Origin of the sequence: Streptomyces composti, assembly GCF_012034205.1 — a bacterium.
Classification (GTDB): domain Bacteria; phylum Actinomycetota; class Actinomycetes; order Streptomycetales; family Streptomycetaceae; genus Streptomyces; species Streptomyces composti.
On record NZ_JAATEM010000014.1, the window covers coordinates 1 to 57,259 of the forward strand.

Consider the following 57,259-nt stretch of genomic DNA (forward strand, 5'->3'; position numbering starts at 1 on the left):
CCCCCGCCCCCGCACAAGCCGGGGGGGGGCAAGCGGGGCGGTTTTCTGCACCAGCGCCCCATTTTGAACCAGCGAAGCGCCCCGCCCCCCCCCCCCCCCCCCCCCCCCCCCGCCCCCCCCCCCGCCACTCACACGCCCCACCGCCCCTACCCGTCCCATCCCCGAGGGCTCCGCCCCTCGGCCCCCCACCGGGGCCTGCGCCCCTCGGCCCCCCACCGGGGCCTGCGCCCCTCGGCCCCCCACCGGGGCCTGCGCCCCTCGGCCCCCCACCGGGGACTCCGCCCCCCGGTGGGGCCCGCGCCTCTGGGCTGCCGCCCGGACTCCACTCGGGGCTGCGCCCCAAGCCCGGCCACGGGCCCCGGCCCCTGTACCCGCCTCGGGGCTCTGCCCCGGACCTTCGGCGTGCGGGCTGCTGAGCCGTGGTGCGGCGGTGGTCGTGAGGCTTCGTCCTGAGGGCTCCCCCGGGGGCCGCTCGGGCGTCTCTGTCCCGGTCCGTACTCGGGGGCTGTGCTCCTGGGCCCGTGCTCCTGGGCCCCGGCCCCGGGGCTTCCGCCGTCTTCGGGCATTTGCCGCGGGGCCCTCTCGGGCGGCCCCTGGCCCGGGGCACTCGGGGGCTGTGCCCCCGGACCACGGTTCGGGCCTGTCGGGTCTCGTCCTCGAACGCCGACGGGCTGACAGAAAGCTGCACGTGAAAACGCCGGACGGCGTGGGATTGCCGTCCGGCGTTTTGCCGAGCGAGTCGGGCGGGGGTGGGCACGGCCCGGGGGCGGAACCCCCGGGCGGGCATCTCCACCGGTGTGCACCCGACAATTGGTGGCCTACAGGCCGTACTTGTCGCGGGCCTCCTTGAGGGACGTTGCCTTGATCTCGCCGCGGCGGGCGAGTTGGGCGAGGGCGGCGACGACGATGGACTCCGCGTCGACGCCGAAGTGGCGGCGGGCCGCCTCGCGCGTGTCGGAGAGGCCGAAGCCGTCCGCGCCCAGCGAGGACCAGTCCTGCTCGACCCACTGTGCGATCTGGTCCGGGACCTGACGCATGTAGTCGGAGACCGCCAGGACGGGGCCCTCCGCCCCGGCCAGCGCGCGCCGGACGAACGGGACCCGCTCCTCGCCCCGCAGCAGCGCCTCGTCCGACTCCATGGCGTCCCGGCGCAGCTCGCTCCAGGAGGTGGCCGACCAGACGTCGGCCGCCACGCCCCACTCCTCCGCCAGCAGCCGCTGCGCGTCCAGCGCCCAGTGGATCGCCGTACCGGAGCCGAGCAGCTGGATGCGCGGCGCGTTGGCCGGGACGCTCAGGCCCGCGGACTCCGCGGTGTTGAAGCGGTACAGGCCCTTGACGATGCCCTCGTCGATGCCGGGCACGGCCGGCTTGGCCGGCTGCGGCAGCGGCTCGTTGTAGACGGTCAGGTAGTAGAAGACGTCGGGGTCCTCGCCCGGCGCGGTCTCGCCGTACATGCGGCGCAGGCCGTCCTTGACGATCGCCGCCACCTCGTAGGCGAAGGCCGGGTCGTAGGTCAGGGCGGCCGGGTTGGTGGCGGCGATGACGGGGGAGTGGCCGTCGGCGTGCTGCAGACCCTCACCCGTGAGGGTGGTGCGGCCCGCCGTGGCGCCGACGAGGAAGCCGCGGCCGAGCTGGTCGCCGAGCTGCCACATCTGGTCGGCGGTCCGCTGCCAGCCGAACATCGAGTAGAAGATGTAGAACGGGATCATCGGCTCGCCGTGCGTCGCGTACGACGTGGCGGCGGCGATGAAGTCGGCCATCGAACCGGCCTCGGTGATCCCCTCGTTGAGGATCTGGCCGTTCTTGGCCTCCTTGTAGTACATCAGCTGGTCGCGGTCGACCGGCTCGTACGTCTGGCCCTTGGGCGAGTAGATGCCGAGGGACGGGAAGAGCGACTCCATGCCGAAGGTGCGCGCCTCGTCGGGGACGATCGGCACCCAGCGCTTGCCGGTCTCCTTGTCGCGGACCAGGTCCTTGACCAGGCGGACGAAGGCCATGGTGGTGGCGACCTTCTGCGAGCCGGAGCCCTTGTCGAAGGCGGCGAACGCCTTCTCGGCGGGCGCCGGCAGCGGCGCGACCGGGTGGACGCGGCGGGCCGGGGCCGGACCGCCGAGGGCTGCGCGGCGCTCCTGGAGGTAGCGGACCTCGGGGGAGTCGGCTCCGGGGTGGCCGTAGGGGACCACGCCGTCGGCGAAGTCGCTGTCCTTGATGGGCAGGCCGAGCCGGTCGCGCATCGCCTTGAACTCGTCCACCGTCAGCTTCTTCATCTGGTGGTTGGCGTTCTTGGAGGCGAAGCCCTCACCGAGGGTGTGGCCCTTGACCGTCTGGGCCAGGATCACGGTCGGCGCGCCCTTGTGGGCGAGCGCGGCCTTGTACGCGGCGTACACCTTGCGCGGCTCGTGGCCGCCGCGCGAGACGTGGAAGCACTCGAGGATCTTGTCGTCGCTGAGCAGCTTCGCCATCTCGACGAGCGCCGGGTCCTTGCCGAAGAAGTCCTCGCGGATGTAGTCGGCGCCGCGCGTCTGGTACGTCTGGATCTGCGCGTCCGGCACCTCGCGCAGCCGGCGTACCAGCGCGCCGGTGGTGTCGAGCTGGAACAGCTCGTCCCAGGCGGTGCCCCACAGCGTCTTGATGACGTTCCAGCCGGCGCCGCGGAACTGGGCCTCCAGCTCCTGCACGATCTTGAAGTTGGCGCGCACCGGGCCGTCGAGGCGCTGCAGGTTGCAGTTGATGACGAAGGTGAGGTTGTCCAGCTCCTCGCGGGCGGCGAGCGCGAGGGCGGCCGTCGACTCGGGCTCGTCCATCTCGCCGTCGCCGAGGAAGGCCCACACGTGGGAGCCGGAGGTGTCCTTGATGCCGCGGTTGGTCAGGTAGCGGTTGAAGCGCGCCTGGTAGATCGCGGAGAGCGGGCCGAGGCCCATGGAGACGGTGGGGAACTCCCACAGCCAGGGCAGGCGCCGCGGGTGCGGGTAGGAGGGCAGGCCGTTGCCGCCGGCCTCGCGGCGGAAGTTGTCCAGCTGCTCCTCGCTGATCCGCCCGTCGAGGAAGGCGCGGGCGTAGATGCCGGGGGAGGCGTGGCCCTGGATGTAGAGCTGGTCGCCGGAGCCGTCGGACTCCTTGCCGCGGAAGAAGTGGTTGAAGCCGGTCTCGTAGAGCCAGGCGGCGGAGGCGAAGGTGGCGATGTGGCCGCCGACGCCGTACTTGCTGCCGCGGGTCACCATGGCCGCCGCGTTCCAGCGGTTCCAGGCGGTGATCCGGGCCTCCATCTCCTCGTCGCCGTCCACGGCGGGCTCGGCGGCGGTGGGGATGGTGTTGACGTAGTCGGTCTCGAGCAGCTTGGGCAGCGCGACGCCGGCGCCCTCGGCACGCTCCAGCGTGCGCCGCATCAGGTATGCGGCACGGTGCGGGCCGGCCGCCTTGGCGACCGCGTCCAGCGAGGCCTGCCATTCGGCGGTCTCCTCCGGGTCCCGGTCCGGGAGCTGGTCGAGCGCGCTCGGCTGGATGGCGTTGGGGTCGGTCATGTCGCCGCCTTCCTCAGTCGAAGGGGGTTCCCTCATCGGTAAGGGTTCGGGGGTGCCCTTGGTCTTTGGCAGGACAGGGCGGATGGGCTTGGGTGCAAGCCTGGCGTGACTGTAACTCCCTGATCGATGATCGATCAAAGGATTCCAAGGTAAAACCTCTTGATCACGAGAAAGTCGGCACGCGGTGCCTTCGTTTCTGGCACCCGGTGACGCTTCAGACCCTGGTTTTCGCAGGTCATGATGCCGTTTGAGCAACGGTCCGCTCACTCGGCGGGCCGGTCGCCGGCGGACGCCGGGCCGGTCCGCCGTCCGCGGCGGCGGTGGTGCGGCCACGCCAGGAACACCGCGCAGGACACCAGCGACCAGCCGGCCAGCACCAGGAAGGGGAAGGCGTGCTGATGGCCGGGGAAGTACACCGCCGTGTGCTGCGCGTTGACCGAGGCGCCCGGGGGAAGCCAGCGGCCGACCGTGCCCAGCGGGGAGGGCAGCAGGGGCCAGGACACCGCGCCGCCCGAGGACGGGTTGCCCACCAGGACCATCAGCCCCCAGGTCGGCAGGATCGCCCAGCGGCCGATCAGGGCGTCGAACATGCTGAAGACCATGCCGCTGGTGAACAGGGTCAGCGCCAGGATCAGCCAGGACTCGGTGAACGGCAGGTCCAGCGCCCCGAGCAGCCAGTCCACGCCGGCGGCGACGGCGAAGGCGCCCAGCAGCGCGTAGGCGGCCGTGAACGCGATCCGCTGAAGGGGCTTCAGTCCCTTGGCGTGCACGCTCAGCTGGATCGAGCCGAGGAACCCGATGATCACGGCCGCGAGCGAGATGTAGAAGATCGTCAGACCGCGCGGATCGCCGTGCTGCAGGGGCTTGATGTCCCGGACCGCGACCGCCGTGCCCGTCCGCGCGCCCGCTTCCCTCGCCGCGTCCGTCAGGACCTCGGCCACCGTGGCGCCGGAGGCCGCCGAGACGTCGAAGGTGACGGTGCGGCCCCGGTCGCGCGCCTGGAGGACGCCGAAGACCCGCTGCTCCTCGACGGCCCGCCGGGCCGCGGCCGGGGTGGCGTAGCGGCGCACCTCCACCGAGGCGTCCAGGGTCTGCTCCATCGCCTGCAGAAAGGCTCGGGCGCGCTCGCGCTCGTACGGGCCGACCACCGCCGTGGGGATGGCGCGGGGCGTCGGATTCGCCATGGTGTACGTGTACGACCAGGCGAACAGCCCCGCCGCCGCGCTGAGGATCAGCACCAGCACCGTCGCCGGCACCAGGGGGGAGCCCTTGAGGCGCGACATGACCGGCATGGCTGGCATGGCTGGCATGCCGGTCAGATTAGGGCATACGGGCTGGTCGAGTGCGGGAGCGCCGCCCGGTGCCCGGCCAGGCAGGGGTGCGGGGGCCCGCCCGGAACCGGCGGCCGGTCAGGGTCAGGCGCGGGGCGCGCAGCCCAGGACGTGGGACTTCACGAGCTCTGCGATGCGCGGGTCGCGGCGCTTGAAGGCGGCGACCAGTTCCTCGTGCTCCTCCGCGTAGGACTGCTGCACCGTGCCCAGCCAGCGGATGGACAGCGCGGTGAACACCTCGATGCCCAGGCCCTCCCAGGTGTGCAGCAGCACGGAGTTGTCGGCGGCACGGACCAGCTCGCGGTGGAAGCCGACGGTGTGGCGCACCTGGGCCGTGCCGTCGGCGGCGCGGTCGGCCTCGTAGAGGGCGGCCACGTGCGGCTCGAGGGCCGAGCAGTCCTCCGCCAGGCGGTCCGCCGCCAGTTCCGCGGCGATCGCCTCCAGACCGGCCCGGACCGGATAGCTCTCCTCCAGGTCGGCGGCGGTCAGATTGCGCACGCGCACGCCCTTGTTGGGGGCGGACTCGATCAGGCGCAGGGACTCCAGCTCGCGCAGCGCCTCCCGCACCGGGGTCTGGCTGACCTCCAGCTCGGTGGCGATCCGCCGCTCCACGATGCGCTCCCCCGGCTGCCAGCGCCCGCTGATGATCCCTTCCAGGATGTGCTCGCGGATCTGCTCGCGCAGCGAGTGGATGACGGGCGCGGTCATGGGGGCTCCTTCAGGGAGGGCTTTGACGTTTAGACAATACGGCGGCGGCGCCCCCCGTGAAGGTCGCGCGAGGGTGCTTTCGCGCAGGTGAGACGAGTCGCACAGTGTCCCGCACCCCTTGCGGGCGCCTCCGGCGCGGGCGGCCGCACCCCCTGCGGGCGCCCCCCGACACGCCGGTGCCCCCGCCCGGAGACTCCAGGCAGGGGCACCGATGCGGGCGGGCGGAGTGCGGCTTACAGGCCCAGCTCCACCTCGAACTCGCCGGCCTCCAGGATGGCCTTGACCGCCGTCAGGTAGCGGGCCGCGTCGGCACCGTCGACCAGGCGGTGGTCGTAGGAGAGCGTCAGGTACGTCATGTCACGGACAGCGATGACCGGGCCGTCCTCGGTCTCGATGACCGCGGGACGCTTCACCGTGGCACCGATGCCGAGGATGGCGACCTGGCCCGGCGGCACGATGATCGTGTCGAACAGGGCGCCGCGCGAACCGGTGTTGCTGATGGTGAAGGTCGCGCCGGACAGCTCGTCCGGGGTGATCTTGTTGCTGCGCACCTTGCCCGCCAGCTCCGCCGTGGCCTTGGCGATGCCGGCCAGGTTGAGATCACCGGCGTTCTTGATGACCGGGGTCATCAGGCCCTTCTCGGAGTCCACCGCGATACCGATGTTCTCGGTGTCGAAGTAGGTGATGGTCCCCTCGGCCTCGTTGATCTTGGCGTTGATGGCCGGGTGGGCCTTCAGCGCCTGGGCCGCGGCCTTGACGAAGAACGGCATCGGGGAGAGCTTGACGCCCTCACGCGCCTGGAACGCGTCCTTGGCCCGAGCGCGCAGCTTCATCAGGCGGGTGACGTCGACCTCGACCACCGAGGACAGCTGGGCCTGCTCGTGCAGCGCCTTGACCATGTTGTCGCCGATGACCTTGCGGATCCGCGGCATCTTCACGGTCTGGCCGCGCAGCGGGGACGCCTCGAGGACCGGGGTCTTCTTCTGGCCGGCCGGGGCCGCGGCGGCCGGAGCCGGGGCAGCGGCGGCGGCCTTGGCGGCCTCGGCGGCGGCCAGGACGTCCTGCTTGCGGATGCGGCCGCCGACGCCCGTGCCCTTGACGGTGGACAGGTCGACGCCGTTCTCGGCGGCGAGCTTGCGCACCAGCGGGGTGACGTAGGCGCCCTCGTCGGTCGGCTTGGCGGCGGCGGGCGCCGCCGGAGCCGGGGCGGCCGGCTGCGGGGCCGGGGCGGGAGCCGCGGGCTGCGGCGCCGGTGCCTGCGGCGCCGGAGCGGCCGGAGCAGCGGGGGCCGGGGCGGCCTGCTGCGGGGCGGCCGGCTGCGGAGCGGGCTCGGGCTGCGCCGGGGCAGGGGCGGGCTCGGCCGGAGCCGGCGCGGCGGCCGGAGCGGCCCCCGCCTCGCCGATGACGGCGAGCTTGGCGCCGACCTCGGCGGTCTCGTCCTCGCCCACCACGATCTCCAGCAGGGTGCCGGAGGCGGGGGCCGGGATCTCGGTGTCGACCTTGTCCGTCGACACCTCCAGCAGCGGCTCGTCGGCCTCGACGGTGTCGCCCACCGACTTCAGCCAGCGGGTGACGGTGCCCTCGGTGACGGACTCGCCCAGCGCGGGCAGGACCACGTCCGTGCCCTGGGCGGAACCGCCGCCGGCGGCGGCCTGGGCGCTGGGCGCCGGGGCGGGAGCGGCCTGCTCGGTGGACGGGGCGGCGGCCGCGGGCTCGGGAGCCGGCTCGGCGGCCTGCTGGGCGGCCGGGGCCGGCTCGGCCGCGGGGGCGCCGGAACCGTCGTCGATCACCGCGAGCTCGGCGCCGACCTCGACCGTCTCGTCCTCGGCGACCTTGATGGAGGACAGCACGCCGGAGGCGGGGGCCGGGATCTCGGTGTCGACCTTGTCCGTCGACACCTCCAGCAGCGGCTCGTCGGCCTCGACGCGCTCGCCCTCGGCCTTCAGCCAACGGGTGACAGTGCCCTCGGTGACGCTCTCTCCGAGCGCCGGAAGGGTTACGGAAACCGCCATGGTTTCGGTTGCTCCTTTGGAAGTGCGGAAGTCTGTGTCGTCGCGCCCGAACGCGGCGAAGCGTCAGTCGTGGGAGTGCAGCGGCTTGCCCGCCAGCGCCAGGTGGGCCTCGCCGAGCGCCTCGTTCTGCGTCGGGTGGGCGTGGATGAGCTGGGCCACCTCGGCCGGCAGCGCCTCCCAGTTGTAGATCAGCTGGGCCTCGCCGACCTGCTCGCCCATACGGTCGCCGACCATGTGGACGCCGACCACCGCACCGTCCTTGACCTGCACGAGCTTGATCTCGCCCGCGGTCTTGAGGATCTTGCTCTTGCCGTTGCCCGCGAGGTTGTACTTCAGGGCCACGACCTTGTCCGCGCCGTAGATCTCCTTGGCCTTGGCCTCGGTGAGGCCGACGGAGGCGACCTCCGGGTGGCAGTAGGTCACCCGCGGCACACCGTCGTAGTCGATCGGCACGACCTTCAGACCGGCCAGCCGCTCGGCGACCAGGATGCCCTCCGCGAAGCCGACGTGCGCCAGCTGCAGGGTCGGGACCAGGTCACCGACGGCGGAGATGGTGGGTACGTTGGTGCGCATGTACTCGTCGACGAGGACATAGCCGCGGTCCATGGCGACCCCGGCCTCCTCGTAGCCCAGGCCCTGCGAGACCGGTCCGCGGCCCACGGCCACCAGCAGCACCTCGGCCTCGAACTCCTTGCCGTCGGCGAGGGTGACCTTGACACCGTCCTGGGTGTACTCGGCCTTCTGGAAGAAGGTGCCCAGGTTGAACTTGATGCCGCGCTTGCGGAAGGCACGCTCCAGCAGCTTGGAGGAGTTCTCGTCCTCGACCGGGACGAGGTGCTTCATGCCCTCGATGATGGTGACGTCCGTGCCGAAGGACTTCCACGCGGAGGCGAACTCCACGCCGATGACGCCGCCGCCCAGCACGATCGCGGACTTGGGCACGCGGTCCAGGACGAGGGCGTGGTCCGAGGAGATGATCCGGTCGCCGTCGATCTCCAGGCCCGGCAGCGACTTCGGCACGGAGCCGGTCGCCAGCAGGATGTGGCGGCCCTGGACGCGCTGCCCGTTGACATCCACAGAAGTGGGCGAGGACAGCCGGCCCTCGCCCTCGATGTAGGTCACCTTGCGGGAGGCGATCAGCCCCTGCAGACCCTTGTACAGGCCGGAGACGACCTCGTCCTTGTACTTGTGGACGGCGGGTACGTCGATGCCCTCGAAGCTGGCCTTCACGCCGAACTGCTCGCTCTCGCGGGCCTGGTCGGCGATCTCGCCCGCGTGCAGCAGGGCCTTGGTGGGGATGCATCCTCGGTGCAGGCAGGTGCCGCCGACCTTGTCCTTCTCGATCAGGGCGACGTCCAGGCCCAGCTGCGCCCCGCGCAGGGCCGCGGCGTATCCACCGCTGCCACCGCCGAGGATCACTAGGTCGAAAACGGTGCTGGCGTCGTTCGCCACGTCACGTCCTCCATGCATGTGCGCCACGCCGGTCTCCAGTGACCGGTCGGCGGCTGGTGTCCGGCCGCTCTTTGCTTTCGGCCCTTCGGTGGGGCCCTGTCCTGCCGAGCCCCATCTTCGCACTTGTCGCGTCGCTACGAGACGCCGGGCAGGTGTGTGAGACACCCCACGTCGTCGAGCGGTGCGAGCGGACACCCCCCTCGGGCCCGGCCGACACCGGGACCTCGCCCTACCCGCACGCGAGATCCCGGCGTCGGCCGCGGGTGTCAGCCCAGCTCGCCGGCGGCCGTCAGCTCGGCGAGCCGGACCAGCGTCCGCACACCGGATCCGGTCCCGCCCTTCGGCGTGTACCCGAACGGGCCGCCCTCATTGAACGCGGGACCGGCGATGTCCAGGTGCGCCCAGGTGATGCCCTCGCCCACGAACTCCTTCAGGAACAGGCCGGCGACCAGGCCGCCGCCCATCCGCTCGCCCATGTTGGCGATGTCGGCGGTGGCCGAGTCCATGCCCTTGCGCAGGTGCTCGGGCAGCGGCATCGGCCAGGCCGGCTCGCCGACCTCCTCCGCGGCCTCGTGCACCGCGGCGCGGAAGGCGTCGTCGTTGGCCATGATCCCGAAGGTGCGGTTGCCCAGCGCCAGCACCATGGCGCCGGTCAGCGTCGCCACGTCCACGATGGCGTCCGGCTTCTCCTGGGAGGCCGCCCACAGCGCGTCGGCGAGCACGAGACGGCCCTCCGCGTCGGTGTTGAGCACCTCCACGGTCTTGCCGGAGTACATGCGCAGCACATCACCCGGACGGGTCGCCGAACCGGAGGGCATGTTCTCGGCCAGCGCCAGCCAGCCGGTGACGTTCACCTCCAGACCCAGCCGCGCGGCGGCGACGACCGCGGCGAAGACCGCCGCCGCACCGCTCATGTCGCACTTCATCGTCTCGTTGTGGCCGGCCGGCTTCAGCGAGATGCCGCCCGAGTCGTAGGTGATGCCCTTGCCGACGAACGCCAGGTGCTTCTTCGCCTTGGACGAGGTGTACGACAGCTTCACCAGCCGCGGCCCGGACGCCGAGCCGCCGCCGACGCCGAGGATGCCGCCGTAGCCGCCCTTGGCCAGCGCCTTCTCGTCGAGCACCTGCACCTTGATGCCGTGCTCCTTGGCCACCGCCTGGGCGACGGCCGCGAACGCCTCCGGATTCAGGTCGTTCGGCGGGGTGTTGACGAGGTCACGGGCGCGGTTGAGCTCCTCGGCGACGGCGGTGGCCCGCTCCAGCGCCGCCCGGTACGCCTTGTCGCGGGGCTTGGTGCCGAGCAGCGCGGCCTCGGCGAGCGGCGCCTTGCCGTTCTTGCCGTTCGCGGCGTTCTTGCCGTTCTTCGGGCCGGTGCCGGAGGTGTCCTTGTACGCGTCGAAGGAGTAGGCGCCGAGCAGCACGCCCTCGGCGACGGCGCCCGCGTCGGCGGCGTCCGCCAGCGGCAGCGCGAACGCGGCCTTCTTGGAACCGGCGAGGGCCCGCGCCGCGACACCGGCCGCCCTGCGCAGCGCCTCGGCGTCGTAGCCGGAGCCCTTCTCGGGCTGGGACCCCAGGCCCACCGCCACCACGACCGGCGCCTTGAAGCCGGCCGGTGCGGGGAGCTTCGTCACCTCGCCCTCGGCACCGGACGCGCCGAGAGTCTCCAGGACGCCGGCCAGCCTGCCGTCGTACCCCTTGTCCACGGCCTCGGCGCCGGGCGCGACGACCGGGCCGGAGGACCCGGTGCCCTTGGCGACACCGATCACGATGGCGTCGGCCCTGAGGCCGGCCGCCGCGGCGGTGCTGAGAGTGAGAGCAGTCACGGTGGTGAAATCTCGCTTCCGATGTGAAGTTGCAGTGGCCGAAATTCGGTGGGTCGACCGGGCCCGGCGGTCCGCCCCCGGCCGGATGACCCGGGGCGCGTTCTCGGTGGGGCCTTCCCCGGTGCGGCGAACACTCGGGACGAGACTACGCGCGTATGTGTGTTCGCTCATTCATGTGGGGGTGCACTCAGCCTTGAGCGGAAGCGGGAACCGGGGGCGCGACGACGAGAACCGGACACGCCGAGGCGGAGTCCGGGGAGGGACGGCAGTCGTTGGGGAGGGCGCCGGGGCCGCCCGGTGGAAGGCCCGCGGGGGCCGGCGCCGGGGGCGGCTCAGCCCAGGGCCGTCACCACGAGCGCCGTGGTCGCCGCCGTCTCCGCGAGCCCGCCGAAGACGTCGCCGGTGATGCCGCCGAAGCGCCGTACGCAGTGCCGCAGCAGCAGTTCGGCCGCACCGAGGGACAGCACCACGGCGAGCAGTGCCCGCACGGTGCCGTCCGCTCCGAGCAGGGCCCCGGCCGCCGCCGACGCACCGGCCACCAGCAGCGCGACGGCCACCGCGGCCCCGGCGGGCACCACCCCGGCGACCGCCGCACCCAGTCCCTCCGGCCGTGCGGCCGGCACCCCGGCGCGGGCGGCGAGGGTGAGCGCGAGGCGGGCCGCGGCCGCCGCGACCACCGCGGCGAGCGCACCGCGCAGCCAGGAGCCGTCGTAGGCCGTGGTCAGCGCGGCCACCTGGGCCAGCAGCACCAGGACGAGGGAGATGACGCCGAAGGGCCCGATGTCCGACTGCTTCATGATCCGCAGTGCGTCCTCGGCGGGTCTGCCGCTGCCCAGCCCGTCGGCGGTGTCCGCCAGGCCGTCCAGATGCAGACCACGGGTCAGCGCGGCAGGCACGGCGACGGAGGCGACGGCGGCGAGCAGCGGCCCGGAGCCGAGCAGCAGCAGGGCGAGCCCGGCGGCGGCGGACAGCACGCCGACGACCAGGCCGGCCACCGGGGCGCAGAGCATGCCGCCGCGCGCGGTCGCACGGTCCCAGCGGGTCACCCTCACGGGGAGCACGGTGAGGGTGCCGAAGGCGAAGCGCAGTCCGTCGGCGGCGCGTCTCGAGGAGGGGTCGGGCACCGGCGCAGATTACCCGGTGGTCAGCAGGGCGGCCGCGGCACCCATGGATAAAGTGCGCATATGGGACAGTGGTGGGAGCGGAACATCATCGAGCCGGGCAAGCTGCCGCTGCTTCTCGCGCTCACCGCGTTCGTCCTCACCTTCGTGATCACCCGGGTGATCACCCGGATGATCCGGGCGGGCAAAGGCCCCTTCCGCAACGTCAAGGCCGGCGAGCTGCACATCCACCACGTGGTGCCCGGGGTCATCCTCACCGTCATCGGCGGATTCGGTGCGGTGGCCGGCGGGCAGCACGGCTTCGGGTCCGCGCTCGCCGCCGTGGTGTTCGGCGTCGGCGCGGGGCTGGTCCTCGACGAGTTCGCGCTGATCCTGCACCTCGACGACGTCTACTGGAGCGAGGCCGGGCGCAAGAGCGTCGAGGTGGTCGTGCTCACCGCCGCCCTGGTCGGACTGCTGCTGCTCGGTTTCTCGCCGTTCGGGGTCGACGGCCTCGACGACGACGAGATGCAGAACCGGGCGAGCGTCACCGTCAACGTGGTGATCAACTTCCTGTTCTCGCTGATCGCGCTGAGCAAGGGCAAGCTGCGGATGGCGGTCTTCGGGGTGATCGTCCCCGCCGTCGCCCTGATCGGCGCGCTGCGTCTGGCCCGGCCCGGCTCACCGTGGGCCAGACGCTTCTACCGCCGCCGCCCGCGGGCCCGCGCCAAGTCGCTGCTGCGCGCCTACCACCACGACCGCCGCTGGTCCGGCCCCCGCCGAACGCTCCAGGACTGGATCGGCGGCAAGCCGGACCCGACCCCGCCGCCGTCCCTCCTGCCGTAGCCGGCAAGGACCTTCATGCCTCGTCCCGCCGGGGTCGGACGCCGCGTCAGGCCTTCTCCGGTTCCTCCTCCGGGGCCCGTTCCGCGGCCTTCGGCTCCTCCTTGCTCGCCTCCGCCTCCTCCGGTCCCTTCGCTTCGTCCGCGGCCGCCGGGAGTTCCGCCGCGAGGGCGGCCGCCGCCCGGACCAGGGGGAGGGCGAGCAGCGCGCCGGTGGCCTCGCCGACCCTGACGCCGTGGGACATCAGGGGCTCGAGGGCCATCCGGTCCAGTGCCTTCGCCTGGCCCGGCTCGCCGCTGTCGTGGGCGGCCAGCCACCAGTCGGGGGCCCGGAAGGCGATCCGCTGGCCCACCAGGGCGCACGCCGCCGTCACCACGCCGTCCAGCACCACCGGCAGCTTGCGCACCGCGGCCTGCAGCAGAAAGCCCGTCATGGCGGTGAGGTCCGCCCCGCCCACCGTGGCCAGCAGCTGCAGCTGGTCGCCGAGCACCGGGCGGGCCCGCCGCAGCGCGTCCCGGATCGCGGCGCACTTGCGCATCCAGGCCAGGTCGTCGATCGCCTGCCCGCCCCGTCCGGTGACCACCGACGCGTCGGTGCCGCACAGCGCCGCCACCAGCACGCCCGCCGCGGTCGTCCCGCCGACGCTGATGTCGCCGAGGACCACCAGATCCGTACCGGAGTCGGCCTCCTCGTCGGCCACCGCGACGCCCGCCCGGAACGCCGCCTCGGCCTCCTGAAGCGTCAGGGCGTCCTCGATGTCGATGCGTCCGCTGCCGCGCCGCACCCGGTGCCTGACCACGTCCTCGGGCAGCGAGGCCGGGTCGCAGTCCAGGGCCATGTCGACCACCCGCACCGGCACGCCCATCCGCCGGGCCAGCACCGACACCGGCCGGCCGCCCTCCAGCACCTCGCGCACCAGCCGGTCCGCGGTGCCCGCGGGCCGCGCCGAGACGCCCAGCCCGGCGATCCCGTGGTCCCCGGCGAAGAGCACCACCCGCGGCCGTTCGACCGGCCGCACCGGCACCGCCGACTGCGCCGCCGCCAGCCACTCACCCAGCTCGTCGAGGCGGCCCAGCGACCCGGGCGGCACGATCCGGCTCTCCCGGTGCGCCTCCGCGTCACGGCGCACCGCGCTGTCCGGACGCTCGATCAGATCGGTGAAGTCGTCGAGATTAAGCGAGCTCATTCGCCGAACAGTACCGGCCCCGCTCGAACGGCAGGGTCCCCGCCGGTCCCACGCCCCCGCACACCACAGTCACCACGCCACCGCCGCGCCGTTCCACGGCCCTCCTGCATCCGCTACGTAACGTTTTGCCCGGGATTGCCGTACCCCCGTCCCGCACGTCCTCTCGCCGGGAGCCGCCCATGACCGCACCGAGCACCCCCGCCGCAGCCTCCCGCCCCAAGGCCCCCGCACCCCGCTCCGCCCACCCGCACGCCTCCGTCAAGGTGCACGAGCCGCGCCGGGACGACTGCCCCTGGTGCGGCTCCGCCCGGCTGCGCAACCGGCTGCGCACCGGCGATCTGCGGCGGCACCGTCCCGGCCTGTTCACCGTCGACGAGTGCCGGGACTGCGGCCACACCTTCCAGAACCCGCGCCTGACCCCCGAGGGCCTCGCCTTCTACCGGCGGGCCGTGCCCGGCGCCCCCCGCGACCCCGCCACCGAGGGCGTCCTCGCCCTGCGCGCCGCCCGCCGGCGCCGCCGCTCGACCGCCCGCGCGATGCTCCGCTTCGGCGAGCCCGAGAGCTGGCTGGACGTCGGCACCGGGTACGGCCGCTTCCCGGAGACCGCGCGAGAGTTCTTCCCGTACACCGCCTTCGACGGCACCGACCCGACCGCGCGCATCGAACGGGCCCGCCTCCTCGAGCGGGTGGAGGAGGCCCACCGCGGGGCGCTGACCGACCCTCATGTCCGCGACCGGGTGGCCGGCCGCTACGACGTGGTCAGCCTGCTGCACCACCTGGAGCACACCCCCGACCCCCGCGCCGAGCTGGGCGCCGCCCTGGACGCGCTGCGCCCCGGCGGGTACCTGCTGATCGAGACGCTCGATCCGCGCTGTGTGTTCGCCGCCCTGCTGGGCCGCTGGTGGCTGCCCTACGACCAGCCCCGCCGGCTGCACCTGCTGCCGCTGACCAACCTGCGCGCCGAACTCGGGGAACGCGGCTGCGAGATCGTCACCGCGGGCCACCGCGCCGCGCACGTCCCGCACGACCTGGCCGGTGCCGCCGCCCTCGCCCTCTCGCACGCCCTGCCCGCCCCGGACACCCCCTGGCGGGCCATCCCGCCCGCCCCCGCGCGGCAGCATCTGCGCACCGTGCTGCTGTACGCGGGGATCCCGCTGGTGGCCGCCGCCGGAGCGGTCGACCTCGCCCTGGCGCCCGCCCTGCGCCGCACCCCGTTCGCCAACGCCTACCGCGTCATCGCCCGCAAACCACCCGCCGAAAGGCGCGGCTGACGGCCTTTCCGCACGGCGGCACGACGACGGCGGCGGCAGGACGGCGGCGGCACGCCGACGCGGCGGTCAGCCGCGCAGCACGACCGCCTGGCCCGCCACCACCAGCAGCACCTGCTCGCACTCCTGGGCGAACGCCGCGTTCAGCCGCCCCAGTTCGTCCCGGTAGCGGCGGCCGGACGCGGTGGAGGGCACGATCCCCGACCCCACCTCGTTGGACACCGCGACCACCGTCCGCGCGGTCTGGCGCACCGCGCTCGTCAGCTCCCGCACCCGTTCGCGCAGCATCCGCTCCCCGCCGCCCGCCCACTCCGCGTCGTCCCACGCGCCGGCCGCGTCCATCGCGTCGGTCAGCCACAGCGACAGGCAGTCGATCAGCAGCGGCGGCCCGTCGTCCTTCAGCAGCGGCACCAGATCGCAGGTCTCCACGGTCCGCCACGACCCCGGCCGCCGCTCCTGATGCGCCGCCACCCGCGCCGCCCACTCGGTGTCCCCGTTGCGCGAGCCGCCGGTCGCCACGTACAGCACCTCGGGGAAGGACTCCAGGCGCCGCTCGGCCTCCACCGACTTGCCGGACCGCGCCCCGCCGAGCACCAGCGTCCGCCGCGGCACGTCGGGCACCTCCTCGTAGGCGCCCACCCGCAGCGACGTCCCGTCCGGCACGGCGCGCGCCCCGGCCGCGGCGAGCCGGCGCCGCAGCTCCGCGCCGGGCGGCACGTCGTGGTCGACGTGCACGGCGACCACGTCCGTGGTCGGCCCGGCCGCGCCCGCCTCGCGCAGCCTCGCCAGCGCGTCCGGCCGCCCCACCACGTCGAGCAGCACCATGTCGTACGGCTCGGCCGCATCCTCGAGACCGGCCGGCGCCCCGCCCGGCGGCAGATACAGCAGCCGCTCCCCGTCAGGCCCGGTGACCGAGTAGCCGGTGCCGGGCGCGTCCAGCGCCATGGCCAGCACCCGGTGCCCGGTCAGCAGCGTCAGCTCCTGGCCGTCCGGCACCCGGCCCGGCTGCGGCAGCCCGGCCGGCACCTCGACCGCCGGACCGTTGTGCGGATGCGACAGCAGCACCTGCTGCACCCCGCTCAGCGACCGCCCGGCCCGCGCCGCGGCGAACGCCGCACCCGGCGTCAGATCCAGCAGCAGCGCCCCGTCCACCAGAGCGGCGGTCGCCGCCCGCGCGTCGGGCCCCAGCGCACAGGCGCACACGGCGCAGGGGCAGTCGGGGCGGGGCAGTCCCGCGGGGGCACCGGTACCGAGCAGAGTGAGTTCCACGCCCCGATTTTCGCGTGTCCCCACAGCTCGTGCGCGTCCGACTAGGCTCTGGGCAGCGGCCGGACCGGGTTCCGGCCGTCTCGGCGCAGTGTGCTCACACCCTGGGAGGCGTACATGGCGGCATGGACGTGGCGGTTCGAGAAGTCCGACGGGACACAGGTCGAGCCGGCCGTGCCGGTGGAGGAGTTCTCCACCCAGGGGGACGCCGAGTCCTGGATCGGGGAGAACTGGAAGGCCCTGCTGGAGGGCGGCGCCGACCAGGTGCGGCTGCTGGAGGACGGCACCGAGGTCTACGGCCCGATGAGCCTGCACGCCGACGAGTCGTGAGCCGGGCCGGGGCCTGAGACCGCCGGGCGGGGGCCGCCCGGCCCTCGCCCCGCGCACGCCGGGCGGCGCGGGCTCAGCCGCGCACCCCGCACAGATGGAGCAGCGCCGCCACTCCGCGGTACGGGTCGGTGCGCCCCGCGCGCTCCTCGACCGCGAGCAGCGTCTCCAGATCCTCGGGCGCCTTCGCGCCGTCGGCCGCCGTGTCCGTGAAGACCCGCACCCCGTACCAGGCGTGCAGCGGCGCCCCGATCCCCGCCAGGGTCGCCGTCAGGTCCTTCAGCCGGTCGGCGCGCGCGTCAAGACCGAGCCGGTTGGTGTAGGCGGTGGTGCCGAAGGCCGCCAGCGCGCCCGCCCAGTCACCGGCGAGACCCGGCCGCATCGCCAGCGCGTCGCCGTTGCGCACCAGCAGCGACAGCAGCCCGCCCGGGGCGAGCATCCGGGCCAGCCCCGCCACCAGCGGGTCCGGCTCCTCCACGTACATCAGCACCCCGTGGCAGAGCACCACGTCGAAGCTGCCCGGCAGGAAGTGCACACCGGTGTCCCTGCCGTCGCCCTCGATGATCCGCATGCGCGCCCGGATGCCCTCCGGCTCCCGGGCGAGCGCCTCGCGCGCGGCGGCGATCATCGTCGCGTCCCGCTCGAGCCCGGTCACCGTGTGCCCGGCACGGGCCAGCCGCAGCGCCTGCGTGCCCTGGCCCATGCCGACGTCCAGCACCCGCAGCCGCCTCCCGACCGCGAAGCGGGCGGCCATCTGCTCGTCCAGCTGGCGGGAGACGAGTTCCTGCCGTACGACGTCCCGCAGGCCGCCGAGCTCGCTCAGCCGGGCCCCGGTCGCGTCGTCGGCGAACGGCGTCGCGCTCAGGGCCGCTCCCCGCGCTTGACCTGGGGCTTCGGCAGCCGCAGCCGGCGCATCTGCAGCGAACGCATCAGCGCGTAGGCCACCGCGCCGCGGCGGTTGTCGTCGGGGAAGCGCTCCGCGAGCACCTTCTTCAGCCGGAAGCCGGTGACGATCGAGTCCAGCACGATGGTCACGATCACCACCAGCCACAGCAGCAGCGCGATGCTCTGCAGCGCCGGGATGCGGATCATGCTCAGCACGAGGATGATCACGGCCATCGGCAGGAAGAACTCGGCGATGTTGAACCGCGAGTCGACGAAGTCGCGGGCGAACCGGCGCACCGGGCCCTTGTCGCGGGCCGGCAGGTACCGCTCGTCGCCGCTGGCGAGCGCCTGGCGCTGCCGCTCGAGCGCGGCCCGCCGCTCCTCGCGCTGGCGCCTCGCGGCCTCCTTGCGCGTCATCGGCGTATTGGCCACGCTGCGGCGCTGGGACTGCGCCACGCTCCGCTTGGGCGTGGGGCGGCCCTTGGGGGCCTCGGGGTGACGGGTCTGCTTGGAGGTGGTCACCGTCGCCTTGTCGGCGGCAGGTGCCTTCTCTTCCTTGGCACGGCTACGGAACACAAAACCCAAGGGTACGGGGTGCCGGGGTTGGACCCCACCCCCGTGGGGAACGATCCGGCAACACCACTCGTCTGTAAGGGGACAGAGGGTACACAGAGGGGGCACGGGGGAGACTCCGTGTCCGTCTCCGGGTCTGCCGGCCGGCCGGATTCGGGGATCACCTACTCCTTGCGCCGGATCGGAGAGGATGCTCAGTCGTCCTTGGGGATGAGCCCATCCGTCCCCGGACAGTGCGGTAATGGAGTCAGGGCCCGTACTGTGGGTTCTGTCGCAGGTGCTGGAGCTGAAGTCGGTCAGAAGGGGGCGCGCGAAGCCCATGAGCGGTGTCATGAAGCGTATGGGGATGATCTTCCGCGCGAAGGCGAACAAGGCCCTTGACCGGGCCGAGGACCCGCGCGAGACCCTCGATTACTCGTACCAGAAGCAGCTGGAGCTGCTCCAGAAGGTGCGCCGCGGCGTCGCCGACGTGGCGACCAGCCGCAAGCGCTTGGAGCTCCAGCTCAACCAGCTCCAGTCGCAGTCCGCCAAGCTGGAGGACCAGGGCCGCAAGGCGCTCGCGCTGGGCCGCGAGGACCTCGCCCGCGAGGCGCTCTCCCGCCGCGCCGCCCTGCAGCAGCAGGTGACGGACCTGGAGACCCAGCACGCCACGCTCCAGGGCGAGGAGGAGAAGCTCACCCTGGCGGCCCAGCGGCTCCAGGCCAAGGTGGACGCCTTCCGCACCAAGAAGGAGACCATCAAGGCCACCTACACCGCCGCCCAGGCACAGACCCGGATCGGCGAGGCCTTCTCCGGCATCTCCGAGGAGATGGGCGACGTGGGCCTGGCCATCCAGCGCGCCGAGGACAAGACCGCCCAGCTCCAGGCGCGCGCCGGTGCGATCGACGAGCTGCTCGCCTCCGGCGCGCTCGACGACCAGTCCGGCATGCACAAGGACGACATCCAGGCCGAGCTCGACCGCCTCTCCGGTGGTACGGATGTGGAGCTGGAGCTGCAGCGCATGAAGGCCGAGCTGGCCGGCGGCAGCACGGGTGGCCAGCAGGCCATCGAGGGCGGCAACGGCCAGCAGCAGGCGCAGCAGCAGCCGCAGGACACCCCGCGCTTCGACAAGCAGTGACAGCCCACGCCGAGGAGGCGTCGTGATCGTACGGATCATGGGGGAGGGGCAGGTGGCTCTGTCCGAGAGCCACCTCGCCGAACTGAACAAACTCGACGAGGAGCTCCTCGCCGAGATGAACAACGGCGACGGCCCCGGCTTCCGCGCCACGCTCCAGGCCCTGCTGTCGAAGGTCCGCGAACTGGGCGAGCCGCTGCCGGACGACTTCCTGGAACCGTCCGACCTGATCCTCCCGTCCCCGGACGCCACCATCGCGGAGGTCCAGGAACTGCTGAGCGACGACGGTCTGATCCCGGGCCCCTGAGCCATGCGGCCCGGTGAGCCGCGGCCCGCCCTCCGCTCCGGGGCGGGCCCGGTCGGCGGACGGCGGCAGCCCGGAGGCGCGCGGCCGGGCTACGGTACATGCCCGTGACCACGTTCCAGCGGGCCAGACGCTACGCCAAGACCCACCCCCTGGCCCTGGACGCCGCGCTCGCGGCCGGCGTGCTGCTGTGCATGCTCGGCGGCTCCGTCATCGAGCCGCACGACCCGCAGGGCACCGACTGGGGCCTGCGCACCCCCCACCCGCTCAGCCTGGTCCTGATGGCCTTCGGCGCCGCGGCCCTGGTGCTGCGCCGCCGCGCCCCGCGTACCGTCCTCGCGGTGACCTCGGCCCTCTCCCTCACCGAGTCGGTCACCGGCGACCCGCGCGCCCCCGTCGCCATGAGCGCGGTGATCGCCCTCTACACGGTCGCCGCCACCACCGACCGGCCCACCACCTGGCGCGTCGGTCTGCTCACCATGACCGTGCTGACCGGCACCGCCATGGCCGCGGGACCGCTGCCCTGGTACGCGCAGGAGAACCTCGCCCTGTTCGCCTGGACCGGCATCGGCGCCACCGCCGGCGACGCGGTGCGCAGCCGCCGCGCCTTCGTCCAGGCCATCCGCGAACGCGCCGAGCGGGCCGAACGCACCCGCGAGGAGGAGGCCCGCCGCCGGGTCGCCGAGGAGCGCCTGCGCATCGCCCGCGACCTGCACGACGTGGTCGCCCATCACATCGCATTGGTCAATGTGCAGGCCGGGGTCGCCGCGCACGTCATGGACCGGCGGCCCGACCAGGCCAAGGAGGCCCTGTCCCACGTGCGCGAGGCCAGCCGCACCGCGCTCGACGAGCTGCGCGCCACCGTCGGTCTGCTGCGCCAGTCCGGCGACCCCGAGGCACCCACCGAGCCCGCCCCCGGCCTGGACCGGCTCGACGAACTCGTCGGCACCTTCCGCAGCGCCGGCCTCACGGTCGAGGTGGCCCGCGCCGACCAGGACACCGATCTGCCCGCCGCCGTCGACCTCGCCGCCTACCGGATCATCCAGGAGGCCCTCACCAACGTGCAGAAGCACGCGGGCTCCGACGCCCGGGCCGAGGTCAGCATCGTCCGGGTCGGACCCCATGTCGAGGTCACCGTGCTCGACGACGGCGCCGGCGGCCGGGACCAGGAGAGCGCACCCGGCGGCGGCCACGGACTGCTCGGCATGCGGGAACGCGTCACCGCCCTGCGCGGCACCCTGACCACCGGCCCCCGCTACGGCGGCGGCTTCCGCGTCCATGCGATCCTGCCCGTCCAGACCCGCACGTCCGCCGCGTCCGCCGCGTCCACCGCGTCCGGGGACGCCGCGGGCGGCCCGTGAGCCGCACCCAGGGGGAGCCCGCATGACCGTCCGTGTCCTGCTCGCCGACGACCAGGCCCTGCTGCGCAGCGCCTTCAAGGTGCTCGTCGACTCCGAGCCGGACATGGAGGTGGTCGGCGAGGCAGCCGACGGTGCCGAGGCGGTGCGCCTGGCCCGCGAGCGGCGCGCCGACGTCGTCCTGATGGACATCCGCATGCCGGGCACCGACGGCCTGGCCGCCACCCGCACCATCTGCGCCGACCCGGAGCTCGCCGGGGTGCGCGTGGTCATCCTGACCACCTTCGAGGTCGACGACTACGTGGTGCAGGCGCTGCGCGCGGGCGCCTCCGGCTTCCTCGGCAAGGGCTCCGAGCCCGACGAGCTGCTGAACGCCATCCGCATCGCCGCCGCGGGCGAGGCGCTGCTGTCCCCGGCCGCCACCAAAGGCCTGATCGCCCGCTTCCTCGCCCAGGAGGGAGGCGACGGCGACGGCACCGACCCGGCCCGCGCCGACCGCCTCGCCGCGCTCACCGGACGCGAGCGCGAGGTGCTGGTGCAGGTCGCGGGCGGGCACTCCAACGGCGAGATCGCCGAACGCCTCGAGGTCAGCCCGCTCACCGTGAAGACGCACGTCAACCGGGCCATGACCAAGCTGGGCGCCCGCGACCGCGCCCAGCTGGTGGTGATCGCCTACGAGTCGGGCCTGGTCCGTCCGAGGGTGGACTGACCCGGGGCGGGCGTACTGCGGGCGGAGTAGGGGCCGCCGGAGGAATCGCCCCTCAAGGCTACGGATCGGCCCTCTCACGTGCCCCAGGGTGTAGCACGGGCGCCCGGCTGCGCCCATCCGTGCGTCTGTACGTCCGCCCAACAGAAGAGAGACCCTGACCCATGTCCTGGCTGTCCAGGTTCAGCCTCGCGCAACGGGCACTGATCGGACTGATGTCGATCGTCGCGCTCGTCTTCGGGGCGATCGCGATACCCCAGCTGAAACAGCAGCTGCTGCCCACCATCGAGCTGCCGATGGTCTCCGTGGTCGCGCCCTACCAGGGAGCTTCCCCGGACGTCGTGGAGAAGCAGGTCGTCGAGCCCATCGAGAACCACCTCGAGTCCGTCGACGGCCTCACCGGCGTCACCTCCACGGCCTCCGAGGGCAGCGCCGTGATCATGGCGTCCTTCGACTACGGCAACAACACGAAGCAGCTCGTCGCCGATGTCCAGCAGGCCGTCAACCGGGCCCGCGCCCAGCTCCCGGACGGCGTCGATCCGCAGGTGGTGGCCGGTTCCACCGACGACATCCCGACCGTGGTGCTCGCCGTCACCTCCGACAAGGACCAGCAGGCGCTCGCCGACCAGCTCGACCGGACGGTGGTGCCCGCCCTCGAGGACATCGACGGCGTCGGCCAGGTCACCGTCGACGGCGTGCGCGACCTCCAGGTCACCGTCACCCCCGATCCCGCGAAGCTGGCCGGGGCCGGCCTGACCCCGCAGGCGCTGGCCGAGGCCCTGCAGGCGGGCGGCGCGACCGTCCCCGCGGGCTCCTTCGACGAGGACGGCGCCAACCGCACCGTCCAGGTCGGCGGCGGCTTCACCTCGCTGCGGCAGATCGAGGACCTGAGGGTCACCGCCGGGCCCGGCAAGGGCAAGCCGGTCCGGCTCGGCGACGTGGCCGAGGTGAAGCAGCAGGAGGCGCGCGCCGAATCCCTCACCCGCACCAACGGCAGGCCCAGCCTCGCCGTGATGGCCACCATGGACCACGACGGCAGCGCCGTCGCCATCTCCGAGGCCGTCCAGGACAAGCTGCCCGAGCTGCGCGAACAGCTCGGCGCCGGCGCGAGCCTCACCGTGGTCAGCGACCAGGGACCGGCCGTCTCCGACGCCATCGAGGGCCTGACCACCGAGGGCGCGCTCGGCCTGCTCTTCGCGGTGCTGGTCATCCTGGTCTTCCTGGCGTCGGTCCGCTCGACGCTGGTCACCGCGGTGTCCATCCCGCTGTCCGTGGTGCTGGCGCTGATCGTGCTGTGGACGCGCGACCTGTCGCTGAACATGCTCACCCTGGGCGCACTGACCATCGCCGTCGGCCGGGTCGTGGACGACTCGATCGTCGTCCTGGAGAACATCAAGCGGCACCTCGGCTACGGAGAGGAGCGCCGCGCGGCCATCCTCGGCGCGGTCCGCGAGGTCGCCGGAGCGGTGACCTCCTCCACCCTCACCACGGTCGCCGTCTTCCTGCCGATCGGCCTGGTCGGCGGCATGGTCGGCGAGCTGTTCGGCTCCTTCAGCCTCACCGTCACCGCGGCGCTGCTGGCCTCCCTGCTGGTGTCGCTGACGGTGGTGCCGGTCCTGTCGTACTGGTTCCTGCGCGCCCCCAAGGGCACCCCCGAGGACGCCGAGGAGGCCCGCAGGCTGGCCGAGGAGAAGGAGGCCCGCAGCCGGCTGCAGCGGATCTACGTGCCGGTGCTGCGCTTCGCCACCCGGCGCCGGCTGGCCAGTGTGGCCATCGCGGTCGTGGTGCTGATCGGCACCTTCGCCATGGCACCCCTGCTGAAGACCAACTTCTTCGACCAGGGCGCGCAGAAGGTCCTGACCGTCCGGCAGGAGCTGAAGCCCGGCACCAGCCTGGCGGCCACCGACGCCCAGGCGAAGAAGGTCGAGCGGCTGCTCTCCCGCACCGAGGGCGTCAAGGACTACCAGGTGACGGTCGGCTCGTCGGGCTGGATGGCGGCCTTCGGCGGCGGCACCGACACCAACCAGGCGATGTACCAGGTGATGCTGGAGGACTCCGCCTCCTTCGAGGACGTCCAGGACCGGCTGGAGGACGGGCTCGACCGGCTGGACGGCATCGGCACCACCACCATCGCGGCCGGCGACGGCTTCGGCAGCCAGGACCTGAGCGTGATCGTCAAGGCCGCCGACCCGCAGGTGCTGCGCAAGGCCGCCGACCAGGTGCAGCAGGCCGTGGCCTCCCTGGACGACGTCACCGACGTCACCAGCGACCTGGCACAGAGCGTGCCGCGGATCTCGGTGAAGGCCGGTCAGCGGGCCGCCGCTGCCGGGTTCGACGAGCGGACCCTCGGCGCGGCCGTCGCCCAGGCGGTCCGGGGCACCTCGGCCGGCACGGCCGTCCTGGACGGCGTCGAGCGGGATGTCGTCATCGCCTCGGCCGAGCCCGCCACCAGTCTCGCCGGGCTGAAGAAGCTGGACCTGGGCGGGGCGAAGCTGGGCGACCTCGCCACCGTCGAGCTGGTGGACGGCCCGGTGTCGATGACCCGGATCGACGGCCAGCGTGCGGCGACCGTCACCGCCAGGCCGACCGGTGACAACACCGGCGCGGTCAGCGCCCAGCTCCAGTCGAAGATCGACGCCCTGACCCTGCCGGCGGGTGCGACGGCGGAGATCGGCGGCGTCACCGAGGACCAGCAGGAGGCGTTCGCCAGCCTGGGCCTGGCGATGCTGGCGGCCGTCGCCATCGTCTTCATGCTGCTGGTCGGCACGTTCCGCTCGCTGGCCCAGCCGCTGATCCTGCTGGTGGCGATCCCGTTCGCGGCGACCGGCGCGATCGGTCTGCTGGTCGCCACGGGCACCCCGATGGGCGTCCCGGCGATGATCGGCATGCTGATGCTGATCGGCATCGTGGTCACCAACGCGATCGTGCTGATCGACCTGATCAACCAGTACCGACGGCGGGGCTACGGCGTCGTCGAGGCGGTCGTGGAGGGCGGCCGCCACCGGCTGCGGCCCATCCTGATGACCGCCCTGGCGACCATCTTCGCCCTGCTGCCGATGGCGCTCGGCGTCACCGGCGAGGGCGGCTTCATCGCCCAGCCGCTGGCCGTGGTGGTGATCGGCGGTCTGATCACCTCGACGCTGCTGACCCTGCTCCTGGTCCCGACGCTCTACGCGATGCTCGAGCTGCGCAAGGAGCGCCGTGCGAAGAAGCGGGCGGCGAAGAAGGAGGCCGAGAAGGAGAAGGCCCGCGAGAAGGAGGCGCTGGAGCCGGCCGGCACCTGACCCGAGGCGGCCCCGGTCCGGCGGCCAGGACCTCGGACGGCCCCGGCCCACACGGTGAAGGCCCGGATCCCCGCACGGGGAACCGGGCCTTCGTCATGTCGTTGAACGGTGCCTCACGGCAGCGCCAGCATCCGCTCCAGCGCCAGCTTGGCGAACGCCTCGGTCTCCTTGTCGACCTCGATCCGGTTGACCAGGTTGCCCTCGGCGAGCGACTCCAGCGCCCACACCAGGTGCGGCAGGTCGATGCGGTTCATGGTCGAGCAGAAGCACACCGTGCGGTCGAGGAAGACGACCTCCTTGCCCTCCGGGGCGAACCGGTTCGCCAGGCGGCGCACCAGGTTCAGCTCGGTGCCGATGGCCCACTTGGAGCCGGCCGGGGCAGCCTCCAGCGTCTTGATGATGTATTCGGTGGACCCGACGTAGTCCGCCGCGGCCACCACCTCGTGCCGGCACTCGGGGTGCACCAGCACGTTGACGCCGGGGATGCGCTCGCGCACGTCGTTGACGGAGTCGAGGTTGAAGCGGCCGTGCACCGAGCAGTGCCCGCGCCACAGGATCATCTTGGCGGCCCGCAGCTCCTCGGCGGTCAGCCCGCCGCCGGGCCGGTGCGGGTTGTAGACCACGCAGTCGTCCAGGGACATGCCCATGTCCCGCACCGCGGTGTTGCGGCCCAGGTGCTGGTCGGGCAGGAACAGCACCTTCTCGCCCTGCTCGAAGGCCCAGTCCAGCGCCCGCTTGGCGTTGGAGGAGGTGCAGATCGTGCCGCCGTGCTTGCCCGTGAACGCCTTGATGTCGGCGGAGGAGTTCATGTACGACACCGGCACGACCTGCTCGGCCATGCCGGCCTCGGTCAGCACGTCCCAGCACTCGGCGACCTGCTCGGCGGTGGCCATGTCGGCCATCGAGCAGCCGGCCGCCAGGTCGGGCAGGACCACCTTCTGCTCGTCGGACGTCAGGATGTCCGCGGACTCGGCCATGAAGTGCACACCGCAGAAGACGATGTACTCGGCCTCGGGGCGCGCCGCGGCGTCCCGGGCCAGCTTGAAGGAGTCACCCGTGACGTCGGCGAACTGGATGACCTCGTCCCGCTGGTAGTGGTGGCCGAGCACGAAGACCTTGTCCCCGAGCTTCTCCTTCGCCCTGCGGGCCCGCTCCACCAGATCCGGGTCGGACGGCGAGGGCAGGTCGCCGGGACACTCCACGCCCCGCTCGCTCTTCGGGTCGGCCTCGCGGCCGAGGAGCAGCAGTGCGAGGGGCGTCGGCTGGACGTCGAGCTCCTGGGGCTGGGCGGTGGTCACGACACGCACCCTTTCTGTTTCTGGCGACTTCTCGTCGAATTGACGCTATTTATCATAACCGCTTCACGTCACTTTGACGATGGCCATAGCGTCCATGTGACGTGAATCCCTCGCGCCCGCCGTTCATTCCCGGGAGCTTCCCGGAACGTCCCACAAGGGGCGGTTTCGGCTCGGGCGAGCGTGTGCGAGCATGAAGCAGGAGCCGAGAACCACGAGCCCCGGCCCGGAATGAATCCGTGGCCCCGCCGGTTGCAACCGTCGGCAAGCAGTCTCCGTACAACCCGGGAGAGATGTAGATGTCCGTATCGGACGAGACCACCACCGTCACCGACGGCATCATCCTGACCGACGCCGCCGCGGCCAAGGTCAAGGCCCTGCTCGACCAGGAAGGCCGTGACGACCTCGCGCTGCGTGTGGCCGTTCAGCCGGGTGGCTGCTCCGGTCTGCGGTACCAGCTGTTCTTCGACGAGCGCTCGCTCGACGGCGACGTGGTGAAGGACTTCGGTGGTGTGAAGGTCGTCACCGACCGCATGAGCGCCCCGTACCTGGGCGGCGCCACCATCGACTTCGTCGACACCATCGAGAAGCAGGGCTTCACGATCGACAACCCCAACGCCACCGGCTCCTGCGCCTGCGGCGACTCCTTCAGCTGAGCCGGACGGAAGGCCCAGGCCCGCAGAACGCCCGAAGGCGGCGGCCCCTCGACGAGGGGCCGCCGCCTTCGGGCGTTTCCGGTGCTGCCGGCGCGGTCGGTTCTCGGAACCCATCGGCCCGGCGCGGCCGGTCCTTCTGTCCGGGCGCGTCCGGACAGGTCAGTCCTGCTGGGTCGGCGGGGCCGGCAGCCGGGCGCCGTCCTTGTGCAGCGGGACCGGCTCGCCGTCCGCGCCGACCACCTCGCGGTCACCGAGCGGCGTGTCCAGCCGCACCGTCATCTGGTACTGCTTGGCGATCATGATGCAGACCTTGCCGGCCCACGGGCTCTCGGTCACCGTGACCTTCACCCGGTCCCCGCTCTCCTCGGTCCGCACGTCGTAGTCGGCGCACACCCCGCCCGAGAAGACCACGGTCAGCTCGCTGCCCTCGGCGGTGTACCCCTCCACCGCCACCTCGCGGTCGGAGGGCTTCGCCGTCGGCTCGTCGCCGGGCTCACCCGGCTCCGTGGCCGACTGCCCGGGCTGCTGGAGGTACTTCGGCTCCACCGCCGGGTGCGTCACGGTGAGGGTGCCCGAGGTGCCCTTGGGGCGCACCTCGAACAGCCAGGACGGCACCAGCGCCTGCTGCCCGTCCACCGCGTGGGCGGCCAGGCCGAACACCGCCTTCTCCACGGTCAGCGTGTCCTTCTCGGGCGAGGCGGGCAGCGAGGCCGTCGCCTCGCACGGCTCGGGCGGGGTCTGCTCCGTCCGTTCCCCGTCCAGCGGCACGGCGGTGGCGCAGCCGCCGATGCCGCCCCGGGCCACGCCGCGGGGTGCCGCGTTCATCAGCTCCAGCGCCCGCTCGGCGCTCACCACCGGGTAGGTGTCGCCCTTCACCGGCTTGGCCAGCCGGCCGCTGCCGCTGGTGATCTCTCCGTCGGCGCCCACGACCAGCCCGGTCGTCCAGCCGTGGGTGGGCAGCCCGCCGATCTCGGGCTGGGCGTTCACCATCCGGCCGGACCCCGCGGGGCGGCTCGCGTCGATCTTGGCCTCGTCCTGCCCGGCCGCCTTCAGCACCGGCGCGGCGGCCTTCTTCGCGGCGGCCTCGCTGATCCGCGGCTCACCGGCGGCGGGCGGCTTGCGGGTGCAGTCGGGGCCCTTGCAGTTGTCGGTGCCCGGCGTGTGCCGGGTGAAGGACCAGGAGCCGGGGGCCGCCCGGTCCACCCGCAGGGTGGGCCCCGAGCCGTCCTTGCCGCCGATCCGCCAGCCCCGCCCGTCGGCCACGGGCGCGCCGTCCAGGCCGAGCGCCCGGGCCAGCTCGGTGACCTGCGCCTCGGTGACCTCGCCGCGCGTGCGGTAGACCGGCGCGGAGTCCGGGCCCTCGGGGAGCGCGCCGTCGGCGCGGTAGACGGCGCCGTACGGGTTGGGCTCACCGGGTGCGATCCCGGGCGCCCCGCTCTCGGAGTGGCCGTCCAGCGTCAGCGGTGGGGGAGTGGCGTCCCCGTTGGCCCCGGGGGTGCTGTCCGTCCCCGAGCCGCCGGAGAGGCTGGTCGCGAGATGCGCCCCGCCTCCGCCGATCAGCAGCACGGCGGCGGCGACGGAGGCAATGAGGGCAGGGGTGCGCCGCCGGGACGACGACCCGGACCCGGGCTCCGGGCCGGCGTCCGGGTGGCCGGCGGCGGTGGCCCCGGCCCCGGCGCGCGCACCACCGTGCTCCGGCACCCCGGCGTCCCGGTCCTCCCGGTCGGGCACCCGAGCATGAACGGTCTCCGGCTCGGCCGTTCCGGTCCCGGCGGTCTCCGGTTCCGCCGTTCCGGCGCCGGCGGTCTCCTGCTCCGGCGTTCCGGTGACTTCCTGCCCGGACGCGCGGTCGCCGGCGGTCTCCGCTTCCGGCGCCCCGGCATCGACGGTCTCCCGCCCGGGCGCCCCGGCGTCGGCGGCGTCGTCCTTCGCCGCCCCCGCGCGGGAGGCGGCCGGTTCCGCTCCCGCCGGGGACTCGCCGGCGTCGCGCTCGCCGCCGGCGGTGCCCGCCCCGGCCTCGGGGGAGGCCGTCTCCTCACTGCCCGGAGCTTCCCCGGTGCCGCGCGCGCTGCCGTCGGCCTTCGCCTCGGCGTCGTCGTTGTCGGGTCGCTCGGTGTTCACCGCATCGCTCCTTCGGCTGCACAGCTGTCCCGGTCGACCCATGCCCGGTCCTGCCCGGACTGCTGGTGGGTCGTATCCCGCATCCCCATTTCGGGGGACGGCGATGGGACGCAGCGGAGGAGCGCGCGGTTCCCCTGTGACGGCGGATCCGTCAGTCGCCGTAGTCCGGCATCGCGTCCACCAGCCGCGCCGACGACGAGGGCACCCGCACGCCGTGGATCAGGGACGGCGGTACCGGCCGGGAGGCGGTCCGCTCCGGAGCCGCCCAGTGGGGAACCATGCGGGCGCAGTCACCCCGGAGCGACGTCAGGTCGCCGTCGAGATGGTCCGGGTCGGCAGCATGGACTTCGAGGTTCGTCATGTCCGCACCGTATGCGCGCCGAAGGTCACGAAGAAAGATCTACTATCGGGTAGTTTGGCTGCTTCAGCGCATCCCCGCCACCCGGTAGCGTGAAGTGTCAAACCGCCTCCCTCAGGAGAGACCACGCCGTGCGCATCGCAGTCACCGGCTCCATCGCCACCGATCACCTCATGACCTTCCCCGGGCGCTTCGCCGACCAGCTCGTCGCGGACCAGCTCCACACGGTCTCGCTGTCCTTCCTGGTCGACAACCTCGACGTGCGCCGGGGCGGCGTGGGAGCGAACATCGCCTTCGGGATGGGCCAGCTGGGCACCCGCCCGATCCTCGTCGGCGCCGCCGGCTTCGACTTCGAGGACTACCGGGCCTGGCTGGAACGGCACGGCGTCGACACCGACTCCGTCCGCATCTCCGACACGCTGCACACCGCCCGCTTCGTGTGCACCACCGACGCCGACCACAACCAGATCGGCTCCTTCTACACCGGCGCCATGAGCGAGGCCCGGCTGATCGAGCTGAAGACGGTCGCCGACCGGGTGGGCGGCCTCGATCTCGTCTCCATCGGCGCCGACGACCCGGAGGCCATGCTGCGCCACACCGAGGAGTGCCGCGCCCGGGGCATCCCGTTCGCCGCGGACTTCTCCCAGCAGATCGCCCGGATGAACGGGGAGGAGATCCGGATACTGCTGGACGGGGCCACCTACCTCTTCTCCAACGAGTACGAGAAGGGGCTCATCGAGGCCAAGACCGGCTGGAGCGACGAGGAGATCCTGCAGCGGGTGGGTCACCGGGTCACCACGCGCGGCGCGCAGGGGGTCCGGATCGAGAAGGCAGGCGAGGAGCCGATCGAGGTCGGCTGCCCGGAGGAGGAGCGCAAGGCCGACCCGACCGGCGTCGGCGACGCCTTCCGGGCCGGCTTCCTGTCCGGTCTGGTGTGGGGCGTCTCGCTGGAACGCGCCGCCCAGGTGGGCTGCATGCTTGCCACCCTCGTCATCGAGACCGTCGGCACCCAGGAGTACCAGCTGCGGCGCGGCCACTTCATGGAACGCTTCACCAAGGCCTACGGCGACGAGGCGGCCGAGGAGGTCCGCAAGCACCTGCGGTAGCCCCGCCCCCGCCCGCGCGTCAGGCGACCCGGCGGACCAGGTACGCCGTGCCCTGCTCCGCCGGTTCCTCGCCGGCGTACTCCTGCCCGCGCATCTCGCACCAGGCCGGGATGTCCAGGCGGGCCGCCTCGTCGTCGGCGAGCACCCGGACCACGCCGCCCACCGGCACCCGGTCGATCACCTTGGCCAGTTCGATGACCGGGATCGGGCAGCGCCGGCCGAGGGCGTCCACCACCAGGACGTCCTCCTCGACGGCCGCCGCGGCCGGCGCCGGCGCGCCCAGCTTCTCCCGCACCTCGCCCACCACCCCGGGCAGCACGGACAGGAACCGCTCCACGTCCTCCTCCGCCGTGCCCGGCGGCAGCGACACGCGGACGTTGCCCTCGCTCAGCACGCCCATCGCCTTCAGGACATGGCTGGGCATCAGAGTGCTGCTGGTGCAGGACGAACCGGATGAGACGGAGAAACCGGCACGGTCCAGCTCGTGCAGCACGGTCTCCCCGTCGACATAGAGACACGAGAAGGTGACGATGCCGGGAAGCCGCCGCTCCGGATCGCCGACCACCTCCACGTCCGGCACCAGCTCCGGCACCCGCGCCCGGATCCGGTCCGTCAGTTCCCGCAGCCGCGCGGCCTCCCCGGCCGCCTCGGCCCGCACCGCCCGCAGCGCCGCCACCGCGGCCACGATCGCCGGAATGTTCTCGAAACCGGGCGCCCGTCCCGACTCCCGCTCGTCCACCGGGCCCTGGGGCGCGAACCGGACGCCCTTGCGCACCACCAGCAGCCCGACCCCGGCCGGGCCGCCCCATTTGTGGGCGCTGGCGGTCAGCAGCGACCAGCCGCCCGGCACCGGGCCCCAGCCCAGGGACTGCGCCGCGTCCACGAGCAGCGGCACTCCGGCGGCCCCGCACACCTCGGCCACCTCGGCCACCGGCTGGACGGTTCCCACCTCGTGATTGGCCGACTGCAGACAGGCCAGCGCGGTGTCCGGCCGCAGCGCCTCGGCGTACCCGGACGGAGCAACGGCCCCCTGCCGGTTCACCGGCACCTCGGTGACCGGCCCTCCGCCGGACCGGTGAACGTCCCCCGCGTGCAGCACCGAAGAGTGTTCGACCGCGGACACGACCAGGTGATCCCCGACCCGCCGCCGCCCGGCCAGCGCCCCCGCGATCCCCGAGTGCACCGCCGCGGTCCCGGACGGGGTGAACACCACCTCGTCCGCCCGGCACCCCACGGCCTCGGCCGCCGCCTCCCGCGCCGCGTCCAGCAGCATCCGGGCCCGGCGCCCCTCCCGGTACAACCGCGCGGGATCGGCCCACCCTTCGTCCAGCGCCGCCACCAACGCCTGCCGGGCGACGGGGTGCAGAGGAAGACCGGAAGCGGCGTCGAAGTAGGCCATACGCCCACGTTAGAACCCCGCCGACTGGAGCAGCCCCCAGGGGCGCGGGGCGGTGTCCCCGTGCGGCCGAGCAGCGGGGTGCGCTGCACCCCGCGCACCCGCCGCCGCCAAACCAGCGAACCACCCGAGCCAGAAGGCACCCCTCCCCGCGAACCCTCGGAGGGCGTCGGCTAGGGTTTGGTCCGCATAAACATCCAAACCCCTGCCCGTCGCAGGGCGGCGACCGACCAGCGAGAAGGCCGCAGCCACTACGCGCGGGCGAGACTCTCGGGAAGGCGCTACGTGAGTCCCAACGGCTCCGACCGCTCGCCGCGGCGCCCGATGCGGCGGAAGCTGCTGCAGGCACTGACCGCGGGCCTGGTCCTGGCGACCGCCACCGGTTGCACATGGGAGGACTTCCCCCGCCTTGGTATGCCCACCCCGACCACGGAAGAGGCTCCGCGGATCCTCTCCCTGTGGCAGGGATCCTGGGCTGCCGCGCTCGCCGTCGGCGTGCTGGTGTGGGGCCTGATCCTGTGGAGTGCTTTCTTCCACCGGCGCAGCCGCACCAAGGTCGAAGTTCCTCCGCAGACCCGGTACAACATGCCCATCGAGGCGCTGTACACGGTCGTTCCGCTCCTCGTCGTCTCGGTGCTGTTCTACTTCACCGCCCGTGACGAGTCCGAGCTGCTGAAGCTCGAGAAGAAGCCCGACGTCACCGTCAACGTGGTCGGCTTCCGGTGGAGCTGGTGCTTCAACTACGTCGAGAACGTCGAGGGCTCCTCCGGCGACGCCAAGAAGTCCCCCGAGCTCGACGCGATCCCGAACCGCTACAAGGACGCCTTCCCGGCCAACGCCGGCGGCGTCTACGACTGCGGTACCCCCGGCACCCGCAACGCGCAGACCGGCAACCCGGGCCCCACCCTGTGGCTGCCCGAGGGCAAGCGGGTCCGCTTCGTCCTGACCTCTCGTGACGTCATCCACTCCTTCTGGGTGGTGCCGTTCCTGATGAAGCAGGACGTCATCCCGGGCCACACCAACGCCTTCGAGGTGACCCCCAACAAGGAGGGCACCTTCCTGGGCAAGTGCGCCGAGCTGTGCGGCGTGGACCACTCCCGGATGCTGTTCAACGTCAAGGTCGTCTCCCCTGAGCGCTACGAGCAGCACCTGAAGGACCTCGTGAAGAAGGGGCAGACCGGTTACGTGCCCGCGGGCATCCCGCAGTCGGGCCACGAGAAGAACCGGGAGTCGAACATCCTGTGAGCATCCTCAACGAACCCCAGGGTGCCGCGGCAGCAGGGTCCCACTACGAGGACGAGCTGCCGGTCCGGCGCCAGAACCGTGGCAGCGTCGTGGTCAAGTGGCTGACGACCACCGACCACAAGACGATCGGCACGCTGTACCTGGTGACGTCGTTCGCGTTCTTCCTGATCGGCGGCGTGATGGCGCTCCTCATGCGCGCCGAGCTGGCCCGTCCGGGCACGCAGATCATGTCGAACGAGCAGTTCAACCAGGCCTTCACCATGCACGGCACGGTGATGCTGCTGATGTTCGCGACGCCGCTGTTCGCAGGCTTCGCGAACTGGATCATGCCGCTGCAGATCGGCGCGCCCGACGTGGCGTTCCCGCGGCTGAACATGTTCGCCTACTGGCTGTACTCGTTCGGCTCGCTGATCGCGCTCGGTGGTTTCCTCACGCCGGACGGCGCCGCCGACTTCGGCTGGTTCGCCTACTCCCCGCTGTCGGACGCGGTCCGCTCGCCGGGCATCGGCGCCGACATGTGGATCATGGGTCTGGCCCTCTCCGGCTTCGGCACCATCCTCGGCTCGGTCAACTTCATCACCACGATCATCTGCATGCGTGCGCCGGGCATGACGATGTTCCGCATGCCGATCTTCACCTGGAACGTGCTGCTGACCGGTGTGCTGGTCCTGCTGGCCTTCCCGGTGCTGGCCGCCGCGCTCTTCGCGCTGGAGGCGGACCGCAAGTTCGGCTCGCACATCTTCGACTCGGCCAACGGCGGAGCGCTGCTGTGGCAGCACCTCTTCTGGTTCTTCGGCCACCCAGAGGTGTACATCATCGCGCTGCCGTTCTTCGGCATCATCAGTGAGGTCGTCCCGGTCTTCTCCCGCAAGCCGATGTTCGGCTACATGGGCCTGATCGGCGCGACCATCGCGATCGCGGGTCTGTCCGTGACGGTGTGGGCGCACCACATGTACGTCACCGGCGGTGTGCTGCTGCCGTTCTTCTCCTTCATGACCTTCCTGATCGCGGTCCCGACCGGTGTGAAGTTCTTCAACTGGATCGGCACCATGTGGAAGGGCAGCCTGTCCTTCGAGACGCCGATGCTGTGGGCGGCCGGCTTCCTGATCACCTTCACCTTCGGTGGTCTGACCGGTGTCATCCTGGCCTCGCCGCCGCTGGACTTCCACGCCTCCGACTCGTACTTCGTGGTGGCCCACTTCCACTACGTGGTGTTCGGCACCGTGGTGTTCGCGATGTTCTCGGGCTTCCACTTCTGGTGGCCCAAGTTCACCGGCAAGATGCTCGACGAGCGGCTCGGCAAGATCACCTTCTGGACGCTGTTCATCGGCTTCCACGGCACCTTCCTGGTCCAGCACTGGCTGGGTGCCGAGGGCATGCCCCGCCGGTACGCGGACTACCTCGCGGCCGACGGCTTCACCGCGCTGAACACCGTCTCCACGATCTCGTCCTTCCTGCTCGGCCTGTCGATCCTGCCGTTCCTCTACAACCTCTGGAAGACGGCCAAGTACGGCAAGCCGGTCACCGTGGACGACCCGTGGGGCTACGGCCGCTCCCTGGAGTGGGCGACCTCCTGCCCGCCGCCGCGGCACAACTTCCTCACCCTGCCGCGCATCCGCAGCGAATCCCCGGCGTTCGACCTGCACCACCCTGAGATCGCCGCGCTCGACGAGCTCGAGAACATCGGTCACGGCGAGAAGGCCGTCGCTGGCAGCAAGGAGGCCGGCAAGTGAAGATCCAGGGCAAGATGTTCATGTGGCTGAGCGTCTTCCTCCTCATCATGGCCGTGATCTACGGCTGGTGGTCGAAGGAGCCGGCCGGTACCACCGCCCTCTTCCTGGCCTTCGGCCTGGCGATCATGATCGGCTTCTACCTCGGCTTCACGGCCAAGCGGGTCGACGTGGGCGCCCAGGACAACAAGGAGGCGGACGTCGCCGACGACGCCGGCGAGCTCGGGTTCTTCAGCCCGCACAGCTGGCAGCCGCTCTTCCTGGGCATCGGCGGTGCCTTCGCGTTCCTCGCCGTCGCCATCGGCTGGTGGCTGATGTACTTCGCGATGCCGCTGATCCTGGCCAGCATCTGGGGCTGGGTCTTCGAGTACTACCGCGGTGAGAACCGCACCCAGTAGCGGCACCACTCGGCCAGAGGCCCGGACACTCCGTCAGGAGGGTCCGGGCCTCTGCCTTTGGGCGCAATCCCCATCACTCGTTCGAGTCTCCCAGCGCGCCGTGGTTGACGGGCCTTCCTAGCGTGAGGCCATGAGACACCACCCGCGCACCCGTACCGTCGTCGGCTGCACGCTGCTGGTGATCGCCCTCGGCGCGGGCGTCACCGGCTGCAGCTCGGACGGCAACCCGCTGTCCGCCGAGCCCTACGACGCGGCGGACCAGATCTCGTTCAGCGGCCCCACCGGCGACAAGAAGACCGTCGACCCGGACAAGCCCCTGGAGGTCGTCGCCGAGGACGACGACGGCCGCATCACGGACGTCACCGCCCGCGACGCCGCAGGCCGCTATGTCGCGGGTGAGCTCGCCGCCGACGGCAGCCGGTGGCACAGCACCTCGCCGCTGGCCGCCAACGCCCAGTACACGGTCCGGGTGAGCACCGAGAACGAGGACGGGGCGCCCGGCCGCAAGGTGATCACCTTCACCACCGGCAAGCCCTCCACCACCAAGCGCCTGGGCGTCACCTTCGGCCCCGAGGCGGGCACCTACGGCGTCGGCCAGCCGATCACCGCCGAGCTGAGCGTGCCGGTCAAGGACCGCGCCCAGCGGGCCGTGGTGGAGCGCGGACTGAAGGTCACCTCCACGCCCGCGGTGACCGGCAGCTGGTACTGGGTGGACGACAAGAAGCTCCACTTCCGCCCCAAGGAGTACTGGCCCGCCCGCGCCACCGTCCAGGTACGCAGCAACCTGGAGGGCATCAAGATCAACGACCGGCTTCGCGGCGGGAAGGCCAAGCCGCTCACCATCACCACGGGCGACCAGGTCATAGCCGTGACCGACGCCGCCGCCCACCGGCTGACGCTCTACAAGAACGGCGAGGAGGTCAAGTCGATACCCGTCACGACCGGCAAGCCGGGCTTCGAGACCCGCAACGGCGTCAAGGTCGTCCTCGGCAAGGAACGCTTCGTACGTATGCGCAGCACCACGGTCGGCATAGCCGAGGGCTCCTCGGAGTCCTACGACCTCAATGTGCAGTTCGCCACCCGCGTCACCTGGAGCGGTGAGTACGTCCACGCCGCCCCCTGGTCGGTCGGCTCCCAGGGCTACGCCAACGTCAGCCACGGCTGCGTCGGGATGAACACCGCCAACGCCGAGTGGTTCTTCGACAACGTCCGCGAGGGCGACCTGGTGAAGGTCGTCAACTCCGACGGCGACACGATGGAGCCGTTCGGCAACGGCTTCGGCGACTGGAACGTCCCGTGGGAGAAGTGGCAGCAGGGCAGCGCGCTCACAGCGGGCCCCGCGGCACCCCAGGAGACGGCACGGCTGCGCCCGGCGGCGGCCTGAGACGCCCCCGGAGGGCGCCGGCGCCGCCGTGGGGGCCCGGGACCGCGCACGGCGGACACGAGGGCGCGCACGGCGGACACGGGGGCGCGCACCGGGCCCGAGCGGCCGCAGGCCCGCAGGCCCCCGCGAGCCGCGCCTGACGGGACGGACGGGACGGACGGACCCGGGCTCCCGAGAAGCCGGAGCTAGGCGCTCTGCAGGCGCCGGGAACGCAGCAGGGAGGCCAGTGCCGAGGCGAACTCCACCGGGTCCACCGGCAGGGTCACCGCGGCCTCCGCCCGGCTCCAGGTGGCCAGCCAGGCGTCCTGGGGGCGCCCGATGAGCAGCAGCACCGGGGGAGCCTGGAAGATCTCGTCCTTGATCTGCCGGCACAGCCCCATGCCGCCCATCGGCACGGCCTCGCCGTCCAGCACGCAGACGTCGATCCCGCCCTTGTCCAGCTCGCGGATCACCGCGGCCGGGGTCGCGCACTCCACGAACTCCACCACAGGGACGTCCGGGGCCGGCCGTCGGCCGGTGGCCAACCGCACCTGTTCCCGCGTGTTCGCGTCGTCGCTGTACACCAGCACCGTGGCGGTCGGCTGCATGCTTCCTCCGTGACGTCAGCGTCGTAAGGACAAGCCCGTTGGGCCGGATGCTACTCCCTTGAACACCACGTCAACACCGGTGCGGCGGGTGGAGACACTCCGAACGGCACCCCCCGGAGTGAGGGCGGGATAAGCGACCGACATAATGTCGGCGTGGCGACAGCAACGACAGTAGATACCGGGCACGCGCACCCGTCGGTCAACCGGCCGAACCTCACCAGCGTCGGAACCATCATCTGGCTGAGTTCCGAGCTGATGTTCTTCGCGGCCCTCTTCGCGATGTACTTCACCCTGCGATCGGTGACCGGACCCGAGTTCTGGTCGGAGAAGGCCGACGCGCTGAACTTCCCGTTCTCGGCGACGAACACCACGATCCTGGTGCTCTCCTCGCTCACCTGCCAGCTCGGCGTGTTCGCCGCCGAGCGCGGTGACGTGAAGAAGCTCCGGGGCTGGTTCATCGTCACCTTCATCATGGGCGCGGTGTTCATCGGCGGCCAGGTCTTCGAGTACACCGAGCTGGTCAAGCACGAGGGCCTCTCGCTCTCGTCCGACCCGTACGGCTCGGTGTTCTACCTGACCACCGGCTTCCACGGCCTGCACGTGACGGGCGGTCTGATCGCCTTCCTGCTGGTCCTGGGACGCACCTACGCGGCCCGGAGGTTCACCCACGAGCAGGCGACCGCGGCCATCGTCGTGTCCTACTACTGGCACTTCGTCGACGTCGTCTGGATCGGCCTCTTCGCCACGATCTACATGATCAAGTAGCCGGGCCCGCAACCGCGCGCGCTTGAAGAAGCGCACCAAGCCAGAAGCATCGACGCAGAAGATCCTGACACCGGGGTAATCCGTGAAAAAGCTCTCCGCACGACGACGCCACCCGGCGGCGGCGCTCGTCGTCCTACTCCTCGCGCTGGCATGCACCGGGGGGCTGTACGCCGTGTTCGCGCCCGCGGACAAGGCGCAGGCCGACGAAACCGCCCAGTCCCTGACCATCGAGGAGGGGAAGAAGCTCTACGCGGTCGACTGCGCCAGCTGCCACGGCACCGGCGGTCAGGGCACCTCCGACGGGCCGAGCCTGGTGGGCGTGGGCGCCGCGGCCGTGGACTTCCAGGTGGGCACCGGCCGCATGCCGGCCGCCACCTCGCAGGGCGCGCAGATCCCGCGCAAGAAGCCGGTCTACACCCAGGCCGAGATCGACGCGCTGGCGGCGTACGTCGCCTCCCTCGGCGCCGGCCCGGCCATCCCGGCCGAGTCGCAGTACAGCCCCGAGGGTGCCGACATCGCCAAGGGCGGCGAACTGTTCCGCAACAACTGCGCGCAGTGCCACAACTTCACCGGCAAGGGCGGCGCCCTGACCCACGGCAAGTACGCGCCGAACCTCGAGGACGTCGACCCGAAGCACATCTACGAGGCCATGCTCACCGGCCCGCAGAACATGCCTTCGTTCCCCGACAGCACCCTGTCGGAGCAGAACAAGAAGGACATCATCGCGTACCTGGACGAGGTCAACAGCCAGGACACCGAGAACCCCGGCGGCCTTGAGCTGGGCGGGCTCGGCCCGGTCAGCGAGGGTCTGTTCGGCTGGATCTTCGGTCTCGGCGGTCTGATCGCCGTCGCAGTGTGGGTCGCCGCTCGGACCGCAAAGGCCAAGAAGTCATGAGTAGCCAAATTCCAGAAGAGAACCTGCCCGCAGCGCAGGACACCGCCCACGGCGCGGTAGGTGTGGCGGACGAGAAGAACCCGTTCGCCGACCCGGGGCTGCCGCCTCACGAGCACCGCAGGCAGGACATCGACGAGCGGGCCGCCAAGCGGTCCGAGCGCACGGTCGCCCTGCTGTTCACGGTCTCGATGCTGGCCACCATCGGCTTCATCGCCGCCTTCGTGGCGATCCCGGTCGACAAGATCGTCTACATCTTCCCGTTCGGTCACGTCAGCGCGCTGAACTTCGCGCTCGGTGTGACGCTCGGCGTCTCCCTGTTCACCATCGGCGCCGGCGCGGTCCACTGGGCCCGCACGCTGATGTCCGACGAGGAGCTGACCGACGAGCGGCACGCGATCGAGGCCGAGCCCGAGGTCCGTGCCAAGGTCATGGACGACTTCCGCCAGGGCGCGAAGGAGTCCCAGCTCGGCCGGCGCAAGCTCATCCGCAACACCATGTTCGGCGCGCTGGCCGTGGTGCCGCTGTCCGGCGTCGTGCTGCTGCGCGAACTGGGCCCGCTGCCCGAGGACAAGCTGCGTCACACCCTGTGGTCAAAGGGCAAGCTGCTCATCAACCAGAACACCGGGGAGCCGATGCGCCCCTCGGACATCGTGACCGGCTCCCTCACCTTCGCCAAGCCGGAGGGCCTCGAGGAGCACGACCACGACTTCAACAACGAGATCGCCAAGGCCGCCCTGATGCTCGTCCGCATCCAGCCGGAGGACATCAAGGACAAGCGCACGATGGAGTGGGGACACGAGGGCATCCTCGCGTACTCGAAGATCTGCACCCACGTCGGTTGCCCGATCTCCCTGTACGAGCAGCAGACGCACCACGTGCTCTGCCCCTGCCACCAGTCCACCTTCGACCTCTCCGACGGTGCCAAGGTGATCTTCGGTCCCGCCGGTCACGCTCTCCCGCAGCTGCGGATCGGCGTGAACGACGAGGGCTACCTCGAAGCGCTCAGTGACTTCGAAGAGCCCGTCGGTCCTGCATTCTGGGAGCGCGGATGAGCACCAACACCAGCACACAGCCCCGCTCTCGCGGGAAGGCACCGGCCGGCGAGCGCGTCGCCGACTGGGCCGACGGCCGGCTCGGGATCTACTCCCTGGCCAAGGCCAACATGCGCAAGATCTTCCCGGACCACTGGTCCTTCATGCTGGGTGAGATCTGCCTGTACAGCTTCATCATCATCATCCTCACGGGTGTGTATCTGACGCTGTTCTTCCACCCGTCGATGAACGAGGTGGAGTACCACGGCAGCTACATCCCGATGCAGGGCCAGCTGATGTCGGAGGCGTACGCCTCCACGCTGCGGATCAGCTTCGACGTCCGGGGCGGTCTGCTCATCCGGCAGATCCACCACTGGGCCGCGGTCGTCTTCCTCGCTGGCATGTTCGTGCACATGATGCGCGTCTTCTTCACCGGCGCGTTCCGCAAGCCGCGTGAGATCAACTGGCTGTTCGGCTTCCTGCTGTTCGTGCTCGGCATGTTCACCGGCTTCACCGGCTACTCGCTGCCGGACGACCTGCTCTCCGGCACCGGTGTCCGCTTCACCCAGGGCGCGATCCTGTCCGTGCCGATCGTCGGCACGTACATCTCGATGTTCCTGTTCGGCGGGGAGTTCCCCGGGACCGACTTCGTCGCCCGGTTCTACTCGATCCACATCCTGCTGCTGCCGGGCATCATGCTCGGTCTGGTGGTCGGCCACCTGATCCTGGTCTTCTACCACAAGCACACGCAGTTCGCGGGTCCCGGACGGACCAACAAGAACGTCGTCGGCATGCCGCTGCTGCCGGTGTACATGGCCAAGGCGGGGGGCTTCTTCTTCCTGGTCTTCGGCTTCATCGCGCTGATCGCCGGCATCGCCTCGATCAACCCGATCTGGAACCTGGGCCCGTACCGCCCGGACATGGTCTCCACCGGAGCCCAGCCCGACTGGTACATGGGCTTCGCCGAGGGTCTGGTCCGCGCCATGCCCGGCTGGGAGATCAACTTCTGGGGCCACACCCTGGTCCTGGGCGTGTTCATCCCGCTGGTGCTGTTCGGCCTCTTCCTCGGGGTCATCGCCCTGTACCCGTTCATCGAGTCCTGGGTCACCGGGGACAAGCGCGAGCACCACATCCTGGACCGCCCGCGCAACGCCCCGACCCGCACGGCCTTCGGTGTCGCCTGGGTCACCGGCTACATGATCATGCTGATCGGCGGTGGCAACGACATCATCGCCACGCACTTCAACCTCTCGATCAACGCGGTCACCTGGTTCGTCCGGATCGGGTTCTTCGCCGGCCCGGTCGTCGCGTTCATCATCACCAAGCGGATCTGCCTGGGCCTGCAGCGCCGGGACCGGGAGAAGGTGCTGCACGGCCGCGAGTCGGGCATCATCAAGCGCCTGCCGCACGGTGAGTTCATCGAGGTGCACGAGCCGCTCAGCCAGGAGGCCCTGTACACGCTCACCGCGCACGAGCAGTACAAGCCGGTGGAGATCGGCCCGACGGTCGACGAGCACGGTGTCGAGCGCAAGGTGAAGGGCACCGAGAAGCTGCGCGCCAAGCTCAGCAAGGCGTACTACGGCGAGGAGTCCCAGATTCCGAAGCCGACCGTCGAGGAGTACAACGAGATCACGAGCGGCCACGGCCACCACTGATCGCTGCACTCGCCACCTGCAGGGGCCCCGTCCGGTCTGCGGACGGGGCCCTTCGGCATGCCCCGGGCTGGATAGGGTGGTGCCCGGGAGTTCTGGAACGTCTACGACCATCAGGAGCGGCTATGAGCGCTGTGACCCCCGCTGGAGGCGACACTGCGGCGGGCCGCTCCTGGCCCGCCCTGCTGAACGGGCTGCTGGAGGGCAGGGACCTCAGCGCCGACGACACCGCCTGGGCGATGGACCTGATCATGCGGGGCGAGGCCACCGACGCGCAGATCGCCGGATTCGTGGTGTCGCTGCGTGCCAAGGGCGAGACGGTCGAGGAGATCACCGGCTGCGTCCGGGCCCTGTACGAGCACGCCAACGTCATCGAGGTGCCCGGCGAGACCGTGGACATCGTCGGCACCGGCGGCGACGGCGCCCGGACCGTCAACATCTCCACGATGTCCTCGATCGTGGTCGCCGGCACCGGCGCCAAGGTGGTCAAGCACGGCAACCGGGCCGCCTCCTCGGCCTCGGGCGCCTCCGACGTCCTGGAGAAGCTCGGCGTCAATCTGGAGCTGACCCCGCGACGGGTGGCCGAGGTCGCCGAGGAGGCCGGGATCACCTTCTGCTTCGCGGTGAAGTTCCACCCCGCGCTGCGCCATGTGGCCGCCGCCCGCTCACAGCTGGGCATCCGCACCGTGTTCAACTTCCTCGGACCGCTGGCCAACCCCGCCCGGGTGAGGTGCCAGGCGGTGGGCGTCGCCGACCCGCGGATGGCGCCCATCATGGCGGGCGTGTTCGCCGAGCGGGGCAACTCCTCGCTGGTGTTCCGCGGCGACGACGGGCTGGACGAGCTGACCACCACCGCCACCTCCCGGGTGTGGGTGGTCCGCGACGGCACGGTCACCGAGGAGACCTTCGACCCGCGGGACGTGGGCATCGAGCTGGTGCCCGTCGAGGCGCTGCGCGGCGCCGACGCCTCCTACAACGCGGAGGTCGCCCGGCGGGTTCTCGACGGCGAGCGGGGCCCGGTGCGTGACGCGGTGCTGCTGAACTCCGCGGCGGCGCTGGTCGCGCTGCGGCCGGGCAGCGGGTCGCTCACCGAGCAGATCCGGGCCGGGATCGAGCAGGCCGCCGAGTCGATCGACTCCGGCGCCGCCCGGCGCGTGCTGGAACGCTGGGTGGCCGTCAGCAACGCCTGACGCCCACGGACGATGTCCCGCGATCCGGACACGGGTTGCGGGACATCGCCGTGATCGCCTACGTTCCTGTCCAGGTCATGAGTGACAGTCATCAGGCCCCGGCCGACTGTCCGGCAACCCTCCGTCCGTGGCGGGGTGCCCCGGGTGAAGACCAGGCCGTACGGCAGCAAGGCCTACGGCAAGCGCGGACCCCTCGCGACACCAGGGGTCCTGGTCCATCGAGGGAGTCTTCCGTGAGCAAGCGAATGCGCTAGGGCCGTTTTCCCGGCCCGCCTCCGCACACCTTCTTCTCGTCGTTCTTCTCCGCCGGTGCCGTGTTCCCGGCTGCCCTCACGGGAGTTCTCCATGTCTGTCCTCACCCCTGCCGCCGACGTGTCCGTCTGTGCCCCGCTGCCCGTTCTGGGGCGGGATGTCACCGTCCCGCTCGTCACCGGCGGCGAGGTCACCTACGCGGCGCTCGACTACGCCGCCAGCGCCCCCGCCCTCCAGCGCGTCTGGGACGACGTCGCCGCCTACGCCCCGTACTACGGCAGCGTGCACCGCGGCGCCGGATACCTCTCCCAGCTCTCCACCGACCTGTTCGAGAACTCCCGCAGGACCGTCGCCGAGTTCCTCGACTGCCGCGCGGACGACCAGGTCGTCTTCACCCGGTCCACCACCGACTCCCTCAACCTGCTCGCCTCCGCGCTGCCCGCCGGCTGCCAGGTCTTCGTCTTCGAGACCGAGCACCACGCGTCGCTGCTGCCCTGGCGCGAGGCCCGGGTCACCTGCCTGGACGCGCCGGACAGCCCGCGACGGGCCGTTCAGACCCTGGAGCGGGCGCTCGCCGCCCGCGACCCGCACGGCCCGGCCCTGGTCTGCGTCACCGGCGCCTCCAACGTCACGGGGGAGCTGTGGCCGGTGCGGGAACTGGCCGCCGCCGCCCACGCGCACGGCGCCCGGATCGTGCTGGACGCGGCCCAGCTCGCCCCGCACCACCCGGTGAGCGTCCGCGACCTGGACGTCGACTGGGTCGCCTTCTCCGGGCACAAGCTCTACGCACCCTTCGGCTCCGGCGTCCTCGCCGGACGGGCCGACTGGCTGCGCGCGGCCGAGCCGTACCTGGCGGGCGGCGGCGCCAGCCGCAAGGTCGGCCGCCGCGCGGACGGGGGAGTGGACGTCGAGTGGCACGAGGGCGCCGCCCGGCACGAGGCCGGCTCGCCCAACGTCATCGGCGCCTACGCCATCGCCTCCGCCTGCAAGGCGCTCACCGAGGCAGGCTTCGAGGCGCTGGTGGCGCGGGAGCAGTACCTGATCCGCCGGGTGCGGGAGGGACTGGCCGACGTGCCCGAGGTGCGCTTCCTTGCGCTGTTCGGCGAGGACGCCCCGCGCGTCGGCGTGCTGTCGTTCGTCGTCGACGGCTGGAACAGCTCCCACTTCGCCGCCGCGCTGTCCGCCGAGTACGGCATCGGTGTGCGGGACGGCCTCTTCTGCGCCCACCCGCTGGTGCGGACCCTGCTCGGTGCCGAGGACCGGGCCCAGGGCGAGTGCGGCGCCCCCGAGGCGGCACCGGGGGAGAAGTCCCTCAACGCCGTCCGCGTCAGCTTCGGCGCGGGCACCCCCGACGAACACGTCGACCGCTTCGTCACCGCCGTCAGGGAACTCGTCCGCGACGGCGCCCGCTGGACCTACCACACGGTCGACGGCCGCTGCGTCCCGGACACCTCGGCCTGAGCGGGCCCGGCCGCCGGGGAGCGCTGCCCGGCGGCCGGAGCCGGGTGCCCGGCAGCAGGCGCTTGCGGGCAGGACCGCCCCGTGCGGGACGCGCCCGAAGCCGGCGGTCTCAGTTGTCCAGCCCGATGGCGAACGCCGCCTCCAGGTCGTGCTGGGAGTACGTCCGGAAGGCCACGTGCGTGTCGGTGGCCTCGACCCCCGGGATCTTGCTGATGCGGCCCGGGATGACCTCCGCCAGGTCCTCGTGGTCCTTCACCCGGACCATGGCGATGAGGTCGTAGGTGCCGGTCACGGAGAAGACCTCGCTGACGTTCTCCAGCGCGGCGATCTGCTCCGCGATCTCGGGGATCCGGTCCACGCTGGTCTTGATGAGGACGATCGCGGTGATCACGGCTGGTTCTCTCCCTCGGAGGCCGGTGCAGGGGCGGCTTTCACTCTAGTCGCCCGGCCGAAGCCCACCCAGGCGACGAGGAAGCCCAGGCCGAAGCCCACCAGATGGGCCAGATAGGCCACCGAGGGGCCGTCCGGTGCCTGCTGCCGGGCCGCCGCCCACTGCAGCGCCGCCCAGAACGGCAGCACCACCCAGGCGGGCAGCCGCACCGGCAGGAAGAAGGCGAACGGCAGCAGACTGGTGACCCGGGCGCGCGGGAACAGGAAGAGGAACGCGCCGAGGACCGCCGAGATCGCCCCGGAGGCGCCCACCAGGGGCTGCTCCGAGTGCGCGTTCGCCGCCGCGTACCCCAGCAGCGCGAGACAGCCGCAGCCGAGGCAGAAGAGGGTGAACCGCGCCCGCCCCATCCGCTTCTCGGTCATCACCCCGAAGACGTGGAGAAAGAGCATGTTGCCGAGCAGATGCACCCAGCTCGCGTGTACGAACAGGGCGGTGGCCGGGGTGAGCACCGCCGCCGGGGACCCCTCGAACAGCTCTGCGGGGATCACGCCCCAGCGCCTGAACCAGGTCTGCTGCGCCGCGAGCAGCTCCTCGCCCGCGCCGTACAGCGGATTGAGGCCGGAGGCCGGTCCGAGCAGGAAGACCGCGCAGCACAGGACGATCAGGGCGCGGGTCACCGGGGCCGTCGAGGCGCGGCCCGCCGCCCCTGCGGAGGCCGGCGCGCTCCAGATGCGGATCATGGTTACAGAGCATGACGTAACCGGACGCGACCGCACAGAATGCCTCGCCGCCGTGGACGGGCGGGCGGCGGGGAGCCCCCAGGCCGTAGGGTTACGAGCCATGACGGACCGCGTGCGCGGGGCGTCACCGACAATGGAAGCCGAGAAGGAAAAGAGCCGAGGCACGATGACGGTTCCCCTGCCGACCGCCACGACGCGGTGGCGCTGCACGCTCTGCGGCAATCTCACCCGCTTCGACGTGACCCGCTCGTCGAAGGTCGTGGAGTACGTCCACCTCGATCTGGCCGGAGAGCCCAAGGTCGAGGAGCGCGAGGTGCTCAGTGAGACGATCGAGTCGGTGCGGTGCCGCTGGTGCAACGCCGTGGACCAGGTGGAACTCGTGGACAGGCCGGGTGCCGGCTCCTGACGGAAGGGGCTCCCTCCCGCTCGAGCGACGTCGAGAGCGGGGCAGGGCCCCGCTGACGGCGACCCCGCTCGCGGGGTCGCACACAGGCATTGGGGTGTGACGGATGGTGGAGACCGCAGGCGGGGGGCCGCAGGACGGCACCGCTGAGGTGCTCGACCGTCCGCTGCCCGACGGCGTGCGCCGCCGTGTGGTGCAGATCGTCTCCGCCGGATTCGGGCAGCTGACCGTCTCGGAGCTGCCCGCCCAGCTGCGGCAGTTCGCGCGCTTCACCCCGAACCGCAGAGCCAAGTTCGCGGGCAACGCCATGGCCGCCGCGCTGGAGACCGACCCGCTGTTCCGGCAGCGGATCGGGGAGAAGCTCAGAGAGGCCCAGCCGGAACTCGCCGGCGCTCTCGACTCCGGCTCCCCGCCCCCGGCCGCGGATCCGCTCGACGTGGCGGCCGCGGCCTATGTTCTGCGCCCGCCGGGCTGGGTGAAGCTGGTGACCGCCGCGGGCGAGGAGGCCCGGCGGGCCGACGCCGAGCGTGCCGACGAGGAGATGCGGGCCGAGGTGGAGCGGCTGCGCGCCGAGCTGGCCCGGGCCCGCGAGCACACCAAGTCGGAGACCGAACGGCTGCGCGGCGAGCTGGAGACGGTCCGCAAGGAGGCCGAGTCGCTGCACCGCAAGCTCCGCAGCGCGCTCAGCGACGTCAAGCGAGGCGAGGCGGCGCTGCGCAAGCTGCAGGGCGAGATGGAGACCGTGCGCGCCGAGGGGCAGGCGCAGGTGTCCGCCGCCGAGAGCGAGTCCCGGCGGCTCAAGGCCCGCCTCGGCGAGACCGAGGCGGCGCTCGAGGCGGCCCGCCGGGCGGCCCGGGAGGGCCGCAGCGTGGAGGACATGCGGGTGCGGCTGCTGCTCGACACCGTCCTGGACGCCGCCCAGGGGCTGCGCCGCGAACTCGCCCTGCCGCCGGTGTCCGTGCGGCCCGCCGAGACCGTGGACGCCGTGGAGCCGGGCCGGATGACCCCGAAGGACATCGCCGCCCGCGCCCTCTCCGAGAACGATCCGGCCATCCTGGACCAGCTGCTCGCGCTGCCGCAGGCCCATCTGGTCGTCGACGGCTACAACGTCACCAAGACCGGCTATCCCCAGATGCCCCTGGAGAAGCAGCGGCTGAGGCTGCTGGGGCAGCTGGCCCAGCTCGCCGCGCAGACCGGCGCCGAGGTCACCTGCGTCTTCGACGGGGCCGAACTGGCCGCGCCGGTGCTGCTGGCCCCGCCGCGCGGGGTGCGGGTGCTGTTCTCCAAACCCGGGGTCACCGCCGACGAGCTGATCCGCCAGCTGGTGCGCGCCGAACCGCCGGGCCGGCCCGTCATCGTGGTCTCCACCGATCGGGAGGTCGCCGACGGGGTCGCCCGCGCCGGCGCACGCCCGGTGGCATCGGCGGTGCTTCTCAAGCGGCTTTCCTGATCATCAGCACGTACCCAGCACGCACTCGGCAAGCGGCTTTCCTGATACTCGGATCACTTCCGTCCCCCGTGCAACGTAGCGTCCCTATGCCCGAATTGACGGAACCGTCACGCAACGTAGCGTCAACCCGGCATCACGGCAGGTGAGTTGAGGGTAAATAAACGCGCTGTAGCGGAGTTTTTGTGGCCGGGGATTTGAACTGATCACAAGAACATCATTAGGGTCTGCTCGAACCCGCGACCGCGCGATCACTCTCGAGAAGGAGCTCGTCTCCGTGGCGTCCCACCGTCGTCCCAAGCAGCCGAGCCGCGCACGTGTGACCGTGCTCACCACTGCCGCCGCTGCCGCTGTTGCCCTGAGCTCTCAGGCCGCCAACGCCGCTCCGAGCGAGAAGCCGAGCAAGGACGAGGTCAAGGCCAAGGTCGACAAGCTCTACGAGCAGGCCGAGAAGGCCACCGAGAAGTACAACGGGGCCAAGGAGAAGCAGGAGAAGCTCCAGAAGGAGATCTCCACCATCCAGGACGACGTGGCCCGCGGTCAGCAGGAACTCAACGAACTGCGCGACGGCCTCGGTGCGATGGCCAGCGCCCAGTACCGCAGCGGCGGCATCGACCCCTCCGTCCAGCTGCTGCTCTCCTCCGACCCGGACGACTACCTCGACAAGGCGTCCACCCTCGACCAGCTCAGCGGACAGCAGGTCGAGGCGCTGAAGAAGATCCAGGAGAAGCAGCGCGAACTCGCCCAGCAGCGCTCCGAGGCGGCCGAGAAGCTCAAGGACCTCTCCTCCACCCGCACCGAGCTGGGCAAGAAGAAGAAGGAGGTGCAGAGCAAGCTCGCCGCCGCGCAGAAGCTGCTCAACAGCCTCACCGCCGAGGAGAAGGCGCAGCTCGCCGAGGAGCAGAACCGCGCCAGCCGCGCCGCCGAGCGCGACGCCCTCAGCGCCAATGTGCCGCCCGGCTCCGGCCGCGCCGCCGCCGCCTTCGCCGCCGCGCAGAGCAAGCTCGGCAGCCCCTATGTCTACGGCGCCACCGGCCCGTCCTCCTTCGACTGCTCGGGCCTGACCTCCTGGGCCTACGCGCAGGCCGGCGTCCAGCTCCCGCGCACCTCCCAGGCCCAGACCGGTGCCGGCACCAAGATCTACTCGGTGGACCAGCTCAAGGTCGGCGACCTGGTCTTCTTCTTCAACGACCTGCACCACGTGGGTCTGTACGCGGGCAACGGCCAGATCATCCACGCCCCGCGCACCGGCACCGTGGTGCGCTACGAGTCGATGAACACCATCGGCGGCCCGTTCATGTTCGGCGTCCGCGTCTGACGCACCCCGCACCCGGGTGGACGGACACCCGGATGCCTCCGTTCGGGGGAATCACCACGTCGCCCGGGACACCTCGGCCCCGCCCGTGACCTGCGTCGCAGGCGGGGCGTCACCGTGCGTGGCGGCCGAGGTCGTTGGCCGGCATCGGGGCTCGGGGCTACTGTCTGCCGCGTTTCCCGTCCGCGAGCGGAAGGAGTGCGGCTTCCCGTGGGGTCCCATCGCCGCCCAGCACCGTCCTCCGGTGTCGACCGGGGGGCCACCGTCGCCGTCGGTCTGCTCTCCGCGGCGGCCGCCGCCCTGGCCGCCGTGCCGGCCGCCGCCGCACCCGCCGACGACACCCGCTCCGAGGTGGACCGCCTCCACCGGCAGGCCGAGAAGGCGATCGAGGCGTACAACAGGGCCGACGAGCGGGCCGACCGGCTGCGTGGGCAGATCCGCACCGCCCAGGACGAGATCGCACGACAGCAGGAGCGGGTCAACACCCTGCGGGAGTCGCTCGGTTCGCTCGCCGGGGCCCAGTACCGCTCCGGCGGCCTCGACCCCTCCCTGGAACTGCTCTTCTCCGACGACCCGGCGGACTACCTCGACAAGGCGTCCGTGCTGGACCGGATCACCGGACGCCGGGCCGGACAGCTCCGGACCCTGCACCAGGCGCTGCGCACCCTCGCCCAGGAGCGTTCCGCCGCGGCCGGCAAGCTGTCCGAGCTGGAACGCAGCCGCAAGGCCGCCGCCGCGCACAAGCGGACGGTCGAGCGCAAGCTCGCCGAGGCGCGGCGGCTGCTCGGCTCCCTCCCCGGCGCCGAGCGCGCCGCCTACGAACGCGCCACCCGCTCCGGCCGCGACGACCTCGGCCTGCCCGGCGCCGCCCCCGCCTCCTCCCGCGCGGCGGCGGCCCTCGCCGCCGCCCGCTCGGCCCTCGGCAGGCCCTACGTCTGGGGCGCCAACGGGCCCTCCGGCTTCGACTGCTCAGGGCTGACCCAGTGGGCCTACCAGCAGGCCGGGGTGTCCCTGCCGCGCACCTCGCAGGGCCAGCGGTACGCCGGCCGGCAGATCCCGCTGTCCCAGGCGCGCCCCGGCGACCTGGTGATCTACCGCTCCGACGCCGGCCATGTCGGTATGTACGCGGGCAACGGTCAGGTGATCCACGCCCCGTACCCCGGCGCGCCGGTGCGGTACGACCCGGTCGGCATGATGCCCGTCTCGTCGGTCACCAGGGTCTGACCACACGGGGCGGGCGCCCCTACCCTCGGAAAGGTGGCTGGTCGAAGGCGGGTGTCGGGGGCGTCGGTGGTGGCGCTGTGTCTGCTGCTCGTCGCCCTGGTGGCGTGCGGCGGACCGCCGGCCGCCGACTCCGCGCGAGCCGAGGTGCAGTCGCTGCTCGACCGGCGGGCCCGCGCCGTCCTCGACCGCGACCCCGTGGCCTACGCCCGCACCGGCGACCGCACCGGCTACGACCGGCTCAGCGCCGTACCGCTGGCCGACTGGTCCTACCGGGTCACCGCCGTGCGGCGCTCCGGCGACACCGCCACCGCCCAGGCCGACCTGAGCTACCGCGTCCGGGGCCACGACCGCGCCCCGGTCACCACCGCCCGCACCCTGCGGCTGAGCCGCGGCGCCGACGACCGCTGGATCGTCGACTCCGACCGCCCCGCCCGCAAGGCCGGCCAGCAGCTGTGGGACCAGGGCACGGTGCGCGTGGCCCGGGGCGAGCGCAGCCTGGTGCTGGGCGTGGGCCGGCCCTCGGACCAGCTGCGCGACTACGCCGAGCTCGCCGACCGCGCGGTCCCCGCCGTCTCGGACGCCTGGGACCGCCCCTGGCCCCGCCGGGTGGTCGTCCTGGTCCCGGAGTCCCTGCAGGGCATGGCGGGCCTGCTGAACTCGCCCGCCTCCTCCTACCGGGGCATCGCCGCCGTCACCACCGGCGAGACCGGCACCGGCAGACGGGCGCCCGCGGACCGGGTCATCGTCAACCCGGACGCCTTCGGCCTGCTCGGCGACTCCGGCCGCCGGGTCGTCCTCACCCACGAGACCACCCACGTCGCCACCCGCGCTCACACCACGGCCGCCACCCCGCTGTGGCTCTCCGAGGGCTTCGCCGACTGGGTCGGCTACCGCAGCGGTGCCCGCACCCCCGCCGAGGCCGCCCCCGAGCTCGCCTACGCCGTCGGCCGCGGTGACCTGCCCACCGCCCTCCCCGCCGACGAGGACTTCGGCTTCTCCGGCGACGCCGACCGCCTCGCCCGCGCCTACGAGAGCGGCTGGCTCGCCTGCCGCCTGATCGCCGACCGCTGGGGCGAGGACCGCCTCGGCGAGTTCTACCGCGCCGTGGGCGCCCACGACCGGCGCGAAGGAGCCGTCGAGTCCGCCATGAAGAGCGTCCTCGGCACCACCCCCGAGGCCTTCACCGCCCAGTGGCGCGACTACCTGCGCGCCGAACTCGGCTGATCCTCCTGCCCTCCCGCACCGGTCTCAGGAGGACGGGACGCCCGCCCGCGGAGCACGGGTGCGGTGAGCCGGGGCGGGGGAGGACGGAACGGGGCGGGGAACCGTGTCGGTCCACAGGCGGCGGGCCGCGAGCACGGAGGCGGCGACCAGCAGGCCGTTGCGCAGGAAGAGGAGGGTGATGCCGAGGGCGTCGCTGCCGACCACCTCGGCGAAGAAGACGGGGAACTCCAGCACCGTGACCGGGCAGGCGGCCAGGACCAGGACGGCCGGGAGCGTCATGCGGCTGCCGCGGAAGCACAGGCACACGGCGGCGAGGCCGACCAGCCAGACCATGTACTGGGGGCTGATCACCCGGCTGGTGGTGGTGAACAGCAGGACGGCCGTGAAGGCCGCGTCGGCGACGGTGTGCGCCTCGAAGCGGGCGGCCAGCATCCGCCACAGCAGCAGCCAGGCCAGCGCCATCCCGGTGAGGGCCAGCGCGCCCGTGCTCACCCAGGACACATGCGGTCCGAGAAACTCCACCGAGCCGTAGTTCAGCAGCACCTTGCCGTCCCAGCCGTGGTGCCGGGCGACATGGAAGACGAGGGCGCCCAGCGACTCCACCTCGGTGCCCCGGTCCCGCTGGAAGGTGAGGAAGGCGAAGGAGCCCGGCATCAGCATCGCGAACACGGCGGCGACGGCGGCCGCGGCCGCCAGCGCCGACGTCCAGGTGCGGCGCCGGCGCGCCCCGAGCAGCAGCATCGCCGGCCACACCTTCAGCATCGCCCCGAACCCGGCGAGCGCCCCCATCAGCCGAGGGTGCCGGGCGCCGGCCACCACCGCGGCCACCGCCACCGCGGTCACCATCACGTCGTAGCGCGCGTACACCGTCGGCCCGAGCAGCGGCACGCCCGCCACCCACATCCACGCCCCGCGCCGGGACCGGCCGGCCCGCCGGCCCGCGTGCACCAGCAGCGCCAGCGTGACCGCGTCGGCGAGGCAGGCCAGCACGAAGAACGCGGTGGCGTACTCGAGGAACGGCAGCAGGCCGGGGGAGAGGATCGCCAGCGCGGCGGCGGGCGGGTACTGCCAGGTGACGTCGTCCAGCGGGAACGTTCCCTCGCGCAGGACGCCGTACCAGCCCTGATAGATCACGGACACGTCGCTGGTGACGTCCGGCCCCGGAAAGGTGATCACCTTCAGGACGAACAGCAGCAGCGCGGCGCGGGTGAGCCCCCAGACGGTCAGGAGCCCGGCGAGGGCTGCCCCCCGTGCGGCCGTCGTCTTCACGCGATCTCGTCCCGTCGTCCTCGGGGGCTGCTGACCGGCCCATGATGTCCCGAGAAGCCGTGCGGGTGCCAGCAAGCCCGCCTCCGGCCGGGTCGGCTAGGGTCGGCGGCGATGCACAAGACCCTGATCGTGACCAACGACTTCCCGCCCCGCCCCGGCGGCATCCAGGCCTTCCTGCACAACATGGCGCTGCGCCTGGACCCGGACCGGCTGGTCGTCTACGCCTCCACCTGGAAGCGCTCCCGGGAGGGCGTCGCGGCCACCGCCGCCTTCGACGCCGAGCAGCCCTTCACCGTCGTACGCGACCGCACCACGATGCTGCTGCCGACCCCCGGCGCCACCCGGCGGGCCGTCGGCCTGCTGCGCGAGCACGGGTGCACCTCGGTGTGGTTCGGCGCGGCGGCCCCGCTCGGGCTGATGGCACCGGCGCTGCGCCGCGCGGGCGCCGAGCGGATCGTGGCCACCACCCACGGTCACGAGGCCGGCTGGGCCCAGCTGCCCGCCGCCCGGCAGCTGCTGCGCCGTATCGGCGAGGCCACGGACACGATCACCTACCTCGGCGAGTACACCCGCTCCCGGATCGCCACGGCGCTCTCGCCCGAGGCGGCCTCCCGGATGGTGCAGCTGCCGCCCGGCGTCGACGAGAAGACCTTCCACCCGGCCTCCGGCGGCGACGAAATCCGCTCCCGGCTCGGGCTGACCGACCGTCCCGTCGTCGTCTGCGTCTCCCGCCTGGTGCGCCGCAAGGGCCAGGACACCCTGATCCGGGCGATGCCCGCGATCCTGGCGGCCGTGCCCGACACCGTGCTGCTGATCGTCGGCGGCGGACCCTACGAGAAGGATCTGCGCCGCCTCGCCCGTGAGACCGGCGTCGCCGGCTCCGTCCGCTTCACCGGCCCGGTCCCCTGGGAGGAACTGCCCGCCCACTACGGCGCCGGCGACGTCTTCGCCATGCCCTGCCGCACCCGGCGCGGCGGCCTCGACGTCGAAGGTCTCGGCATCGTCTACCTCGAGGCCTCCGCCACCGGCCTGCCCGTCGTCGCCGGCGACTCCGGCGGCGCGCCCGACGCCGTCCTCGACGGCGAGACCGGCTGGGTCGTCCGCGGCGGCGACGCCTCCCAGACCGCCGACCGCATCGTCGCCCTCCTCGACGACCCGGCCCTCCGCCGCAGAATGGGCGAACGCGGCCGCGCCTGGGTCGAGGAACGCTGGCGCTGGGACCTCCTCGCCGAGCGCCTCAGAACCCTGCTGTAGAGCAACGCCCTCAGGGCCGCGGTAAACGCGCGCCCGGCCCGGACACACCCGCACTCGCCCACGGCACCGAGACCCGGCGGCGCCGGAGTACGCGCAACGGCGCCCCCGGAAGACTTCCGAGGGCGCCGCGAGCCTGCAGGATCCCGAAGGGCTACTTCGCGTAGATCGCCTCGATCTCGTGCGCGTAGTCCTTCGCGACGACATTCCGCTTCAGTTTCAGCGACGGAGTCAGATGCCCCGACTCCTCCGTGAACTGCGTCGGCAGGATCCGGAACTTCCGCACCGACTCCGCCTTCGACACCGCCGCATTGCCGTCGTCGATCGCCTTCTGGACCGCCGCGATCAGATCCGGATCGTCCCGCAGCGACGCCGCCGTGGAGCCGGCCGGCTTCCCGTTCTCCTCGCACCAGCGGGCCAGGAACTCCTCGTCGATGGTGACCAGCGCGCCCACGAACGGCCGCCCGTCGCCCACCACCATGCACTCCGCGACCAGCGCGTGCGCCCTGATCCGGTCCTCGATCACCGCAGGGGCGACGTTCTTGCCGCCCGCCGTCACCAGGATCTCCTTCTTGCGCCCGGTGATCCGCAGGTAGCCGTCCTCGTCGAGGGTGCCGATGTCCCCGGTGTGGAACCAGCCGTCGGCCAGCGCCTCGGCGGTGGCGGCCGGGTTGTTCCAGTACTCCTTGAACAGGTGCTCGCCGTGCAGCAGCACCTCGCCGTCGTCCGCTATCCGCACCACGGACCCCGGCAGCGGCTGACCGACCGTGCCGATCTTCTGCCGGTCCCACGGGTTGAAGGCGGTCGCCGCGCAGGACTCGGTCAGGCCGTAGCCCTCCAGCACCGTGAAGCCGATGCCGCGGAAGAAGTGGCCGAGCCGTTCACCCAGCGGGGCGCCGCCGGAGATGGCGTACTCGCCGCGTCCGCCCAGCACCGCCCGCAGCTTGCTGTAGACGAGCTTGTCGAACACCTTGTGCTTGATCTTCAGGCCGAGCGCCGGGCCGGACGGGGTGTCCAGCGCCTGGCTGTAGGCGATCGCCGTGTCGGCGGCCTTGTCGAAGATCTTGCCCTTGCCCTCGGCCTGCGCCTTGGCCCGCGCCGAGTTGTAGACCTTCTCGAAGACCCGCGGCACCCCCAGGACCAGCGTCGGCCGGAAGGCGGCCAGCTCGTCCGTGAGCTGCTTGATGTCCGGCACACAGCCCAGCTTGATCGGCGCCATCATCGGCGCGATCTGCACCAGTCGGCCGAAGACGTGCGCCAGCGGCAGGAACAGCAGCACCGAGCACTCACCGGTGCGGAACAGCGGACGCAGCCGCTCCACTATGTTGCCGCACTCGGCGAAGAAGCTGCGGTGGGTGAGCACACAGCCCTTGGGGCGGCCGGTGGTGCCGGAGGTGTAGACGATGGTCGCCGGGTCGTCGGCCTTGGCGATGGAGCTGCGCTCGTCGACCGTCTCCTCGGTGACGCCCTGCCCCAGACGCCCCAGCTCCTCCAGCGCGCCCGCCTCGATCTGCCAGACGTGCTTCAGCTCGGGCAGCCGGTCGCGCACCGACTCCACGGCGGCGGCATGCGTGTCCAGCTCCACCAGGCAGGCGGTGGCTCCCGAGTCGCCGAGGATCCACGCCACCTGCTCCGGCGAACTGGTCTCGTACACCGGCACGGTGATCGCGCCGGCGCTCCAGATCGCGAAGTCCAGCAGCGTCCACTCGTAGCGGGTGCGGGACATCAGGCCGACGCGGTCGCCGGGCTGGACGCCCGCCGCGATCAGGCCCTTGGCGGCGGCCCGCACCTCCGCGAGGAAGGCGGTGGCCGTCACGTCCTGCCAGGCCCCGGCGACCTTACGGGCGATGACGGCGACATCCGGGTGCTGCGCGGCGTTTCTGCGGACGATGTCGGCCAGATTGCCGTCCGCTGGGACCTCGTACAAAGCCGGAAGGCTGAACTCGCGCAAGACTGCTGCTCCTCTTAGGGCGCCGACGCCACGACGGTGTGCGATGCGACGGTGCGGTCCAAGGCTCGGGGGTGCTCGCGGCTTTCAGAAGTTGAAACCCCGAGCACGACTGGACTGCCCGGACGTTACCCGCCGGTATGGCTACTGCGACAGGGGGGCCCGGCGAGATGTTCTCTGCGTCACACAGGTCGGGATTCCCAAGCGCACAGTAGTCCACCCCGCTCCCGACGAGCCAGTAACCGCAGGTCCCGGCCCCAGGGTCTGCACAAGTACGCTGCATCTTCATGGCATCCACACCTGCCGGAAACCAGCGGACGCGCGTCCATGTGGTCAGCGACGTGCACGGCAACGCGCGCGACCTGGCCAGGGCCGGGGAGGGCGCCGACGCCCTGATCTGCCTGGGTGACCTGGTGCTCTTCCTCGACTACGCCGACCACTCGCGCGGCATCTTCCCCGACCTGTTCGGCGTGGAGAACGCCGACCGCATCGTGGAGCTGCGCACCGCGCGCCGCTTCGAGGAGGCGCGCGAGTTCGGCAGACGGCTGTGGGCCGGCATCGGCATGGACCGGGCCGCCGCCATCGAGAAGGCGGTGCGCAAGCAGTACGCCGAGCTGTTCGCCGCCTTCCCCACCCCGACGTACGCCACCTACGGCAATGTCGACATACCGCCTCTGTGGCCGGAGTACGCCACGGACGGCATCACCGTCCTGGACGGCGAGCGGGCCGAGATCGGCGGCTGGACCTTCGGCTTCGTCGGCGGCGGCCTGCGCACACCGATGCGCACCCCGTACGAGATCAGCGACGAGGAGTACGCGGCGAAGATCGAGGCGGTCGGCGAGGTCGACGTGCTGTGCACCCACATCCCGCCGGAGGTCCCGGAGCTGGTCTACGACACCGTGGCGCGCCGCTTCGAGCGCGGCAGCCGGGCCCTGCTGGACGCGATCCGGCGCACCCGGCCGCGGTACGCGCTGTTCGGCCATGTGCACCAGCCGCTGGTACGGCGCATGCGGATCGGGGTCACCGAGTGTGTGAATGTCGGCCACTTCGCGGGTACCGGGCGGCCCTGGGTGCTCGAGTGGTGACGCGATGTCCCAGGTCGGGTGAGTTCGGCCGGACCGGCGCGCGGTAGCCTTCACGCTGCACCGAACGTCTCCGTGCGGCCTGCGCACGGCGATCCGACACGGCCCGCATCCGGAGGAGCCACGGCGATGGCGGAACACACCAGCTCGAGCATCACGATCGAGGCGGCACCGGCCGAGGTCATGGGGGTGATCGCCGACTTCGCCCGGTACCCGGAGTGGACCGGTGAGGTGAAGGAGGCGGAGGTCCTCAAGAAGGACGAGCAGGGCCGCGCCGAGCAGGTGCGCCTTGTGATGGACGCGGGGGCCATCAAGGACGACCAGACGCTGGCGTACACATGGTCCGGGGAGCACGAGGTCTCCTGGACGCTGGTGAAGTCGC

Annotated in this window: 48 protein-coding genes and 1 riboswitch (1 of these 49 cut by a window edge); of the genes, 28 read left to right on the forward strand and 20 right to left on the reverse strand. The window is 72.1% G+C overall.

Annotation, left to right across the window (positions count from 1 at the left end; genetic code table 11):
- Positions 1-818 precede the first annotated feature (818 nt).
- The 7 genes from aceE to HCJ93_RS13060 form a co-directional block, all read right to left on the reverse strand.
- A complete protein-coding gene (gene aceE, locus HCJ93_RS13030; RefSeq protein ID WP_167994488.1) occupies positions 819-3,521 on the reverse strand; it encodes a pyruvate dehydrogenase (acetyl-transferring), homodimeric type in 2,703 nt (900 codons plus the stop codon).
- Positions 3,522-3,784: 263 nt separating this feature from the next.
- A complete protein-coding gene (locus tag HCJ93_RS13035) occupies positions 3,785-4,831 on the reverse strand; it encodes an ABC transporter permease (RefSeq protein ID WP_240967584.1) in 1,047 nt (348 codons plus the stop codon).
- Between the two features lie 105 nt (positions 4,832-4,936).
- Positions 4,937-5,560, reverse strand: coding sequence for a GntR family transcriptional regulator (locus HCJ93_RS13040; protein WP_167994490.1), 624 nt, complete (start codon positions 5,558-5,560; stop codon positions 4,937-4,939).
- A gap of 233 nt (positions 5,561-5,793) precedes the next feature.
- On the reverse strand, positions 5,794-7,572 hold the full coding sequence (gene sucB / locus HCJ93_RS13045; protein ID WP_167994492.1) for a 2-oxoglutarate dehydrogenase, E2 component, dihydrolipoamide succinyltransferase: 1,779 nt from the start codon (positions 7,570-7,572) through the stop codon (positions 5,794-5,796).
- Between the two features lie 63 nt (positions 7,573-7,635).
- Positions 7,636-9,024 (reverse strand): dihydrolipoyl dehydrogenase, encoded by a 1,389-nt coding sequence (gene lpdA, locus HCJ93_RS13050; protein ID WP_167994494.1) that lies wholly within the window; start codon positions 9,022-9,024, stop codon positions 7,636-7,638.
- 266 nt (positions 9,025-9,290) lie between these two features.
- A complete protein-coding gene (locus HCJ93_RS13055; RefSeq protein WP_167994496.1) occupies positions 9,291-10,847 on the reverse strand; it encodes a leucyl aminopeptidase in 1,557 nt (518 codons plus the stop codon).
- 332 nt (positions 10,848-11,179) lie between these two features.
- A complete protein-coding gene (locus HCJ93_RS13060; protein WP_167994498.1) occupies positions 11,180-11,971 on the reverse strand; it encodes an adenosylcobinamide-GDP ribazoletransferase in 792 nt (263 codons plus the stop codon).
- Between the two features lie 60 nt (positions 11,972-12,031).
- Between HCJ93_RS13060 and HCJ93_RS13065 the strand changes: the two genes are divergently transcribed.
- A complete protein-coding gene (locus HCJ93_RS13065) occupies positions 12,032-12,793 on the forward strand; it encodes a hypothetical protein (protein ID WP_167994500.1) in 762 nt (253 codons plus the stop codon).
- 46 nt (positions 12,794-12,839) lie between these two features.
- On the opposite strand, the gene cobT is transcribed toward HCJ93_RS13065, so the two are convergent.
- The gene (cobT, locus tag HCJ93_RS13070) at positions 12,840-13,976 is read right to left on the reverse strand and encodes a nicotinate-nucleotide--dimethylbenzimidazole phosphoribosyltransferase (RefSeq protein WP_167994502.1); all 1,137 of its coding nucleotides are present in this window, start codon (positions 13,974-13,976) and stop codon (positions 12,840-12,842) included.
- A gap of 179 nt (positions 13,977-14,155) precedes the next feature.
- Between cobT and HCJ93_RS13075 the strand changes: the two genes are divergently transcribed.
- Positions 14,156-15,247, forward strand: coding sequence for a class I SAM-dependent methyltransferase (locus tag HCJ93_RS13075; protein ID WP_167994504.1), 1,092 nt, complete (start codon positions 14,156-14,158; stop codon positions 15,245-15,247).
- A gap of 66 nt (positions 15,248-15,313) precedes the next feature.
- On the opposite strand, the gene HCJ93_RS13080 is transcribed toward HCJ93_RS13075, so the two are convergent.
- Entirely contained in the window at positions 15,314-16,513 is a 1,200-nt protein-coding gene (locus HCJ93_RS13080; RefSeq protein ID WP_167994506.1) for a bifunctional adenosylcobinamide kinase/adenosylcobinamide-phosphate guanylyltransferase, read from the reverse strand.
- A 114-nt stretch (positions 16,514-16,627) separates the two neighbouring features.
- Here HCJ93_RS13080 and HCJ93_RS13085 point away from each other — a divergent pair, with 114 nt between their 5' ends.
- Complete coding sequence (locus tag HCJ93_RS13085; RefSeq protein ID WP_167994508.1) at positions 16,628-16,840, forward strand: hypothetical protein; 213 nt, start codon at positions 16,628-16,630, stop codon at positions 16,838-16,840.
- 73 nt (positions 16,841-16,913) lie between these two features.
- Here HCJ93_RS13085 and HCJ93_RS13090 read toward each other — a convergent pair whose 3' ends face one another.
- Both HCJ93_RS13090 and HCJ93_RS13095 read right to left on the reverse strand, forming a co-directional pair.
- Positions 16,914-17,591 (reverse strand): class I SAM-dependent methyltransferase, encoded by a 678-nt coding sequence (locus HCJ93_RS13090; protein ID WP_240967585.1) that lies wholly within the window; start codon positions 17,589-17,591, stop codon positions 16,914-16,916.
- A 107-nt stretch (positions 17,592-17,698) separates the two neighbouring features.
- Positions 17,699-18,298, reverse strand: a complete 600-nt coding sequence (locus HCJ93_RS13095) for a DUF3043 domain-containing protein (RefSeq protein WP_309141394.1) — start codon at positions 18,296-18,298, stop codon at positions 17,699-17,701.
- Between the two features lie 328 nt (positions 18,299-18,626).
- Between HCJ93_RS13095 and HCJ93_RS13100 the strand changes: the two genes are divergently transcribed.
- The 5 genes from HCJ93_RS13100 (at position 18,627) to HCJ93_RS13120 (ending at position 25,061) form a co-directional block, all read left to right on the forward strand.
- Positions 18,627-19,412 (forward strand): PspA/IM30 family protein, encoded by a 786-nt coding sequence (locus HCJ93_RS13100; RefSeq protein ID WP_277350712.1) that lies wholly within the window; start codon positions 18,627-18,629, stop codon positions 19,410-19,412.
- Positions 19,413-19,434: 22 nt separating this feature from the next.
- Positions 19,435-19,716, forward strand: coding sequence for a PspA-associated protein PspAA (gene pspAA, locus HCJ93_RS13105; protein WP_167994510.1), 282 nt, complete (start codon positions 19,435-19,437; stop codon positions 19,714-19,716).
- 104 nt (positions 19,717-19,820) lie between these two features.
- Positions 19,821-21,074: a sensor histidine kinase gene (locus HCJ93_RS13110; RefSeq protein ID WP_167994512.1), complete on the forward strand. Its 1,254-nt coding sequence runs from the start codon at positions 19,821-19,823 to the stop codon at positions 21,072-21,074.
- Between the two features lie 22 nt (positions 21,075-21,096).
- The gene (locus tag HCJ93_RS13115) at positions 21,097-21,780 is read left to right on the forward strand and encodes a response regulator (RefSeq protein WP_167994514.1); all 684 of its coding nucleotides are present in this window, start codon (positions 21,097-21,099) and stop codon (positions 21,778-21,780) included.
- A gap of 161 nt (positions 21,781-21,941) precedes the next feature.
- A complete protein-coding gene (locus HCJ93_RS13120; protein ID WP_167994516.1) occupies positions 21,942-25,061 on the forward strand; it encodes an efflux RND transporter permease subunit in 3,120 nt (1,039 codons plus the stop codon).
- A gap of 113 nt (positions 25,062-25,174) precedes the next feature.
- Here HCJ93_RS13120 and nadA read toward each other — a convergent pair whose 3' ends face one another.
- Positions 25,175-26,359 carry a quinolinate synthase NadA gene (nadA, locus tag HCJ93_RS13125; RefSeq protein ID WP_507201639.1) on the reverse strand — a complete coding sequence of 395 codons (1,185 nt, stop codon included), beginning with the start codon at positions 26,357-26,359 and terminating at the stop codon, positions 25,175-25,177.
- 296 nt (positions 26,360-26,655) lie between these two features.
- On the opposite strand from nadA, the gene HCJ93_RS13130 reads away from it, so the two are divergent.
- Positions 26,656-27,012, forward strand: a complete 357-nt coding sequence (locus HCJ93_RS13130) for a HesB/IscA family protein (protein WP_014672245.1) — start codon at positions 26,656-26,658, stop codon at positions 27,010-27,012.
- A gap of 159 nt (positions 27,013-27,171) precedes the next feature.
- Here the strand turns inward: HCJ93_RS13130 and HCJ93_RS13135 are convergent, their stop codons facing one another.
- On the reverse strand, positions 27,172-29,133 hold the full coding sequence (locus HCJ93_RS13135; protein ID WP_167994519.1) for a hypothetical protein: 1,962 nt from the start codon (positions 29,131-29,133) through the stop codon (positions 27,172-27,174).
- Between the two features lie 151 nt (positions 29,134-29,284).
- Complete coding sequence (locus tag HCJ93_RS13140) at positions 29,285-29,494, reverse strand: hypothetical protein (protein ID WP_167994521.1); 210 nt, start codon at positions 29,492-29,494, stop codon at positions 29,285-29,287.
- Between the two features lie 128 nt (positions 29,495-29,622).
- Here HCJ93_RS13140 and HCJ93_RS13145 point away from each other — a divergent pair, with 128 nt between their 5' ends.
- Complete coding sequence (locus HCJ93_RS13145) at positions 29,623-30,597, forward strand: carbohydrate kinase family protein (protein ID WP_167994523.1); 975 nt, start codon at positions 29,623-29,625, stop codon at positions 30,595-30,597.
- A 19-nt stretch (positions 30,598-30,616) separates the two neighbouring features.
- Here HCJ93_RS13145 and HCJ93_RS13150 read toward each other — a convergent pair whose 3' ends face one another.
- Positions 30,617-31,996, reverse strand: coding sequence for a cysteine desulfurase/sulfurtransferase TusA family protein (locus HCJ93_RS13150; protein ID WP_167994525.1), 1,380 nt, complete (start codon positions 31,994-31,996; stop codon positions 30,617-30,619).
- 282 nt (positions 31,997-32,278) lie between these two features.
- Between HCJ93_RS13150 and ctaC the strand changes: the two genes are divergently transcribed.
- The 4 genes from ctaC (at position 32,279) to HCJ93_RS13170 (ending at position 36,750) form a co-directional block, all read left to right on the forward strand.
- Positions 32,279-33,238, forward strand: a complete 960-nt coding sequence (ctaC, locus tag HCJ93_RS13155; protein WP_167994527.1) for an aa3-type cytochrome oxidase subunit II — start codon at positions 32,279-32,281, stop codon at positions 33,236-33,238.
- A complete protein-coding gene (ctaD, locus tag HCJ93_RS13160) occupies positions 33,235-34,971 on the forward strand; it encodes an aa3-type cytochrome oxidase subunit I (protein WP_167994528.1) in 1,737 nt (578 codons plus the stop codon). The genes ctaC and ctaD overlap by 4 nt, the downstream gene beginning before the upstream one ends.
- A complete protein-coding gene (locus HCJ93_RS13165) occupies positions 34,968-35,366 on the forward strand; it encodes a cytochrome c oxidase subunit 4 (protein WP_167994530.1) in 399 nt (132 codons plus the stop codon). The genes ctaD and HCJ93_RS13165 overlap by 4 nt, the downstream gene beginning before the upstream one ends.
- 130 nt (positions 35,367-35,496) lie before the next feature.
- Positions 35,497-36,750 carry a L,D-transpeptidase gene (locus tag HCJ93_RS13170; RefSeq protein WP_167994532.1) on the forward strand — a complete coding sequence of 418 codons (1,254 nt, stop codon included), beginning with the start codon at positions 35,497-35,499 and terminating at the stop codon, positions 36,748-36,750.
- A 185-nt stretch (positions 36,751-36,935) separates the two neighbouring features.
- Here the strand turns inward: HCJ93_RS13170 and HCJ93_RS13175 are convergent, their stop codons facing one another.
- Complete coding sequence (locus HCJ93_RS13175; RefSeq protein WP_167994534.1) at positions 36,936-37,337, reverse strand: response regulator; 402 nt, start codon at positions 37,335-37,337, stop codon at positions 36,936-36,938.
- A 153-nt stretch (positions 37,338-37,490) separates the two neighbouring features.
- Here HCJ93_RS13175 and ctaE point away from each other — a divergent pair, with 153 nt between their 5' ends.
- The 6 genes from ctaE to HCJ93_RS13205 all read left to right on the forward strand — a co-directional run bounded on the left by ctaE (position 37,491) and on the right by HCJ93_RS13205 (position 44,583).
- Positions 37,491-38,102, forward strand: a complete 612-nt coding sequence (gene ctaE, locus HCJ93_RS13180) for an aa3-type cytochrome oxidase subunit III (protein WP_167994536.1) — start codon at positions 37,491-37,493, stop codon at positions 38,100-38,102.
- 82 nt (positions 38,103-38,184) lie between these two features.
- The gene (qcrC, locus tag HCJ93_RS13185; protein ID WP_167994538.1) at positions 38,185-38,997 is read left to right on the forward strand and encodes a cytochrome bc1 complex diheme cytochrome c subunit; all 813 of its coding nucleotides are present in this window, start codon (positions 38,185-38,187) and stop codon (positions 38,995-38,997) included.
- Positions 38,994-40,049: a cytochrome bc1 complex Rieske iron-sulfur subunit gene (qcrA, locus tag HCJ93_RS13190; protein ID WP_167994546.1), complete on the forward strand. Its 1,056-nt coding sequence runs from the start codon at positions 38,994-38,996 to the stop codon at positions 40,047-40,049. The genes qcrC and qcrA overlap by 4 nt, the downstream gene beginning before the upstream one ends.
- A complete protein-coding gene (qcrB, locus tag HCJ93_RS13195; protein ID WP_167994548.1) occupies positions 40,046-41,683 on the forward strand; it encodes a cytochrome bc1 complex cytochrome b subunit in 1,638 nt (545 codons plus the stop codon). The genes qcrA and qcrB overlap by 4 nt, the downstream gene beginning before the upstream one ends.
- A 122-nt stretch (positions 41,684-41,805) precedes the next feature.
- Positions 41,806-42,870, forward strand: coding sequence for an anthranilate phosphoribosyltransferase (trpD, locus tag HCJ93_RS13200; RefSeq protein ID WP_167994550.1), 1,065 nt, complete (start codon positions 41,806-41,808; stop codon positions 42,868-42,870).
- Between the two features lie 73 nt (positions 42,871-42,943).
- Positions 42,944-43,061, forward strand: a riboswitch (SAM riboswitch).
- 154 nt (positions 43,062-43,215) lie between these two features.
- Complete coding sequence (locus tag HCJ93_RS13205; RefSeq protein ID WP_167994552.1) at positions 43,216-44,583, forward strand: aminotransferase class V-fold PLP-dependent enzyme; 1,368 nt, start codon at positions 43,216-43,218, stop codon at positions 44,581-44,583.
- 109 nt (positions 44,584-44,692) lie between these two features.
- Here HCJ93_RS13205 and HCJ93_RS13210 read toward each other — a convergent pair whose 3' ends face one another.
- Positions 44,693-44,974, reverse strand: a complete 282-nt coding sequence (locus HCJ93_RS13210; protein WP_167994554.1) for an Lrp/AsnC family transcriptional regulator — start codon at positions 44,972-44,974, stop codon at positions 44,693-44,695.
- A complete protein-coding gene (locus tag HCJ93_RS13215) occupies positions 44,971-45,714 on the reverse strand; it encodes a rhomboid family intramembrane serine protease (RefSeq protein ID WP_167994556.1) in 744 nt (247 codons plus the stop codon). Before HCJ93_RS13215 ends, HCJ93_RS13210 begins: the two co-directional genes overlap by 4 nt.
- A gap of 166 nt (positions 45,715-45,880) precedes the next feature.
- Here HCJ93_RS13215 and HCJ93_RS13220 point away from each other — a divergent pair, with 166 nt between their 5' ends.
- The 5 genes from HCJ93_RS13220 (at position 45,881) to HCJ93_RS13240 (ending at position 51,327) form a co-directional block, all read left to right on the forward strand.
- Positions 45,881-46,120 (forward strand): hypothetical protein, encoded by a 240-nt coding sequence (locus tag HCJ93_RS13220; RefSeq protein ID WP_167994558.1) that lies wholly within the window; start codon positions 45,881-45,883, stop codon positions 46,118-46,120.
- 103 nt (positions 46,121-46,223) lie between these two features.
- Positions 46,224-47,567, forward strand: a complete 1,344-nt coding sequence (locus HCJ93_RS13225) for an NYN domain-containing protein (RefSeq protein ID WP_167994560.1) — start codon at positions 46,224-46,226, stop codon at positions 47,565-47,567.
- Between the two features lie 274 nt (positions 47,568-47,841).
- The gene (locus HCJ93_RS13230) at positions 47,842-48,882 is read left to right on the forward strand and encodes a C40 family peptidase (RefSeq protein ID WP_167994562.1); all 1,041 of its coding nucleotides are present in this window, start codon (positions 47,842-47,844) and stop codon (positions 48,880-48,882) included.
- 207 nt (positions 48,883-49,089) lie between these two features.
- Positions 49,090-50,103: a C40 family peptidase gene (locus HCJ93_RS13235; protein ID WP_167994564.1), complete on the forward strand. Its 1,014-nt coding sequence runs from the start codon at positions 49,090-49,092 to the stop codon at positions 50,101-50,103.
- A 33-nt stretch (positions 50,104-50,136) separates the two neighbouring features.
- The gene (locus HCJ93_RS13240; protein WP_167994566.1) at positions 50,137-51,327 is read left to right on the forward strand and encodes a hypothetical protein; all 1,191 of its coding nucleotides are present in this window, start codon (positions 50,137-50,139) and stop codon (positions 51,325-51,327) included.
- Positions 51,328-51,351: 24 nt separating this feature from the next.
- Here HCJ93_RS13240 and HCJ93_RS13245 read toward each other — a convergent pair whose 3' ends face one another.
- Positions 51,352-52,596, reverse strand: a complete 1,245-nt coding sequence (locus HCJ93_RS13245; protein ID WP_167994568.1) for a glycosyltransferase 87 family protein — start codon at positions 52,594-52,596, stop codon at positions 51,352-51,354.
- Between the two features lie 111 nt (positions 52,597-52,707).
- On the opposite strand from HCJ93_RS13245, the gene HCJ93_RS13250 reads away from it, so the two are divergent.
- On the forward strand, positions 52,708-53,850 hold the full coding sequence (locus HCJ93_RS13250) for a glycosyltransferase family 4 protein (protein ID WP_167994570.1): 1,143 nt from the start codon (positions 52,708-52,710) through the stop codon (positions 53,848-53,850).
- A gap of 151 nt (positions 53,851-54,001) precedes the next feature.
- On the opposite strand, the gene HCJ93_RS13255 is transcribed toward HCJ93_RS13250, so the two are convergent.
- On the reverse strand, positions 54,002-55,798 hold the full coding sequence (locus HCJ93_RS13255) for an AMP-dependent synthetase/ligase (protein WP_167994572.1): 1,797 nt from the start codon (positions 55,796-55,798) through the stop codon (positions 54,002-54,004).
- A 284-nt stretch (positions 55,799-56,082) separates the two neighbouring features.
- Between HCJ93_RS13255 and HCJ93_RS13260 the strand changes: the two genes are divergently transcribed.
- On the forward strand, positions 56,083-56,880 hold the full coding sequence (locus HCJ93_RS13260) for a metallophosphoesterase family protein (RefSeq protein ID WP_167994574.1): 798 nt from the start codon (positions 56,083-56,085) through the stop codon (positions 56,878-56,880).
- Between the two features lie 126 nt (positions 56,881-57,006).
- A protein-coding gene (locus HCJ93_RS13265) for an SRPBCC family protein (protein WP_167994576.1) crosses the window boundary here: on the forward strand, positions 57,007-57,259 show its 5' portion. The gene runs 188 nt beyond the window's last position; the window shows 253 of its 441 coding nt (coding positions 1-253); it begins with the start codon at positions 57,007-57,009; its stop codon lies off the right edge, out of view.

What these genes read in the sequence shown, in the direction of transcription:
- HCJ93_RS13215 (WP_167994556.1), bottom strand. Translation starts at nt 45,714, where the DNA reads ATGATCCGCATCTGGAGCGCGCCGGCCTCCGCAGGGGCGGCGGGCCGC.
- HCJ93_RS13075 (WP_167994504.1), top strand. Translation starts at nt 14,156, where the DNA reads ATGACCGCACCGAGCACCCCCGCCGCAGCCTCCCGCCCCAAGGCCCCC.
- qcrB (WP_167994548.1), top strand. Translation starts at nt 40,046, where the DNA reads ATGAGCACCAACACCAGCACACAGCCCCGCTCTCGCGGGAAGGCACCG.
- cobT (WP_167994502.1), bottom strand. Translation starts at nt 13,976, where the DNA reads ATGAGCTCGCTTAATCTCGACGACTTCACCGATCTGATCGAGCGTCCG.
- HCJ93_RS13090 (WP_240967585.1), bottom strand. Translation starts at nt 17,591, where the DNA reads ATGGCCGCCCGCTTCGCGGTCGGGAGGCGGCTGCGGGTGCTGGACGTC.
- HCJ93_RS13115 (WP_167994514.1), top strand. Translation starts at nt 21,097, where the DNA reads ATGACCGTCCGTGTCCTGCTCGCCGACGACCAGGCCCTGCTGCGCAGC.
- HCJ93_RS13035 (WP_240967584.1), bottom strand. Translation starts at nt 4,831, where the DNA reads ATGCCAGCCATGCCAGCCATGCCGGTCATGTCGCGCCTCAAGGGCTCC.
- HCJ93_RS13065 (WP_167994500.1), top strand. Translation starts at nt 12,032, where the DNA reads ATGGGACAGTGGTGGGAGCGGAACATCATCGAGCCGGGCAAGCTGCCG.
- HCJ93_RS13150 (WP_167994525.1), bottom strand. Translation starts at nt 31,996, where the DNA reads ATGGCCTACTTCGACGCCGCTTCCGGTCTTCCTCTGCACCCCGTCGCC.
- HCJ93_RS13085 (WP_167994508.1), top strand. Translation starts at nt 16,628, where the DNA reads ATGGCGGCATGGACGTGGCGGTTCGAGAAGTCCGACGGGACACAGGTC.
- HCJ93_RS13170 (WP_167994532.1), top strand. Translation starts at nt 35,497, where the DNA reads ATGAGACACCACCCGCGCACCCGTACCGTCGTCGGCTGCACGCTGCTG.
- trpD (WP_167994550.1), top strand. Translation starts at nt 41,806, where the DNA reads ATGAGCGCTGTGACCCCCGCTGGAGGCGACACTGCGGCGGGCCGCTCC.
- HCJ93_RS13040 (WP_167994490.1), bottom strand. Translation starts at nt 5,560, where the DNA reads ATGACCGCGCCCGTCATCCACTCGCTGCGCGAGCAGATCCGCGAGCAC.
- HCJ93_RS13175 (WP_167994534.1), bottom strand. Translation starts at nt 37,337, where the DNA reads ATGCAGCCGACCGCCACGGTGCTGGTGTACAGCGACGACGCGAACACG.
- HCJ93_RS13120 (WP_167994516.1), top strand. Translation starts at nt 21,942, where the DNA reads ATGTCCTGGCTGTCCAGGTTCAGCCTCGCGCAACGGGCACTGATCGGA.
- sucB (WP_167994492.1), bottom strand. Translation starts at nt 7,572, where the DNA reads ATGGCGGTTTCCGTAACCCTTCCGGCGCTCGGAGAGAGCGTCACCGAG.
- aceE (WP_167994488.1), bottom strand. Translation starts at nt 3,521, where the DNA reads ATGACCGACCCCAACGCCATCCAGCCGAGCGCGCTCGACCAGCTCCCG.
- HCJ93_RS13100 (WP_277350712.1), top strand. Translation starts at nt 18,627, where the DNA reads ATGAAGCGTATGGGGATGATCTTCCGCGCGAAGGCGAACAAGGCCCTT.
- HCJ93_RS13130 (WP_014672245.1), top strand. Translation starts at nt 26,656, where the DNA reads ATGTCCGTATCGGACGAGACCACCACCGTCACCGACGGCATCATCCTG.
- HCJ93_RS13205 (WP_167994552.1), top strand. Translation starts at nt 43,216, where the DNA reads ATGTCTGTCCTCACCCCTGCCGCCGACGTGTCCGTCTGTGCCCCGCTG.
- HCJ93_RS13225 (WP_167994560.1), top strand. Translation starts at nt 46,224, where the DNA reads ATGGTGGAGACCGCAGGCGGGGGGCCGCAGGACGGCACCGCTGAGGTG.
- HCJ93_RS13220 (WP_167994558.1), top strand. Translation starts at nt 45,881, where the DNA reads ATGACGGTTCCCCTGCCGACCGCCACGACGCGGTGGCGCTGCACGCTC.
- HCJ93_RS13140 (WP_167994521.1), bottom strand. Translation starts at nt 29,494, where the DNA reads ATGACGAACCTCGAAGTCCATGCTGCCGACCCGGACCATCTCGACGGC.
- qcrA (WP_167994546.1), top strand. Translation starts at nt 38,994, where the DNA reads ATGAGTAGCCAAATTCCAGAAGAGAACCTGCCCGCAGCGCAGGACACC.
- HCJ93_RS13260 (WP_167994574.1), top strand. Translation starts at nt 56,083, where the DNA reads ATGGCATCCACACCTGCCGGAAACCAGCGGACGCGCGTCCATGTGGTC.
- HCJ93_RS13250 (WP_167994570.1), top strand. Translation starts at nt 52,708, where the DNA reads ATGCACAAGACCCTGATCGTGACCAACGACTTCCCGCCCCGCCCCGGC.